This is a genomic window from Pseudomonas sp. AC463, assembly GCF_979253585.1.
In genome coordinates this window covers 56,371-109,904 of record NZ_CEEDDZ010000017.1, presented here as the reverse complement: position 1 = coordinate 109,904, position 53,534 = coordinate 56,371, and the positions used below count along the sequence as shown (strand labels likewise).

Genomic DNA, 53,534 nt, shown 5'->3' with positions numbered 1-53,534 from the left:
CTTCGGCCGCAAGCCGGTATTGATCGCCATGACGGTGCTGACCGTTCTCACGGCTTATCCAGCGCTGTCCTACGTGGTAAACGCACCGAGCTTCGCCCATATGCTGGAAACCCTGCTGTGGTTCTCCTTCCTCTATGGCATGTACAACGGCGCGATGATCCCGGCGCTGACTGAAATCATGCCGGTGGAAGTGCGCGTTGCAGGTTTCTCCCTGGCCTACAGCCTGGCGACCGCGATCTTCGGTGGTTTTACCCCGGCGATTTCCACTTGGTTCATCCACATCACCGGAGACAAGGCCTCGCCGGCCTATTGGATGATGTTTGCCGCGCTGTGCGCGCTGTGCTCCACACTGGCGCTGTATCGCCGCGCCAACAGTCGTGGGCAGGTGATGCAGGGGGCGGCGTGATGAAGCCACTGCTCAAGACCCTGACGGCGCTGGCCCTCGGCGCCCTGGCGCTGACGGCCCAGGCCGAACAGCTCAAGGTGATGACCTCCGGTGGCTTCACCGCCGCGTATAAATTGCTGGGCCCGCAGTATGCCCAGCACAGCGGCGACAGCCTCGACACCATCCTCGGCCCCTCGATGGGCAAGGCGCCGGAAGCGATTCCCAACCGTCTGGCCCGTGGCGAGCATGCCGATGTGGTGATCATGGTCGGCTACGCCCTGGATGATTTGATCAAACAGGGCAAGGTCGACCCCGCCTCCCGCGTGGAGCTGGCGGACTCACGCATCGGCATGGTGGTAAAGGCCGGCGCAGCCAAGCCGGCAATCGGTACTGATGCCGAGCTGAAGGCGGTACTGAGCAAGGCCAAGTCGGTGGCGTATTCGGACAGCGCCAGCGGCGTGTATGTCGAGAAAGAGTTGTTCAAGAAACTCGGCATGCCGGCCAAGGGCACCATGATCGAACGCCTGCCGGTGGCCGAACAGGTGGCCAAGGGTGACTACGAAGTAGGCCTGCAACAGGTGGCGGAATTGTTACCGGTGCCGGGGGTGACTTACGTAGGCAAGATCCCGGAGGACGTGCAGTCCGTTACCCGCTTTGCCGCAGGCATTCCGGTGAACGCCGAGCACCCTGCGCAGGCCAAGGCGCTATTGCAGTACCTGGCCTCGCCCGAGGCGCAACCGGTGGTGCAATCCACCGGCCTGGACTCGGTGTCACGCTGACCGGAACGGCATCTCCCGTACCAACCGTTCCAACTCCAGCGCCGCTGGCGGCAATGTCCGCCCGCGGCGTTTGATCAAGCCCACATTGCGCATCACCTGCGGCTCCACCAACGGCACACTCACCAGAATCGGGTGTTCCAGGGCCGGCATGGCAATCGACGGCACCATCGCCACACCCAGCCCCGCCTCCACCAAGCCGATCATCGTGGTCACGTGGTGCGTCTCGCAGATACTCGGCTTTTTTACCCGCACGCCACGCAAGGCCTGATCCAGCAGGAAGCGATTGCCAGAGGTCTTGTCCACGGTGATGTAGTCGTGCTCATAGGCCTCCGCCCAGGTCACGCTCTCGCGCGTGGCCAACGGGTGATCACGCCGGCACGCCAGCACGTAGCGTTCCTGCAACAGCAGTTCGAACTCCACCTCATCGGCCAGGCTGCCACTGAAGCTCACGCCGAAATCCGCCTCGCCACTTTCCACCGCGTTGCACACCTCACCGGCACTCGCATCCAGTACCCGCAGGCGAATTTTCGGATACAGCTTGTGGAATTCGGAGATCACGTGAGGCATGAAGTAGTACGCGGTGGACGGCACACAGGCGATGGTCACGTTGCCCATGCGTGTGGACGCGACGTTGCTGATGCCCATCAGGGCGACGTCGAGGTCATCGAGCATGCGCTCGACCTGCGGCAGGAACGCGCGGCCCACCATGGTCAGGCTGACGCGCCGCGTGGTGCGCTCGAACAGCTTCACGTCGAGGGCAGACTCAAGCTTTTCGATACGCCGGCTAAGGGCCGGCTGCGAGATACGAATGGCCTCGGCGGCGCCGCGAAAACTGCCCTTGTCTACCACGGCGCGGAAGGCTTGGAGGTCGTTGAGGTCGAAGTTGATGATCACGGGAAGCAGCCAGGGTGGTCGAGGTAGAGGGCATTATCGTACGCGAGAGTTTGAGGCGCCATGCGTGCTGATAGCAGTTTGGCGTAATACCCCTGCTACAAATATGAAGTCATACATATCAGTGGCTTATTTGCCGACTGGCGTCACGCACTCGCCAATTAGGGTCAATACTTCGGGCCTCACAACACCACTGGAGAGACACCCACCATGGAAACCAGCCACTTCTGGATAGACGACGAGACTCTGCAGATCAGCATCGATCAGTTGCTTCTTGCATCACGCCAATGGTCGAGTAGGATTGAATCCTACTCATCGTCGGCGGACTTCGAAATGCGCTCAACCCAGCAAATGAGCATTACCTTGCCAATCGAAATGGCTGCACTGGTCAAAGCCAAGGTCGCTGCGGGTGAATATGCCACTGAGAGCGAAGTCATACGTGACGGCCTGAGGGCCTTGCTGGCACGTGACCGGGCGATGGATGAATGGCTGCGCGACGAGGTCATTTCAACCGCAGCCGCGCTCGAGGCCGAGCCAGACCGGGCACTGTCCCCCGAGCAGGTTCGCGAGCACATGGCGGCCAAACGTCAACGAAAAGGCACTGAGCCACGGTGAGTCGCTCGGTAGCCTTTTCGCCTGAAGCATTGGTTCAACTTGACGCCCTTGAAGACTACATCAGCGATGCCGGCTCCTCACGTGCAGCAGCACGTTTTATCGACAACATCATCAGCTACTGCGAAAGTCTTGCGCTGTTTCCGTTGCGCGGCATCTGCCGTGACGACCTGCTGGCCGGCCTGCGCATCACCCACTATCGACACACCACCGTCATCGCGTTCAGGGTGGCTCCTGATAACGACACGGTGTCGATCCTGGGTGTGTTTTATGGCGGGCAGGATTACACGGCGATGGCAATCAGCCCCCGACCACAAGAGTGATCAATGAACAACACCGCTGGAAAAGTACACAGCCGTCCGCGCTATCGGGCACTGAAACCGGGGCTATGGGCAATCTCCCTGCTGTGCGTCGCCACCCTTGGCTTCTTCGCCTGGCAAAGCTATTACCCTGTCAGTGCGGCCACCGGCTGGAGCGTTCAGGTGCTGCACCGCGACGTGCCCAAAGCCGCCTCGCTGATGCCACTGGCGGACGGCTCGTTGATGGTCAGCCAGGAACTCGACAAGGCCAAGGGCAGCATCGTGCGCATCCGCCCCGATGGCACACGTGAGGTGGTGGTGGGCAACCTGTCCAAACCCGACGGTATGGTCGCCACCCGTGGCGGTTGGGTGTTCAGCCAGGAATCCACTGATTTGCCCGTCAGCTTTTTCAAGGACGGCGTCGTCACCGAACTGTTCAAAGGCGAAAGCGTGCAAGGGCTGTGGGACGACGGTGAGTACCTTTACGCCATCGAAGACCGCAAGCCGGCAGGGCGGCTGCTGCGCTATCGCTGGAGCGACCGGTCCCTGAGCGTGCTGCGCGACCAGCTCCAGGAAGGCGAGTCCATCGTGCGCTGCACGGACGGGCGCATGCTCTATACGGAGAAACAAAAAGGCGTGGTGCGTGAACTGACCGACGACGGCAGCGACCCGGTGGTGTTGAGCAAGCTCAACCAGCCGACGTTCCTGATGTGCGATGCGCGCGGGTTGTGGATCAATGAAGACGCAACCCATCGGGCGCGGCTGTTGCTCATTGACAAGCAGGGGCGCCAGCAGACGATCCTGTCATTTCTCAAGGCGCCGCAATCGATCGTGCCGACGGGCCATGGAACGTATCTGCTGGCCGAAGGCGGGAGGGATCGGGTGCTGGAATTGACGCCAGACTCGCCAATGCCCTCCCCCTGAACCGACTACAGCTGGAACCTTGCCACCGCTTCATTGAGCGCAACCGCCAGGCGTGTCAGCTCCTGGCTGGAACCGTTGATCTGCCCCGCGCCGGAAGACGACTGCGCCGACAGGTCACGGATATTGACGATGTTGCGGTCGACTTCCTTGGCCACCTGGGCCTGCTCCTCGGCGGCGCTGGCGATCACCAGGTTGCGCTGGTGGATCTGGTCGATGGACTGGGTAATCTGGCTCAGCGCGCCACCGGCGCCTTCGGCCAGGGTCAAGGTCTCGGTGGCACGCTGGGTGCTCGACTGCATCGACGTCAACGCATCGTTGGAGCCGGTACGCATGGCGGTCACCATCTGGTCGATTTCCAGGGTCGATTGCTGGGTGCGATGGGCCAGCGCGCGCACCTCGTCTGCCACCACCGCAAAGCCACGCCCCGACTCACCGGCACGCGCCGCCTCGATGGCGGCGTTGAGTGCCAGCAGGTTGGTCTGCTCGGCGATTGAGCGAATCACGTCGAGCACCTTGCCGATATCCCGCGATTGCTCGGCCAGGTTCTGCACCAGGGTCGAGGTTTCACCGATATTGCCGCTCAGGGCTTGAATCGCGCTGACCGTTTCACCGACGCGGTGCTGGCCTTCGCGGGCGGTTTCATTGGAGAGGCGCGTGGATTCGGAAGTCGAGACCGCGTTGCGTGCCACCTCTTCGGCGGCCGAGGTCATTTCGTTGACCGCTGTCGCTGCCTGCTCGATTTCAGCCGTCTGCTGTTGCAGGCTGCGGCTGCTTTGATCGGTAATGCCATTGAGATCGGTGGCGGACGCCGCCATTTGTGCCGCCGACTGGCGGATCAGCTGCAGGGTATTGCGCAGGCTGCCTTGCATGGATTGCAGCGCCACCAGCAGGCGAGTCACCTCGTCATTCCCGCTGATTTCCACGGTTTGGGTCAGGTCACCCCGGGCGACGTTTTCCGCAGCGCGCATCGCTTGCCCCAACGGGCCGGCAATACTGCGCGTGAGTAACCAGGCCAGCGCCACCGTACTCAGGCCCGCCAGAATCACAAAGCCGAACACCATGGTGCGCGACTGGCCGTACTGCGACTCGGCGGTCTGGCCCTGCTGGTTGATCTGGGTGTTGTAGTAATCGGCGAGCGCGTTGAGCTGGGCGCCGGAGCCATCGACCACGGTTTTCATGTCCACCAGCAGCAACTTGTTCAGTTCGGCGCCCTGCTGTTTGTCGGCAAGGATGAACGACTGAGCCAGCCCCTGCTGGTATTGGCGCAGCGATACCTGGAACTGGTCATAAAGCGCGCGCACCTCGGGGGTGTCGATCACCTTATCGAGGTCGGCCAAGCGTTTTGTCAGATCCTGGCTGCGCGTGTCCATCTGGCTGCGGTACTGCGGGATGCTGGCGGGGTTGGGGTCCAGCGCCATGCGCAAGGAGATTGTGCGAATGCGCAGCATGATTTCACGAATGTCGGCCACCAGCCGCATCTTGGGCACCAGCCCGCTTTCAACCTGTACCGCACTCGCACGGATGCTTGCCATGTTCGAGAGCGCAAAAAAACCCAACAGGGCCACAAGCAAAGCAATCAAGGCAAAACCCAGACCCGCACGGCGGGCGATGGACAGGCTGCGAAGGGACATTTAGGGGGGCACTCTTATTAGGGATACGACATCGTATGAGAGCATTTCGGCCGCACAGATGAGGACTTTAGGGCGCCCCGCCCTAATAGACAAAAAGCCTGCTGAACAGTGGGCTCAGCAGGCTTTTTGCGTTTCTTACAACCGTTGACGCGCGACTGCGGTGATCTTCTCGATCAATGGGTTACTGACACGTTCCACCCTTGTGATGCGAACCCGTTCCGCCAACCGGATGCGTACCTTTCGGGCAACCCATTGCAAACATCGGGCTCACGGCCAATACCACGAGCAACACCACCCCCGACAGCTTCTTCATAACATCCTCCGTGACCATCACCATGCGTGATAGCACAAAGATATCACGCATGAGATTCAATGAGGCCCAACATGCTCCGAACGCTGCTGGCCATGCTCTGCAAATCTTCGAAAGGGTTTCTACCGATCAGCATGAACGCATGGGGTGGATCGGCCCAATAAACCACGTTCATCCCTCGACGCTGCTCAGTGGCAAAGGGTTGCGCGCCCTTTCTGTCGGCCGTAATGCAGAGTGCCAAGGGGCCGTGTCGCGGGTCCAGGTAGGTCAACTGGCCGATCAATACGCCGTCATAGTCAAGGACCTGCGCACGTCGGAACTCGGCGCCAGGCAGGCTCACAGCGGCTGGGGACAACGCCAGGCTCAATTGTGCACCCACTGAACTGAGCTGGGCGGCATGCGAAGCCGGATCAGCGCTGAGGTGTTCCAGGGTCTGGGGTGTATACAAGGCCATGTATTCGGCGACGGAGGCACGCCAGCCTTGGCCGGACTCGGCGTGGGGCCAGCTCATGAACAAGCGGTCGGCGGCCACGCCAGCCACGGCAAAACCGGCCGCCATCGCGAGGAATCGACGGCGACTGAGGGGGGCGGTTTGTGCCGGCGGCAAGGCGTTGAGCATGGCATGCAGACGCTCGGCGGGAGCTTGCTCCAACAGCGAATCGAAGGCGGCCTTAAAGGGCAAGTCGGCGCACTGCAACGCCTCCAGACGCGAAGCAAGCACCGGGTCATTGGGAATCTGATCAGCGATCAGTCGACGCTGTGCGTCATCCAATTCGCCATCCAGAAACGCCACCAACAGCTCATCGGACGGTGGGTTCGTGTGAGTCATCGCCGTTCTCCGCTCGATTTATCCGGCTGGACGTTTGAGGGCCGGGGCTCGGCAAGTTTCCCGCGCGCCGCAGCCAACCGACTCATCACCGTGCCCACAGGGATATGCAATACCTCGGCAATTTCCTTGTATGAAAGCCCTTCCACATACGCCAGAAAAACCGTTTCGCGCTGCGCCTCAGGCAACCTGTTTACCCGCTTGATCACTTGCGCGGCCAATACCTGTTCCTGCGCCTGGTGTTCACCATCGAACGACAGCTCCTGCTCCGCGTCGACAAACCCCTGCCCCTGGCGCACCCGCTGCGAGCGCAGTTCGTTGAGCCAGATTGAATGCATGATCGACAACAACCAGCGATCCAGCCGCGTGCCGGCCGCAAACTGCCCGGCACGCTCCAGCGCTCGCACACAGGTGGCCTGCACGAGATCCTCGGCCAAATGCTTTTGTCGCGACAACACCAACCCGTATCGCCATAAACGTGGCAACAACAGGCCCAACTCTCGCCGAAACTCAGCCTCTGGGATGATGACTACCCCCTGCGTATTCACTCACCGACTTTACGCCTGTGGCGCAGCGGCGATGGCTTCGGCCAGGTCTTCGTACTCTTCGCAGGTTGTGCTGCACAAGGCTTTGATTTTTACCAGTTGCTCCTGCGCCAGGTCGACGCGGCCCTTGATCACGTAGGCTTCACCCAGGTACTCGCGAACCTGGGCGTAGTTGGGGTCGAGTGCGACTGACTGGAGGTAATAGCCGATGCCTTCATCGGTGCGTCCAAGCTTGCGCGTCGCGTAACCACGATAGTTGAGCGCCTTGGCGGTGTTGGGGTTTTGCAAGGTGTCGAGCAGAGCCAAGGCCTCGTCGTAGCGCCCATCCTTGGCCAGCCGATAGGCGTAATCGGTGCGATCGGCGTCGGAAGTGGCCTTGCTGGTTTGCAGTACACACTTGTCGGTCTTGGTATCCCACACCTGGCCCTTGGGGCAATTGGGTTTGGGCGGCGCCGATTCATCGCCCGAGGCGTGGGCCTGCCCAGCGAGTAAAGCGGCGGCCAGGCAGGCGCCGTACAGGAGTGCGCTGCGGTAACCAACCGCGTGTTCGTGGCGATTTTTCATGGTGGTCATGCTCCGTAACAATAGGGACGTACAACAACAAACATCACTTTTGAAACGCATTGCGCGGGCCGGGCAGCATCCGCCGCAGCGTCCCGTCGCCCATCACATAGTGGTGCCAGAGCGCGGCAGCGGCGTGCAGCCCCGCCAGCAGGATAATCGCCCACGCCACCGTGTCATGCAGGCCGCCCAACGTGCCACGCCATGCGTGATCAATCATCAGGGGCGCGGGGACAGGGAACAGTCCGAAAAAGCTGAACGGCTCGCCTTGAGCCCAGCGAAACAGAAACCCCAAGACGATCTGCGCCAGCAGCAACAGGTACAGGCAACCATGCGCCATTTTCGCCAACAGGTTAAGCGCCGCGTGATTACTGGCCTGAAGGCGATTGCCGCCGAACAGGCGCCACACAATCCTCACGGCGATCAACACCGCCATGGCAATACCAAGGGAGATATGCACCGACTGAAGGCCCTTGCGCAGCGGCGTGCCCTTCGCCAGGTTTTCCCAGATATGTGCACTGGCAAACATGAAGATCACCACGGCAGCAGTCATCCAATGGAAGAGCCGGGTCAGGCGGTCGTAACGATCGGAAGGCGTATTCATGGGTGTTCCCTGAGTGGTCTGTAGGGTGAACACCGCAGCGCAGGAAGTTATTCGGCAAGGTGCAAATAATTTATGCCGTACCGGCGCCAGACACGAAAAAAGCCCCGTAACGCATGCGTCGACGGGGCTTGTTCTAACTGGCGCTATTTAACGCTCTTTGTTGGCTTGGGAGAGCACCGAGGCAGCCAGGGATTTAGTGTCCTCACTGTATTTACCGCTCTGAAGCGCCTTCCCGGCTTTCTCTTCCATCTCTGCACTGGTCTGCTTGTCGGTACCACATTGCGCCAACGCCGAAGCAGCCAGGCTCTTGGCAATGGCAGAAGCGTTTGGGTTATTGAGCGTTTCTGCGGCCAACGTGGCCAGCTTGTCGGAGGTTTTTTTCGTATTCGTGCTCATGGTGCATTTCCTTTGCCGTTTGTGGATGACTACGCGACTGAAAGATCGTCGCCATCGAAAGATAAGACGCTGGGCAGAGGGCCGCAACGCGCTACCCGTAGGGCGCGTTGGGTAAACGTGTACGAAATGCGCATTTGTTTTGTAGTAACGGCGAGAGCAGCGCCAAGCCCTATAAACAGCAGAAACGAAAAAGCCCCGTAGCTTGTTCAGCTACGGGGCTTTTTCTGTGTAATGGCGGAGAGATAGGGATTCGAACCCTAGGTACCGGTGAAGGTACAACGGATTTCGAATCCGTCCCATTCGGCCACTCTGGCATCTCTCCAACGGCGCGCATCATAACAGTGTGTATCGCGAAAGCAAACCCAAAAGGCGATTTTTTTCCGTGCTATCAGATGCTTGCGTCGATTAAAGCGGTACGCCGAGACGATTGGCGACTTCTTCGTAGGCTTCGATGACGTCACCGAGGCCCTGGCGGAAGCGGTCTTTGTCCATCTTCTTCTTGGTGTCCTTGTCCCACAGGCGGCAGCCGTCCGGGCTGAATTCGTCACCCAGGACGATGGAGCCGTCGTGGAAAACGCCGAATTCCAGCTTGAAGTCCACCAGCAGCAGGCTGGCGTCGTCGAACAGCTTGCTCAGCACGTCGTTGACCTTGAGGGACAACTCCTTCATGCGCGCCAGTTGCTCAGCGGTGCCCCAGCCGAACGCTACCACGTGAGATTCGTTGATGAACGGGTCGCCCTTGGCGTCGTCCTTCAGGAACAGCTCGAAGGTGTACGGGTTGAGCTTGAGGCCCTCTTCCACGCCCAGGCGCTTGACCAGGCTGCCGGCAGCGTAGTTACGCACGACGCATTCAACCGGGATCATGTCGAGCTTCTTCACCAGGCACTCGTTATCGCCCAGCAGTTTGTCGAATTGAGTCGGAATGCCGGCCTCTTCGAGTTTCTGCATGATGAAGGCGTTGAACTTGTTGTTCACCATGCCTTTGCGATCAAGCTGTTCGATGCGCTTGCCGTCGAACGCCGAGGTGTCGTTGCGAAACAGCAGGATCAGGCGGTTGGCGTCGTCGGTCTTGTAAACCGACTTGGCTTTGCCGCGGTAGAGTTCTTCACGTTTTTCCATGATGGGCTCCGCTTTGAGTGAGGTGGGCTAGGCGATATGTCGCCAGTCGAGCCCTGAATCTTGATCGGCCAGTTGCAGCCAGTCCGGGTCGCACCCGAGGGTGTCGACAAAACATTGCCGGGCAAGCGTCGGCAGGTTGTTCTTGCTGCTGAGGTGGGCGAGGACCAGGTGTTGCAGGTCTTGCCAGCCCAACTCATACACCAGGTATGCCGCCTGGTGGTTGTTCAAATGTCCAAATTGCCCGCCTACCCGCTGCTTGAGAAAGTACGGGTAATGGCCGCGCGCCAACAGGTCTCGGCAGTGGTTGGACTCGATCATCAACGCATCGAGGTCCCGGTAACCATCCAACACCTTGGCGCAGTAGGAACCCAGGTCGGTGAGCACGCCGAAACGTCGCTGACCGCCACTGAAGACATACTGCGTCGGTTCCTGGGCGTCGTGCGCGACTGCGATTACATCAATGCTCAAGGCACCGATTTGCAGTTGCTCACCACCGGCCAGAAAACCTGCGGGCTCAATGGGTTTGCGCATCCCGCGCAAGGTACCGCGACTCAAGTACACCGGAAGATTGTAGCGCCGAGACAGCAAACCCACGCCATGCACGTGGTCGGCATGTTCGTGGGTCACCAGAATCGCGCTCAGCTGCGCGGGGTGAACCCCCAGGCGCAGCAGGCGCCGCTCGGTTTCCCGTAACGAAAAACCACAATCCACCAGTACGTACGTGTCGTCGTGGGCGACCAGCGTGCCGTTCCCTTGGCTACCGCTACCGAGAACAGCAAAACGCATCGGATCAGCCCAGGTTGTCCTGAATCACGCCCAGTACTTTGCGCGCTGTTTCAGCCGGCGCAACAGTATTGATGTTCTTCTCGACGGTGACTTGCACGCTTTCGCCAACCTTGCTCAAACGAACCTGATAACGCTCGGCACGGGTCTCGATTTCTTCCTTGGTCGGCGTACTGCCGAACAATTTGCCGAAGAAACCTGGCTCTTCATCTTTACGCTCGGCCTTTTCAGCCACGTTGATGTAGTAAAGGCCCAGGCTGCGGTTGATGTCTTCTACACGCCAAGGGCCTTGCTCCAACGCGCGACCGACGCTGGCCCAGGCACGGTCCAGGTCTTCACCCAGGTTCAGCACCACGTTGCCGCTACCGTCTTCGGTGAGGCTGACGCGGCTCGGGGTGTCGTAATCACGTGCGGCGAGCAGGGAAACGGAACCGCCCTTCTCGGAGATACGGCTCATGCTGGCCAGCATCTCGTCGACCAGTGCCGAGTCGACGCCGGTATTGACCGAGCGGTTGGTGAAGTCGACGTTGGCAGTGCTGCCGGCAGGACGCTCGGCGCTGACTACATAGACTTCACTGGTATTGCGCTGCACGCCTGGCTCGATGCGTACACGCACACGGGCCTCGCTGTCAGCCGCTACGCCGCCGGCCTGCAGACGCTTGGCCATGGTGGCGGACAGCTCGCTGCCCTGCTGCCATGCAGTGGTGAATTCACCGGTCTGCGGGCGCTGCTCGTCGATGCGGAAACCGTTGTCCTGGAAGAACTGCACGGCCACCGGCCAGACTTCGGCAGGTGGGCGCTGAGCCACGATCCAGCGCGAATCACCGCTCTTCTGCAGGCTGTAGTCGCTGGCATCGGCCACGGCCGCGATCGGCTGCGGACGCGGCACGACGTACTCACCCTTGGTGGTGTCGTCGGCAACGTTGCGCGGAATCGGCAGCAACGGGTCAAGGCGCTTGGCCACGTTGACGCCCGGCGGCAGTTCCATCGGTTTGGTGGGTTGGGCTTCCAGGTAATCGCTACCGCGGTCACGGAAGTAACCTTCCGGGCCCCAGATCCAACCGCAGCCACTGGTGCTGGAGATAATCAAGGCAAGTGCGGAAAGTCCGGCCAATCGCTTCATGCGTAGTGCTTCCTCAATTAAACCAGGACGCCGGACTGGCGCAGGGCCTGTCGCAGCGGTTCGTGACAGGCTTCGCTGAGACGGGTGAGCGGCAGACGGATACCGTCCGGCATCAGGCCCATCTCAAACAGCGCCCATTTCACGGGGATAGGGTTGGATTCGATAAACAGTGTCTTGTTGAGCGGCATCAGCTTCTCGTGGATCGCGCGGGCGGTCACGGCATCACCGGCGATCGCGGCGGCGCACATGTCGCTCATGGCACGCGGGGCCACGTTGGCAGTAACGGAGATGTTGCCCTTGCCACCCAGCAGGATCAGCTCGACAGCGGTGGCGTCGTCACCGGAATACAGCAGGAAATCGCTGCTCACGCCGGCCAGGATGTCCTTGGCGCGCTGCAGGTCGCCGGTGGCTTCCTTGATGCCGATGATGTTCGGCACGCTGGACAGGCGAATCACGGTCGCAGCCTGCATGTCGCACGCGGTGCGGCCAGGGACGTTGTAGAGGATCTGCGGGATGTCGACAGCTTCGGCGATGGTCTTGAAATGCTGGTACAAGCCTTCCTGGGTCGGTTTGTTGTAATACGGGGTTACCAGCAGGCAGGCGTCGGCGCCGGCCTTCTTGGCGTTTTTGGTCAACTCGATCGCTTCGCGTGTCGAGTTGGCGCCCGTACCGGCGATCACGGCGATACGGCCCGCGACGCGCTTGACCACAAACTCGATCACCTGGATGTGTTCTTCCACATCGAGGGTAGCCGATTCACCGGTGGTGCCGACCGCCACGATGGCGTTGGTGCCTTCTTGCAGGTGGAAGTCCACCAGTTTGCCCAGGCTGTCCCAGTCGAGATGACCTTGTGCATCCATGGGTGTGACCAGTGCCACCATACTGCCCGCAATCATGCAACCGCTCCTGCCGGAAAAAGAGAGCCGTAATGGTACTGGCGCCAAGATGCTTGTACAAGCGAAGTACCGCGCGAGGATGCGTTCTGGCGCAACTAAACGACGGGCAATGCCATCATTGGGCCAAAGCACCGCTTGCAACAGGGTGAAATCAAGCCGTTCACGCAATGAAAACGCCACCTCCTATCCCTTGGCGACGCTTTTCGCTACCCTTCATCCTTTGATCGATACAGCCCTCACCGTATCGACCGCTCATCGTTTTAGGAAGGCTGCATGTCCACCCCCACAGTTCGCGAACAATTCCTTGTTATCAGTGCCCTCGGCGCCAACCCCATGGAGCTGACCAACGTCCTGTGCCGCGCCAGCCATGAAAACCGCTGCGCTGTCGTGACCTCCCGGCTGACCCGGCATGGCGAGTGCAGCGCGCTGGTGCTGCAGATCTCCGGCACCTGGGACGCCCTGGCGCGCCTGGAAACCGGCCTACCGGGCCTGGCCAAGAAGCACGACTTCACCGTCAACGTGGTGCGCAGCGCCGCCCTGGAGAATCGTCCTCAAGCCCTGCCGTATGTGGCGTATGTCAGCTCGGCTTACCGCTCGGACATCGTCAACGAGCTGTGCCAGTTCTTTATCGACCACAACGTCGAGCTGGAGAACCTGACCTGCGACACCTACCAGGCCCCGCAAACCGGCGGCACCATGCTTAATGCCACGTTCACCGTGACCTTGCCGGCCGGCGTGCAGATCAGCTGGTTGCGCGACCAGTTCCTGGACTTTGCCGATGCCCTGAACCTCGACGCACTGATCGAGCCTTGGCGCCCACAGAACCCAATGTAAGGAAGTAACCATGGCGGTTGTCATCGACAAACCCGTAGCCGATTTCGAAGCCCAGGCCACCAGCGGCCAGACTTTCAGCCTCGCCGCCCTCAAGGGCAAGCAAGTGGTGATCTACTTCTACCCGAAGGACAGCACGCCGGGCTGCACCACCGAAGGCCAGGGCTTTCGTGACCAGTACGCAGCATTCAAAGCGGCCAACACCGAAGTGTTTGGCGTTTCGCGCGACAGCGTGAAGTCCCATGAGAACTTCAAGGGCAAGCAGGAATTTCCCTTCGAGCTGATCAGCGACAAGGACGAAGCGGTTTGCCAGCTGTTTGATGTGATCAAGCTGAAGAAGCTGTACGGCAAGGAATACCTGGGCGTGGATCGCAGCACTTTCCTGATTGATAAGGATGGTGTGCTACGCCAGGAATGGCGCGGCGTGAAAGTGCCGGGGCATGTGGATGCTGTTCTGGCGGCGGCTCAAGCGTTGAGCAAGGCCTGAATCCGGCCTGAAGCTAGCTTGCTGGGGCTTGATGTGAGCCAGATGCGTGCTTGTTGTGGCGAGCGAGCTTGCTCGCGCTGGGCTGCGGAGCGGCCCCAAAAAAATGCGGGAGCGCTTCGCACTCCAGCGGGAGCAAGCTCCCTCGCCACAAATATGATCGCCGCTATAACAACGGCGCCACCACCGGCTCCTGCCGCGGCCACGCATCCAACACCGCCTTGAACAGAGTCGCCAGGGGAATCGCAAAAAACACCCCCCAGAATCCCCACAACCCACCAAACAACAGCACCGCGCAGATAATCGCCACCGGGTGCAGGTTCACCGCCTCCGAGAACAGCAGCGGCACCAGCACGTTGCCATCCAGGGTCTGGATAATGCCGTACACCGCCATCAGATAGATGAACTGGTCGCTCCAGCCCCACTGGAACAGCGCGATCAACATCACCGGCACGGTCACCACCACGGCGCCGACATAGGGCACCACCACCGACACGCCTACCAACAGCGCCAGCAAGGCCGCGTAGTTCAGGTCCAGGGCGATAAAGGCGATGTAGGTTACGCCCCCGCAGATAATGATCTCGATGACCTTGCCGCGAATGTAATTGGCGATCTGCCGGTTCATTTCTTCGGCCACCCGGGTAATCAGCGCACGCTCACGTGGCAGGTAGCCGCGCACCCAGCGACCGATCATGGCGCGGTCCTTGAGGAAGAAAAACACCAGGATCGGCACCAGCACCAGGTAAATCATGATGTTGACCAACAGCGGCAAGCTGGACAGCGAAAAGGTCAGCGCCCACTGCCCGAACTTGCCGATCTCACCGCGCGCAGCTTCGATGGCCTGCAACACCTGTTCGTCCGATACCAGGTGCGGGTAGCGCTCGGGCAACAACAGCAACAGCGATTGCCATTTGGCGAGCATGCCCGGCAACTCGTTGAACAGCGTGATCAATTGGTGCCACAGCAACGGCAGCACTACCACGATAAACACCACAAGCAGGCCCATGAACAGGGCGAATACCAGCCCCACCGCCGCCGCGCCCGGCAAACGCAAACGCTCAAGCGTGGTGACCAGGCCCTGCATCAGGTACGCCAGCACCATCCCCGCCAAGACTGGTGCCAGCATGCCACCCAAGGTGAGTACGGCCGTAAAGGCCAGGAACAGCAGGACCGCCAGCACCACGGCTTCTTCATCGGAGAAGTAGCGCTGGATCCAGTCTCGTAACACTTTGAACATCAATCAACCTCGGGTGGTGGGGGCAAACGGTTCAGGCCTTGCGCAACCAGTAACGGTACACACCGGCGGCGTCTTCTTCATGCAACAAGGTATGCCCCGCCAGCTTGGCAAAGGTGCGGAAATCACGCTGGGAGCCCGCGTCGGTGGCGATGACCTTGAGCACGGCGCCACTGGCCAATTGATTGAGTTCCAGCTTGGCCTTGAGCAAGGGCAACGGGCAATTGAGGCCGCTGGCATCGAGTTCGGCATCAAAGGCTACAGCGTCGGTCATGGTTTTACTCCGGGCACGCGTTCGGGTTGCTTAGAATATCTGGTCCGAAGCTCAGTGTCCGGCTACAGTAAGCTCTTTGTCGAAAGGCTCTGTGCATGACTTTTTTGCGCCCTACCCTGCTGACGCTGGCTTGCCTGCTGGCCTCCCCGGGCTTCGCTGACGACCTGCCGTCACTTGGCGACGCCAGTTCTGCCATTGTCTCGCCACAACAGGAATACCAGTTGGGCCGCGCGTGGCTGGCCTACCTGCGCGGCCAGGTCTCGCAGCTCAACGATCCACAGCTCAAGGATTATGTCGAAACCAGCGTGTACAAGCTGGTAGAGACCAGCCAGGTGAATGACCGGCGCCTGGAGTTCATCCTGATCAACAGCCCGCAACTCAACGCCTTTGCCGCGCCCGGCGGGATTGTCGGGGTCAACGGCGGCCTGTTCCTTAACGCCCAGACCGAAGGCGAGTACGCCTCAGTGCTCGCGCATGAGCTGGCTCACTTGTCGCAGCGCCATTTCGCCCGTGGCGTTGAAGCGCAACAGCGCATGCAACTCCCGATGATGGCTGCCCTGCTGGGCGGCATCATCGCCGCTGCCGCAGGTGCGGGCGATGCCGGGATTGCCGCAATTGCCGGCACCCAGGCTGCTGCGATCCAAGAACAACGGCGCTTCTCTCGCCAGAATGAACAGGAAGCCGACCGCATCGGCATCCTCAACCTGGAAAAGGCCGGTTACGACCCGCGCTCGATGCCGACGATGTTTGAACGCCTGATGCGCCAGTACCGCTTCGACGCCAAGCCACCGGAATTTCTGCTGACGCACCCGGTTACCGAATCGCGGATCGCCGATACCCGCAACCGCGCCGAACAAGCCAAGCCCGGCGGGAAGGAAGACAGCCTGCGCTATCAGCTGATCCGCGCGCGGGTGCAACTGCAATACGAAGACACACCGGGCCTCGCCGCCAAGCGCTTCCGGGCGCAGTTGGACGAGAACCCAAAAAACGATGTGGCGCGTTATGGCTTGGCCATCGCCCAGATCAAGGGTTCCCAATTCAAGGAAGCTCGGGACAACCTCGCCCCGCTGCTGGCCAAGGCGCCCAACGATATCACCTACAACCTGGCGCTGATCCAGCTGGACATCGATAACAACAAGCTGCCGGATGCACAGCAGCGCACCGATCGGATGTTGACCCAGTATCCCGGCAACTATCCGCTGAACCAGGTGAGAGTCGATCTTCTGCTTAAGCAGAACCGTACTGCCGATGCGGAAAAAGCCTTGGATGGGTTGCTCAAGTCGCGTCCGGACGATCCGGATGTGTGGTATCAGGTCGCCGAGACGCGCGGCCTGTCGGGCAACATCATCGGTCTGCATCAGGCGCGCGCCGAATACTTTGCATTGGTGGGCGACTTCCAGCAGGCCATCCAGCAACTGGACTTCGCCAAGCGTCGCGCCGGCAGCAACTTCCCGTTGTCGTCACGCATCGACGCACGCCAGCGTGAGTTGATCGAGCAGGAACGCCTGGTAAAAGGGATGATGAGCTAAACCATCGCCCACAAAAAAGCCCCGCCCTCGTTAAACGAAGGCGGGGCTTTTTATTAGGCTGGCGGGTTACTCGGCCAACTTGAACGTTATGAAGCTTGCACGACCCTGACGCAGCACGCGCATCGACACCGAACGGTTCTTCGGCAGCGCCTTGGCGATGTCGGTGAACTGCTTGGTGTTGTCAATCGCCTGATTGTTCAGGTGTGTAATCACATCACCTGGCTGCAGGCCGATCAGGGAGGCGGGGCCGTCCTGAACTTCCTTGATCACGACACCGCTTTTGAGGTCGAAGCTCTTCTTCTGCTCATCCGTCAGCTCGGCTACAGCGATGCCCAGGCGATTGCTGCTGCGCTCAGCACCTGGTTTCGCGTTACCCAGGGCGTCCAGTGTTGCGCCTTCTTCCGGGATGGCACCGACGGTCAGCTCAACGGTCTGGCGCTTGCCTTCGCGGATCACTTCCAGCTTGGCCTTGCTGCCGGCCTTGAGTGCGCCCACCAGGTGCGGCAGGTCGGCCGACATAACGATCGGCTGGCCGTTCATGCTCAGGATCACATCACCAACTTGCAAGCCCCCCTTGGCTGCCGGGCCATCGTCCTGAATCTGCGCGACCAGCGCACCGGCCGGCTTGTCGAGGCCGAAGGATTCAGCCAGGTCCTTGTTCACTTCCTGGATCACTACGCCCAACCAGCCACGACTGACCTTGCCACCGCTTTTCAGTTGGTTGGAAACGTCCATGGCCACATCGATAGGGATCGCGAAGGACACACCCATGAAACCACCGGAGCGGGTGTATATCTGCGAGTTGATCCCCACCACTTCGCCTGCGAGGTTGAACAACGGGCCGCCGGAGTTACCCGGGTTGATCGGCACGTCGGTCTGGATGAACGGCACGTAGTTTTCGTTTGGCAGGCTGCGGCCAATGGCGCTGACGATACCTTGGGTCACGGTGTGGTCAAAACCAAACGGCGAACCAATGGCCACGACCCACTGCCCAGCCTTCAAGTCCTGGGATTTACCCAGTTTCAGCACGGGCAGGTCTTTGCCTTCGATCTTCAGCAACGCCACGTCAGAACGCGGATCAGTGCCCACCAACTTGGCTTTTAACTCACTGCGGTCGGCCAGGCGCACGAGAATCTCGTCAGCGTCGGCAATCACGTGATTGTTGGTGAGGATGTAGCCATCCGGAGAAATGATAAAGCCCGAGCCCAGGGACTGCGCTTCACGCTGACCACTACCACCCCCGCGCGGAGTACGCGGCTGCGGCATGCCGCGCTCGAAGAACTCGCGCAACATCGGCGGCAGCCCTTCGAGGTCCGGCATCTGTTGGTTGGAGACCTTGCGGTCCGGCAACTTCTGCGTGGTACTGATATTCACCACGGCAGGCGAGGCCTGCTCAACCAATTGGGTGAAGTCAGGCAACTCGGCCGCTTGCGCAGGCAGGGCCTGACCCAGCACCAACACCGTGGCGACTATGGATAGGTAAGACTTCAAACGTGGTATCGACATACAGCTCCCGTTACGACGAGCAGGGTTGAGCGACAGGGTTCAAGAAACGCCGAAAACTGCGACCGACATCTTTGTTCCGCGAACAAAACAAGGCCAGAGCCGACAAGCTCTGACCTATAAAAAACATGAGAGATTTTTGCAAGTGAAAATGCTGATCCGGACATTTCATGCTCTCGGCAGGCAACCTGGCATGGGTACACACTGGGAGGTCAGGATGAACATAGGATTAACGGCTCACGGCTTGGAAATCGGCTTTTTTTCACCACGCACCGACAGCGCGATTCGTTCAGCGGTCCCGATAGGGATCTCCCCCACCACCGTCACCATCATTTCGCCGTCGACCGTATTCAGGCGACGGGAAACCGCAACCGTCGGCCCCAGCTGGGTGCGGGTTTCGGTGACGCTCGCATCGCTGATCGGCTCAAGGAACACCGAGAAACGCGCCAGGCCGTCTTCATACATCAGGCTGTCTACCGTGGCTTTGGTCTGGGCATCTTTGCGCGCAGTGCTGTTGGTCAGCTGAAAACCTGGCGGCAGCCATTCCAAATGCCAGGTTTCGGTAGAAACCACCTCGGGGGCGCTGCTGTTGGCGACGGCTATCGGCGTGCAGTCGGTGCTGGGTTGCAGATCGCGATCATCCGGCGCGGTCGAGGTATCCAACCGCGTGAACTGGAAACGCTCCAGCAACTGCCCCTGCTCATTCAGCAAAAGGGACTTGAGTGGCAGCGCGGTTTCACGATCCAGATGCAGCTCGAAACCATAGCGGTATTGGTCACGCGGTGTGATCGAAACAATCACCGCATTACGACCGGCCACGCGAGATTTTCCGATAACGGCCAGTTCGTAGAATTGATTGAGTTTTTGCGGATCAAGCGCACGTGAAGGTGCATCGCGTGAATTACCCAGGCCTGCGACCAGCGTGCCGCTGACGCATTGGGTTCGACCATCCAGCCGCACGACTTCCTGGGCAGAGCCATCGAGCTGCAAAAGCCGCTCGCGGACCCGACCATCCTGGACGCGATGCCAGATGTCATGGGTTGAAAAACTGCCGTTACGTTCGTAGACAAACGTACCTTGAAAGCTTTGCTGTTGCTCTGCACGCCCAAGTCGAGTCAGCCAGTCTTGGGCTTCATCGGCATGGGCGGGGAGTGCAAACCAACCACTGAGCAAAAGCGTAAGGAGCGGTATGGCTCGCATAGAGCTCCTTACGGATTAGCGGTTTTCCAGGCTTGCTGCACGTGCGTATGGCAGAGCGCTTTCAGTGCCTTTCAAGGCCGATTCCTGTGCGTGTTGGCGCAGGTAGCCGGGAAGACGCTGGTCCTGCCAGCCGGATTGCCCTTGCAACACACCGTTAGCCATAGGGCCAGTGGTATCGGAGCTTTCCTTGTAGCCGGCCAGTACGGCTGGGCCTTTGACTTGCGGACCGGCCATGACCGGTTGCTGAGTCTGTTGGGCCAACTCGGCACCAGCGATCTCATCCTGGTTGTACAGGCGAACACCGGCCAGCACGGCAACAGTCACCGAGGCAGCTACTGCAAGGCGACCCAGGCTACGCCAAGGACCACGTGCAGCTTTTGCCGGAACGGCTTCATCGGCCAGCGCAGCAGAAACAGCCGCAGCAATATCCAGACGAGGGATTAGAAGATCCTTGTGCATCACCGCCCGAGCGACTTGGTAACGAGACCAGGTATCACGGGTTTCGGCATCATCAAATGCATTGAGCACTCGACGAAGTTCCAGTTCATCCGCTTCGTTATCCATCACTGCGGACAGCGATTCCTGCAGGGCATCACGACTCATGGCGGTTCCTCTCTTGGCTGTCGCCGCTGTCTTTAGTTTTCCTGCAACAACGGTTGCAAGGCTTTATCGATGGCTTCCCGGGCCCGGAAAATCCGTGACCTTACAGTCCCCACCGGACACTGCATGACGCTCGCAATGTCTTCGTAACTCAGACCATCGAATTCACGTAAAGTTAACGCCGTACGCAAATCTTCTGGTAGTTGCTGAATTGTGCGATGAACGGTTCCTTCGATCTCGTCGCGCAGCAAAGCACGCTCCGGCGACTCGAGATCTTTGAGGCCGTGATCACCATCGTAAAATTCAGCATCTTCTGAACTGACATCACTATCTGGTGGGCGGCGTCCGCGAGACACCAGATAGTTCTTCGCCGTGTTAATGGCGATGCGGTATAGCCACGTATAAAACGCACTATCACCGCGGAAGTTGCCTAGTGCACGGTAGGCCTTGATAAAAGCTTCCTGTGCAACGTCCTGCGCTTCATGGGTGTCGTGCACAAACCGCACGATCAACCCGAGAATTTTGTGCTGGTATTTCAGCACTAGCAGATCAAAAGCTCGCTTGTCGCCGCGTTGAACGCGCTCGACCAGCTGCTGATCCTCTTCCTGGGTTAGCATGAACACTCCTCGTTGTACTTGAAGGAGGCTTGCATAACTAAACGATCAGGCTTGCAAACATAGACTCGGACTTTTCGCAAAAGTTCTCCCCCTTCAAGCAAGTTTCCGGCATGCACTGATTTGGCACACACGAAAAACGCAGCACGGGCAACGCCGACTGCGCGAATAATCTTGTCGCCGGTTTTCTGACGCGTCCAATGCTCCCGACGGGCCAATAAACTCAACGTTTTCCCAGCTTTCGGGCAACCTGCTATTGAGTCGAGGCTTATGCAAAAAGTTCCCGTTTCAATAACCAGTCGATTTTACCCGAGCTGTGCACCGTAATCTCACATTGCCACGAATGCCCGGCTATTGTGCCGCTCCCCCCCTCTATATACTAGTGGCCCGTGTGACCCTTTGATTCGCCGATCCAGGCGTCCTGTTTGCGCCAGCCCTTTGGATCGCTTTTTGCGGAATCCTTCAAATGAGCCAACAGTTTCAACACGATGTCCTGGTGATCGGTAGCGGCGCGGCCGGTTTGAGCCTTGCGCTGACCCTTCCCAGCCATTTGCGCATCGCCGTACTGAGCAAGGGCGACCTGGCCAACGGCTCGACATTCTGGGCCCAGGGCGGTGTGGCCGCCGTGCTGGACGACACCGACACGGTGCAATCCCACGTCGAAGACACCCTCAACGCCGGCGGCGGCCTGTGCAATGAAGACGCGGTGCGCTTTACCGTCGAGCACAGCCGCGAGGCGATCCAATGGCTGATCGACCAAGGCGTGCCCTTCACCCGTGACGAACACGCGGGCAGTGACGACGGCGGCTTCGAATTCCACCTGACGCGCGAAGGCGGCCACAGCCACCGCCGCATCATCCACGCCGCCGACGCCACCGGTGCCGCCATCTTCAAGACCTTGCTCGACCAGGCTCGTCAACGCCCCAACATCGAATTGCTCGAGCAACGCGTCGCCGTCGACCTGATCACCGAAAAACGCCTGGGCCTGCCGGGTGAACGCTGCCTGGGCGCCTATGTGCTCAACCGGGCCAGCGGTGAAGTCGATACCTACGGCGCGCGCTTCACCATCCTCGCGTCCGGCGGCGCGGCCAAGGTCTACCTCTATACCAGCAACCCCGACGGCGCCTGTGGCGACGGCATCGCCATGGCCTGGCGTTCGGGCTGCCGGGTGGCCAACCTGGAATTCAACCAGTTCCACCCCACGTGCCTGTACCACCCCCAGGCCAAGAGCTTCCTGATCACCGAAGCCCTGCGCGGCGAAGGCGCCCACCTGAAACTGCCCAATGGCGAACGCTTCATGCAGCGCTTCGACCCGCGTGCCGAGCTGGCACCACGGGATATCGTCGCCCGCGCCATCGACCATGAAATGAAGCGCCTGGGCATCGACTGCGTCTACCTGGACATCAGCCACAAGCCAGAAGCCTTCATCAAGACCCACTTCCCCACCGTCTATGAGCGCTGCCTGGCCTTCAATATCGACATCACCAAAGGCCCGATCCCGGTGGTGCCGGCAGCGCACTACACCTGCGGCGGCGTGATGGTCGACCAGCACGGGCGCACCGATGTGCCCGGCCTGTATGCGATTGGCGAAACCAGCTTCACCGGCCTGCACGGCGCCAACCGCATGGCCAGCAATTCGCTGCTCGAATGCTTCGTCTACGCCCGCTCGGCGGCGGCGGACATTCTCGAACAACTGCCGCGCATCCCGGTGCCTGCCGCCCTGCCCCGCTGGGATGCGAGCCAGGTCACCGATTCGGACGAAGACGTGATCATCGCCCACAACTGGGACGAACTGCGGCGCTTCATGTGGGACTACGTGGGGATCGTGCGCACCAACAAGCGCCTGGCGCGGGCGCAACACCGGGTGCGGTTGCTGCTGGACGAGATCGACGAGTTCTACAGCAACTACAAGGTCAGCCGCGACCTGATCGAGTTGCGCAACCTGGCCCAGGTGGCGGAACTGATGATCCGCTCGGCCATGGAACGCAAGGAAAGCCGGGGCCTGCATTACACCCTCGACTACCCGCAGATGCTGCCCGAGGCCCGTGACACTATTCTGGTGCCAACCACCTACGGCGGCTGAACTTGAGGCGTACCCGCAGGCGCCGATGCACATCGGCCGCCTGCGAATCCCTGGGCACACAGATCGAACGCGCCATCCACTCCCCCGGCACCCGATAGCGCAGCACAACGATCAGCGGCAGCGCCAGGCTGTCGGGAAGCAGCTGCACGCTGTGCCAGCCCAGCTCATTACTGAACAACTGCCAGCCATCCTCGTCGCGGCGCAGGCCACGAATCGATGAACGGTGAGTCAGCAGGACATGGCGCGGCAACCCCCAGGCCGCGTGCCCGATGCACAGCAGCAGGCCAAGGGAAGCCAATGGCAATTCAAGCATCAACAGGGCACCCAACGCGAGCAGCTGGGCAACAAGATACGCCGCCAGCAACAGCCGTGAGGCCTGCCAGCGGCATTCGAAGCGATTACTTGGGCTGGACACGATCCAGGATCATCCGGACCATGCGCTGCAGCTCCGGGTCTTCCGACTCGGCCCGCTCCATGAACCAGCCGAACATGTCCTGGTCTTCGCACTCGAGCAGGCGCACATAGAGGTCGCGGTCCACCTGATTGAGGGTCGCATACACCTCTTTGACGAATGGCACCAGCAACACATCCAGCTCAAGCATGCCGCGGCGGCTGTGCCAGTACAGGCGATTGAGTTCTACATTTTCGACCATGGAGCGCTCCTCAAATAGCGCGCAAGTATACAGGCCCGACGACGCCGGAACAGTCGGCTTTGGTCGACCCATACTGAAACTATCCATTTACCGGGCGCCCCTCTATGATGCACCCATGACTTTTTGACCTGCGATGACCCATGGCTGACTCTGCTTTCTTCTGCCCCCTGTCCCACGAAGGCGTTCTCGCCGTCCGCGGCGCCGATGCTGCCAAGTTCCTGCAAGGGCAACTGACCTGTAACCTCAATTACCTGAGCGACGCCCAGGCCAGCCTTGGCGCGCGCTGCACGCAAAAGGGGCGCATGCAGTCGAGCTTTCGCATCCTGTTGCAAGGTGACGGTGTACTGCTGGCCATGGCCACCGAGTTGCTGGAACCGCAACTCGCCGACCTGAAGAAATACGCCGTGTTCTCCAAGTCCAAGCTCACCGACGAAAGCGCCGCCTGGGTGCGTTTCGGCGTGATCAATGGCGAGCAGGCCCTCAACAGCCTGGGCCTTGAGCTACCGGTCGACACGGACAGCGTCGCCCGCAACGAACAACTAATTGCCATTCGTGTCTCCCCTGGCCGCGCAGAACTCTGGGTGCCTGCCGAGCAAGCCGACAGCCTGCGCAACCAATTGGCTACACATTTAAAAGAAACCGATCTGAATGAATGGCTGCTGGGCCAGATTCGCGCCGGTATCGGCCAGGTAATGCCGCAAACCCGCGAGCTGTTCATCCCGCAGATGCTCAACCTGCAAGCCGTGGGTGGCGTGAGCTTCAAGAAAGGCTGCTACACCGGCCAGGAAATCGTTGCGCGCATGCAGTACCTGGGCAAACTCAAACGCCGCCTGTACCGCTTGAGCCTCGACTCGGCTGAAATGCCCGAGCCAGGCACGCCGCTGTTTTCCCCCAGCCACAACAGCTCGATCGGCGAGGTGGTGATTGCCGCAAAAGCTGGCCAGACCATTGAACTTCTAGCGGTATTGCAAGCCGAAGCAGCCGATGGTGGCGATGTGCACATCGGCACGCTGGAAGGCCCCGGTTTGCAGCTGCTTGACCTGCCCTACACCCTCGACCGCGATCGAGAAATCCAGCGTTAGTCGCCGTACCCTTTTGCAACACCCTAGAGATCATGAATGAACAAGCTGGCGGAAAAAGTCCAACAGGCTTTGATTAAGGCCATCGACAACGATGACCTGGTTCTGCCGACATTGCCGGAAGTGGCCCTGAATATTCGTCAGGCCGCCGAAAACCCGGATATCAGCATCAGCCATTTGAGCAAAGTGATCGGTCGCGATACCGCACTGTCGGCGCGCCTGATCAAAGTGGTCAACAGCCCGCTGTTGCGCGCCACCCAGGAAGTCACCGATCTGCACACCGCCATCACGCGGCTGGGCACCAACTACAGCAGCAACCTGGCCATCGGCCTGGTGATGGAGCAGATCTTCCACGCGCGCTCCGAAGCGGTCGAACAGAAAATGCGCGAGGTATGGCGCCGCAGCCTGGAAGTGGCGGGCGTCAGTTACGCCCTGTGCCGCAACCACAGCCAGCTCAAGCCCGACCAGGCGGCCCTCGGCGGCCTGGTGCATCAGATCGGCGTGCTGCCGATCCTCACCTATGCCGAAGACCATTACGAGCTGCTCTCGGACCCGGTCAGCCTTGACCACGTGATCGACAGCATCCACCCGTTGCTGGGCACCAAGTTGCTCAGCGGCTGGGACTTCCCGGAAATGCTGGCGAAACTGCCGGGGCAATACCTGGACCTGGAACGCGACTCGGCCAGACTGGACTACATTGACCTGGTGCAAGTCGCCGTGCTGTATTGCCATCGCGGCACCGACCACCCCTTGGCGAACGTGGTGGTTTGCGACCTGCCCGCGATCAAGAAACTGCGGTTCGATCCCTACAGTGAGACCTTGCGCGCCGAGCTGGATGAAGCGCGCTCGATGTTCTACTGATCAACCGGCGATAAAACTCACACGCACCTTCAGGCCTGCCTGCGCGCCATCATGCAGGCTGATCTGCGCCAGGTGCGCCCGGCAGATTTCGCCGACGATCGCCAACCCCAGGCCTGAGCCCATGCCCTGCTGGCTGCGTCGATAGAAGCGTTCGAACACCCGGTCGCGCTCATCCAGCGGGATGCCCGGGCCGTCATCTTCCACTTCCAGCACCGCCGGCGCCGTGACCCGCAGAATCACATTGCCGCCCGGCGGCGTATGCGCCAGGGCGTTGTCCACCAGGTTGCTCAACAGTTCATTCAGCAAGGTCGGCTCACCGCGCAGCCACACTGGCTCATCGGCCTCCAGCGCCAGCGCCACGCCGCGTGCGTGGGCCAGGGGCGCCATGGCCATGCCCAGCTCACGGGCCAGTTGGCTGAGGTCGAGCAATTGCGCGCCGCCTTCGGCAATCGCCCGCGCGCCGTTTTCGATCCGCGCCAGGGACAACAATTGATTGGCCAAGTGTGTCAGGCGGTCGGTACCTTGGGCGGCGGTTTCCAGGGTGCTGCGCCAGGTAGCCGGTTCCTCGGCGCGCAAGCCCAGTTCCAGGCGCGCCTTGAGTGCCGCCAGCGGCGTGCGCAACTCATGGGCGGCGTCGGCAATAAACTGCGCCTGGCGCTCGAACTGGCCGCGCAGCCGTTCGGTAAAGTGGTTGAGGGAACGCACAAGCGGGCCGAACTCATGCTGCACTTCCACCAACGGCAAGGGCCGCAGGTCGTCGGGCTGGCGCTCTTCCACCGCCGTGCGCAGGCGCTCCAGCGGGCGCAATGCCGCGCTGACAGCAAACCACACCAGCAGCAACGCGCCGATGGCGAGCATGCCCAGGCGCAGCAAGGTGTCGGCCATCAGGCTACGCGCCATGCTCACCCGCGCTTCATCGGTTTCCGCCACGCGAATTTCCGCCATGCCGTTCATGTTCGGCTCGGACACCGCCTTGAGCAGGCTCACCACCCGCACGGGCTGGCCCTGGTAAACCGCATCATAAAAACGCGCCAGTGCCGGGTAGTCATCGGTGCGCGGCGTGCCCGGCGGCGGTCCGGGAAGGTTTTCGTAACCCGAGATCAGCTTCTGATCAATGTCGTTGACCTGGTAATAAATGCGCCCGGCGCTGTCGTAAGCGAAGGTGTCCAGGGCCACGTACGGCACGTTGGCGCTCAGGGTGCCGTCCACTTGAGTCAAGCCGGCGGCGATGGTGCGCGCCGAGGCCAGCAGCGTGCGGTCGTAGGCGGTGTCAGCCGCCTCGCGACCATTCCAGTAGGCACTCATGCCGCTGGCAAGCATCAGCAATACCAGCAGCACCGCCAGGTTCCACAGCAGGCGCCAGCGCAGGCTGCTGGGCTTATGCATCGCGGGCTTCCAGCAAGTAGCCGAGGCCACGGAAGGTCACGATGGCGATGGGCTGGCCGTCGAGCTTCTTGCGCAGGCGGTGCACGTAGATTTCGATGGCATCCGGGCTGGCTTCCTCATCGAGGCCGAACACCTGGGACGCCAATTGCTCCTTGCTCATCACCCGGCCCGGGCGCGCGATCAGCGCTTCGAGCACGGCCTGCTCGCGGGAGGTCAAGGTCATCAGCTCGCCGCCCACGGTGAAACGCCGCGTGTCGAGGTCATAGACCAACACCCCGCAGGCCTGCTGGCGCTCGCCGCCCAATACGCTGCGCCGCAGCAGCGCCTTGACCCGCGCTTCCAGCTCGGTCAGTTCAAAGGGCTTGGCCAGGTAGTCGTCGGCGCCCAGGTTGAGGCCATGCACGCGGTCTTTCACATCACTACGCGCAGTGAGCATCAGCACAGGCAGATTTTTCCCACGCGCCCGCAGGCGTGCCAACACCTCGAAACCATCCATGCGCGGCAGCCCCACATCGAGGATGACGACCGCGTATTCCTCGCTGCTCAAGGCCAGGTCCGCGGCCACGCCATCGTGCAACACGTCGACGGTCAAACCCGTGCTCTTGAGCGCCTGGGCGACACTTTCGGCGAGTTGCAGATGGTCTTCAACCAAGAGGACACGCATGGATTTCTACCTCGTTCAGGGGTGGTCGACGCCACACTTTGGCGGGCAGTTTACAGGCGCCGCCTGCCCTGTGAAGCCCGAAAACATTGAAAGGCAACTGAAAGGTTAGTGAAAGCTTCGCCCTTTAGCATCCAGCGACGGTGGTTAATGCTGCCGAGCTACCTGCCCTGTAGCGACTGAAAAACGCCTCGACGCGTTTTCGCCAAAATAAGAACAATAACCGGAGTTCCAACGATGCTGCCGACACAGCCCCAGGCTTGCCCGCCTGTTCGTTTTTCTCGCCTTGCCCAGACCACCCTCGCCAGTGCCGCTGCCCTTGCCGGCTTTTCGCCGCTTAGCCAGGCTGCCTTCTTCGAAGACAGTAGCGCGACCCTGGAAACCCGCAACATGTACTTCAACCGCGACTTCCGCGACGGCACCAGCGCGCAGCAATCCAAGCGCGACGAATGGGCCCAGGGCTTCATGCTCAACCTGCAATCGGGCTACACCGATGGCACCGTCGGTTTTGGCGTGGATGCGCTGGGCATGCTCGGCGTCAAGCTCGACTCCAGCCCGGACCGCACCGGCACCGGCCTGCTGCCGACCCACGACGATGGCCGCGCCGCCGACGAGTACTCCAAGCTGGGCCTGACCGGCAAAGTGAAAATCTCCGCTACCGAGCTGAAAATCGGTTCGTTGATCCCCGAGCTGCCGATTCTCAAGCCCAACGACGGGCGCATCCTGCCGCAGACCTTCAACGGTGGCCTGCTGACCTCCAAGGAATTCAAGAACCTGGTATTCACCGGCGGCCGCCTGGACAAGGCCAAGGACCGCGACGACAGCAACTACGAAGACATCGGCCTCAACAACCGCAACAGCCGCTTCCTCAGCGGCGCCACCGGCAAGCATTTCAACTTCGGCGGCGTGGACTACAAGTTCGCTGACAAGATCACCGGCAGCTACCACTTCGCCCAACTCGACGACGTCTACCGCCAGCACTTCCTCGGCCTGGTCGCCGCCCGCCCGATGGGCCCCGGCACCTTTGGCGCCGACGTTCGGCTGGCCCTCAGCGATGACACCGGTGCAGCGCGCGGCGGCAAGATCGACAACACCTCCCTCAACGGCCTGTTCAGCTATGCCCTCAATGGCCACAAGCTCAGCGCCGGCTACCAGCACATGTCCGGCGACAGCGCCTTCCCCTACGTGGATGGCAGCGACCCGTACCTGGTCAACTTCGTGCAGATCAACGACTTTGCCGGCGCCGATGAGCGCTCCTGGCAAGCGCGTTATGACTACGACTTCACCAAGCTGGGGATTCCTGGCCTGAGTTTCATGAGCCGTTACCTTTCGGGTGACAATATCAAGCTCAGGAACGGCGAAACCGGCCGCGAGTGGGAACGCAACACCGAGATCAAGTACGTGGTGCAAAGCGGCGCCCTCAAGGACGTTGCGGTGCGCCTGCGCAATGCCACGTACCGCTCCAACTATTCGGCCCGTGATGCAGATGAAATGCGCGTGCTGGTGAGTTACAGCATTGCCCTTTGGTAACACCCAATAACAACAAATACGGAGATAACCATGACCTATTCACTGCGTAAATTGGCCCTCGCCGCCGGCTGCATGTTGTTCGCCGGCCAACTGCTGGCCGCCGACGAGCCCAAGCGCCCGGAATGCATCGCCCCGGCTTCGCCCGGCGGTGGTTTTGACCTGACCTGCAAACTGGCGCAAAGCGCGCTGGTCAACGAAAAGCTGCTGAGCAAGCCGATGCGCGTGACCTACATGCCCGGCGGCGTGGGTGCGGTGGCCTATAACGCGGTGGTCGCCCAGCGCCCGGCAGACGCCGGCACCCTGGTGGCCTGGTCCAGCGGCTCGCTGCTGAACCTGGCCCAAGGCAAGTTTGGTCGCTTCGATGAAAGCGCCGTGCGTTGGCTGGCAGCGGTCGGCACCAGCTACGGGGCCATCGCGGTGAAAGCCGATTCGCCCTACAAGACCCTCGATGATCTCGTCAAAGCCTTGAAGAAAGATCCAGGCAGCGTGGTCATCGGCTCCGGCGGCACCGTCGGCAGCCAGGACTGGATGCAAACCGCACTGATCGCCAAGGCCGCCGGGATCAACCCGCGCGAGCTGCGTTACGTCGCCCTAGAAGGCGGCGGCGAAATCGCCACGGCCCTGCTCGGCGGCCACATCCAGGTGGGCAGCACCGACATCTCCGACTCCATGCCGCACATCCTCAGCGGTGACATGCGCCTGCTGGCGGTGTTCTCCGAGCAGCGCCTGGACGAGCCGGAAATGAAGAATATTCCGACCGCCAAAGAGCAAGGCTACGACATCGTCTGGCCGGTGGTACGCGGCTTCTACCTCGGGCCGAAAGTCAGCGATGCCGACTACGCCTGGTGGAAAGACGCCTTCGACAAGCTGCTGGCGTCCGACGAGTTCGCCAAGCTGCGTGACCAGCGCGAGCTGTTCCCGTTCGCCATGACCGGCCCGGAGCTGGACACCTACGTGAAGAAACAGGTGGCTGACTACAAAGTGCTGGCCAAAGAGTTTGGCCTGATCCAGTAATCGCCCCTCTTTTGCGCGGCCGCGCCCTCCTCTACGGGCGGCGCGGCCCAGGAGTTCCACATGCTCTTACAACGCATTTTCGCTGCGGTGATGCTGCTGGTCTGTGCCGGCCTGGCGCTGATGGCCTGGCCCTATCAGGCGGCGTTTTCCTACGAGCCGGTAGGGCCGCGTGCCTACCCGCTGCTGATGCTCGGGCTGATGAGCCTGGGCCTGATCTACATGATCATCCGTCCACAACCGACCAAGCACACCGAAGAGGAACCGGCGCTGGACCGCGAAACGCTGATCAAGATCGCGATCTGCGTCGGCCTGTTGCTCGTGTTCGCCGGCACCTTCGAACCGTTGGGTTTCATCCTCAGCAGCATGCTGATCGGCATCCCCATGGCGCGCCTGTATGGCGGCCGCTGGTTGCCCAGCGTAGTGATCGTCAGCCTGATGGCCATCGGTCTTTATCTGCTGTTCGATAAAGCCATGGATGTTCCGCTGCCCCTCGGCCTGCTCGACGTTCTGGAGAACTGACATGGATACTTTCGGCTATTTGGGCCAGGGCTTCGGCGTTGCGCTGTCCCCTTACAACCTGGTGACCGCCCTGTGCGGCACCCTGATCGGCACCGTGGTCGGCCTGTTACCGGGCCTGGGCCCGATCAACGGCGTGGCGCTGCTGATCCCCATCGCCTTCGCCCTCGGCCTGCCGCCGGAGTCGGCTCTGATTCTGCTGGCAGCCGTGTACCTGGGCTGCGAATACGGCGGCCGTATCAGCTCGATCCTGCTGAACATCCCGGGCGAAGCTTCCACCGTGATGACCACCCTCGACGGCTACCCGATGGCCCGCAAAGGCCTGGCCGGCGTGGCGCTTTCCCTGTCGGCGTGGAGTTCGTTCATCGGCGCGTTTATCGCCACCTGCGGCATGGTGCTGTTTGCGCCGTTGCTGGCCAAGTGGGCGATTGCCTTCGGCCCGGCGGAATATTTCGTACTGATGGTGTTCGCGATTGTCTGCCTGGGCGGCATGGCCGGTGACAAACCGCTGAAGACCTTTGTGGCGGCGCTGATCGGCCTGTTCCTCTCGGCCGTCGGCATTGACGCCAACAGCGGCGTGTACCGGTTTACCGGCGACAACATCCACCTCACCGACGGCATCCAGTTTGTGGTGTTGGTGCTCGGCCTGTTCTCCATCAGCGAAATCCTGTTGCTGCTGGAAAAAACCCACCGTGGCCAGGAAGCGGTCAAAGCCACCGGGCGGATGATGTTCAACCTGAAGGAAGCGTCTGCGGTGTTCGTAGTGAATATCCGCTGCGGCTTGCTGGGCTTCATCATGGGTGTGTTGCCAGGTGCCGGTGCAACCTTGGCCTCGGCCGTTGCCTACATGACCGAGAAACGCCTGGCCGGTGCCAGCGGCAAATTCGGCCAGGGCGACATGCGCGGCCTCGCCGCGCCGGAAACCGCGATCGGCGCATCCGCCTGCGGCGCCCTGGTGCCGATGCTGACCCTCGGCGTTCCCGGTTCGGGCACCACGGCGGTGATGATCGGCGCGCTGTCGCTGTACAACATCACGCCCGGCCCGCTGCTGTTCCAACAGCAACCGGACATCGTCTGGGGCCTGATCGCCTCGTTGTTTATCGCCAACATCATGCTGGTGATCCTCAACATTCCGATGATCCGCATCTTCACGCGCATCCTCGCCGTGCCGAACTGGGCATTGGTGCCGGTGATCGCGATCATCACCGCGATTGGTGTGTACGCGGTTCACGCCACCACCTTCGACCTGTTCCTGATGGTCGGCATCGGCATCTTCGGCTACATCCTGCGCAAGCTGGATTTCCCGCTGTCGCCGGTGCTGCTGGGCTTTATCCTCGGTGGCCTGATGGAGCAGAACCTGCGCCGCGCACTGTCGATTTCCAACGGCGCGCTGGACATCCTCTGGTCGAGCCCGATCACCTTCGGTGTTTGGGTCCTGACCGCGCTGATGCTGATGTTCCCGCTGGTACGCATCTACCGTAAACGTGCCCTGCAGCGTCGCGCCGTGGCCGATGTCTGAGGTCACCTTTAAACATTGGTGGGGAACACCGCTGGTCGGCCTGGCCGGCGGTTACCTGGCCAGCCTCGTCGGCTGGCCATTGCCGTACATGGTCGGCTCGTTGCTGGCGATTATCCTGGTGCGTTGCCTCACGCCGTGGCAATTGGCGGAAATTCCCGGCGGGCGCAAATGCGGCCAATGGGTGGTGGGGATCGGCATCGGCCTGCACTTCACCCCGGTGGTGATCGAGCAGGTGATGAGCCATTTCGGGCTGATCTTCTTCGGCGCGCTGGTCACCAGCTTGTCGAGCATTGTCGGCGTGTGGCTGATGCGCCGCAGCGGCGAAGACCGCGCCACCGCGTTTTTCTCGAGCATGCCGGGCGGGTCGGGGGAGATGGTCAACCTCGGCGCACGCAATGGCGCGGTGCTTAGCCGTGTCGCGGCAGGCCAGAGTTTGCGGGTGCTGGTGGTGGTGCTGTGTGTGCCGGCGATCTTCAAGTATTTGCTCGAAGGCGGCGCGCCGCAGTTTCATCCGGCGCCGGTAAGTTGGGCGTGGCTGGCGTTGCTATTTCCTCTTGGCGCCCTGGTGGCCTGGGGCTGGCAACGTTTGCGTCAGCCCAACCCGTGGCTGTTCGGGCCCTTGCTGGTGAGTGCCACGGCCAGCGTGGTGTGGGACCTGCATATCGGCCTGCCCGACGGCGGCAGCCAGATTGGCCAATGGCTGATCGGCAGCGGCCTGGGTTGCCACTTCAACCGTCAGTTCTTTCGCCGCGCGCCGTCGTTCATGGGCCGCACCTTGGTTGGTACGGCGCTGACCATGGCGTTGGCGACACTGGCGGCGGTAGGGTTGAGCGCCCTGACCCACTTGGACCTGCGCTCGCTGACCCTGGGCATGATGCCCGGCGGGATCGCCGAGATGAGCCTCACCGCCGAAACCCTGCAACTGTCGGTGCCGCTGGTGACAGCGATGCAGGTGATGCGTTTGTTGTTCGTGTTGTTTCTGGCGGAGCCGCTGTTCCGGCATTGGAACCGCCGACCGGAAAAAATCTAAAGCCTCAATGCAGTTCAAATGTGGGAGGGGCGGTGCGACGATTCGACTTGCCCCCTCCCACATTTTTTAATGGTGTTGGATCTTAGATAGGCGGCAGGCGCCACTCAATCGGCGTCTCGCCGCTCTGCTCCAAGAACTTGTTGGTGCGGCTGAAATGCCCGCACCCCAGGAACCCGCGATACGCCGACAACGGCGACGGATGCACCGACGTCAGCACCAAATGCTTGGTCGCATCGATCAGCTTCTGCTTGCCCTGCGCATGGGCACCCCACAGCAAAAACACCAGGTGCGGCTGGTGCTCGCTGACGATCTCAATAATCCGATCGGTAAAGAACTGCCAGCCCTTGCCCGCATGGGCGTTGGCGTTAGCACGCTCGACGGTCATGGTGGTGTTGAGCATCAGCACGCCCTGGTCGGCCCAGCTTTGCAGGTAGCCGTGGTTGGGGATGTCGATGTTCAGGTCGCGCTTGAGTTCTTTATAGATATTGACCAGCGACGGCGGCGCCGGCACGCCCGGTTGCACCGAGAAGCACAGGCCGTGGGCCTGGCCGGGGCCGTGGTACGGGTCCTGGCCGAGGATCACCACCTTGACCTTGTCCAGCGGCGTCGAGTTGAGCGCATTGAAAATCAGCGGGCCGGGCGGGTAGATCTCTTTGCCGGCCGCGTGCTCCTGGCGCAGGAACTCGCGCAATTGGTTCATGTAGGGCTGCTCGAACTCATCCCGCAGGGCGTGTTTCCAGCTGGGTTCGAGTTTGATACGGTCGCCTTCGGTCATAAATTGAAATGTCTTGTAGAAAAGAATGAGGCGAACCCTAGGAAAGCCGACCCCGCTTGTCAATTGATCTGACACAGCATCGGCACTTTCCCACGAAGCGATCATACTGATCCTTCACTTTCTCGATTGAGGTCATGATGAACCTGCACTTCGAAGAGCTGACCGGCAGTGACGGTGCCCGCATCGGCATCGCCAGCCTGGACGCGGAAAAGTCCCTCAATGCCCTCTCCTTGCCGATGATCCTGGCCTTGGGCGACCGCCTGGATGCCTGGGCCAAAGACCCCAACATCGTCTGCGTGCTGCTGCGTGGCAACGGGCCCAAGGCCTTTTGCGCCGGTGGCGAAGTGCGCAGCCTGTCGATGGCCTGCCGTGAACAACCCGGCGAGGTGCCCGCCCTGGCTGCGCAGTTTTTTGCCGCGGAATATCGCCTCGACTACCGCCTGCATACCTATCCCAAGCCGGTGATCTGCTGGGGCCACGGTTATGTGCTCGGCGGTGGCATGGGCCTGCTGCAAAGCGCGGCGGTGCGCATCGTCACGCCGAGCAGCCGGCTGGCCATGCCCGAGATCAGCATCGGCCTGTACCCGGATGTCGGCGCCAGTTGGTTCCTGTCGCGCCTGCCGGGCAAACTCGGCTTGTTCCTCGGCCTGACCGGCGCGCACATCAACGGGCGTGACGCTCTGGACCTGGGCCTAGCCGACCGTTTCCTGCGCGACGACCAACAGGACGAACTGATCGACGGCCTGCTGCAATTGAACTGGCAGGAACAAACCCCGATACAACTTAACAGCCTGCTCAAGGCGCTGGCTCAGGAAGCTGTCGATCAGCAACCCGAAGCCCAATGGCTGCCGCGCCGTGCGCAGATCGACGCCTGGCTGGACGTGGCGGATGCACGCGGCGCCTGGCGTGCCTTGGGTGCCTTGCGCGAGCACGCCGACCCGCTGTTCAGCCGCGCCGGCAAGACTCTGAGCGAAGGCTGCCCGCTGACCGCGCACCTGGTGTGGGAGCAGATCCAGCGCGCGCGCCACCTGTCCCTGGCCCAGGTGTTCCAGATGGAATACACCTTGAGCCTCAATTGCTGCCGCCACCCGGAATTCAGCGAAGGCGTGCGTGCGCGGTTGATCGACAAGGACCAGACGCCCCACTGGCATTGGCCGGATATCAACACGATCCCGGACGCGGTGGTGCAGGCGCATTTCAACAAGGTGTGGGAAGGCCGGCACCCGCTGGCGGATTTGTCCGATTACTGAAAAGTATCGCCCACAAAAAACGGCGCTTCCTGCGCCGTTTGCATTCAAGACCGACTAGCGGTGACCGCCGCGGCCACCTCCATGGTCGCCACCGCGACCGTGTCCACGCCCACCATTGCCGCCATGATCGCCCCAACCCTGGTTCGGGTAAGGCCGGTAACCGGCCCGTGGCCCCGAGGGGTAGTAGCGCGGGGCCGGTTGGTAGTAACGCGGCGCCGAGTAGTAACGCGGTGCGGGAGCGTAGTAGCGCGGCGCCGGTGCGTAATAACGCGGCGCCGAGTAGTAGGTGCCACCGCCGTAGTAATACGCCGGCGCGGGCGTGGTGTAGACCTCGGATCGATAGTAGCTCTGGCCTCCATCGTAGTAGGGCACACAGGCAGAAAGGGTAAGACCGAGTAAAGCGCTGAGCAGCAGTCGTCGATACATGGCGGCCTCCTGGACCGCGGAAGAGCACCTCCAGCGACGCGGGAGGGCGGCACCCGGCTTTTGCCGAATGACAATGTATCGGACATCAAAAACCGAATCTGGTGCGTTTTGGCAACAGCTTGATACATCTCCACACACCGGCCCTTATCGGCGGATCAAGCACGTCCGTTTGTCGATTTGTGCTGAGTGTGTGGAACATTTTTGGGTCAAGTGAAACTTTAAATAATACGATAGTGTCACTATGATATCGCACCATTGCATGGAGGCTCTAGCGCGAGCACTTCACCCTTAATACCTCGGATTTCCGTCATGAAAATTTCAACCAAGCTCCTGCTTTCATTTCTCTTGTGCGCGCTCGTCACCCTCGGGGTGGGCCTGCTGGGTATCAAAAGCGTCGTGCGCCTCTCCAGCGCCTTGGAATTGACGTTTTCCAACAACCTGGTGTCGGTCAGCAACACGGCGGCCACCCTCAATGGCCTGGTCGCCCACAACCGTGGCCTGTACCGCTTGCTGGACGCCAGCAAGGGCGACGTCTCCGCCCAGGACCGCGACCGCGTAAGCCAGGATATCGCCAACGAACTCCAGCGCAGCCAGACCGCCTACGCCACCTACCGCGCCACGCCGCTGGAAGACGACGAACGGGCAGCCGGCGACAAGCTCGACCAGATCTGGCCTACCTACATCAGCAACTCCGAACGCGTCATCGCGATGATGAACGGCGGCCAGGTCGACCAGGCACGCGCCCAGCTCAACAGCAGCAACAATGAGCTGTTCCGCCAGTCGCGCGAGTTGATCCGCGTGATGATCGACTCCAATAACCGCCAGATCAAAGAAGGCGCCGCCGCCGCCGATGACCTGCGCAGCAGCGCGTTGACCTGGATGATCAGCGGCATCGTGCTGGCCTTCATCATCGCCCTCATCATTGGCGTGCTGATCACCCGCCTGATTACCCGCCCTATCGCCCAGGCCGTCGGCAGCGCCCAACGCATTGCCAAGGGTGACCTGACCCAAGCCATCATCACCGACCGCACCGACGAAGCCGGGCAGTTGCTGATGGCTTTGGCCGATATGCAGGGCGGCCTGAAAAGCACCCTGGTGGAAATCGCCAACGCCTCCGACCAGCTCGCCTCGGCGGCCGAAGAACTCAGCGCGGTCACCGACGAAAGCAGCCGTGGCCTGACCCGCCAGAACGACGAAATCCAGCAAGCCGCCACGGCCGTCAACCAGATGACCGCGGCGGTGGATGAGGTGGCCAGCAACGCCGTGTCCACCTCCGAAGCCTCGCGCCAAGCCACCACTGAAGCCGAGGAAGGCCGTGAGCAGGTGGCACAGGCCGTGTCCGGCATGAGTTCGATGGTGGTCGAGATCAACGATTCGACGCAATCGGTCGCCGACCTGGCCGGCCAGGTCCGCGAGATCGGCAAGGTGATCGACGTGATCCGCGGCATTGCTGACCAGACCAACCTGCTGGCGCTCAACGCTGCCATCGAAGCCGCCCGTGCGGGTGAGCAAGGCCGTGGTTTTGCCGTGGTCGCCGACGAGGTCCGCGCGCTGGCCCATCGCACCCAGACTTCCACGGTCGACATCGAAAAAATGATCGGCGAAGTGCAGGTCGGCGCCGATGACGCCGTGGCCGCCATGAACAAAAGCCTGACTTGGGCCAACAACACCCAGACCCTGGCGCAGAACGCCGGTGAAGCCCTGGAACGCATCACCGCCAGCGTGTCGAAGATCAACGAGCGCAACCTGGTGATCGCTTCGGCGTCCGAAGAGCAGGCCCAAGTGGCTCGCGAAGTCGACCGCAACCTGCTCAATATCCAGGACCTGTCCACCCAGACCGCCGCCGGCGCGCACCAGACCAACGCCTCCAGCCAGGACCTGTCGCGCCTGGCCACCTCGTTCAACGTGCTGGTCAGCAAGTTCCAGCTGTAACCGCCTCATTGCAGTGCGCCGACGCACCCGCGTGGCGCACGTCTACTGCCCTTCCCCGCCACGCCCGGCCGTAAACCGGGCCTCTGGCCCAGTTGGCACGACTCTCGCTTTGCCTCTCTCGTGCAGGATTCATCACAGGTTCGCGGCACCACAATTTGCAATGGCCGACTAGGGTTCCGGCTCGCTTGATAAGCGAGTGGCTGGTCCGAGAGTCGGCGACCTCCAGTTGAGGTTACACGGCGGGATAAAAGCCCGGGAGACAGCCACCGTTCACGGTGCCGCGTTGCTCCTGCTCGCCCACGATCAACTGGAGAAGCCCTATGCCTTCCATCCGTTTACCCGCCCTGCTCGCCGCTGCCTTCGCCGCAGTACTGAGCTTTCAAACCCAGGCCGCGCCCAAAGAGCACTTCAGTGTGTGCTGGACTATCTACGCCGGCTGGATGCCGTGGGAGTACGCCGGCAGCCAAGGCATCCTCGACAAGTGGGCCAAGAAATACGGCATCACCATCGACATGGTGCAGCTCAATGACTACGTCGAATCCATCAACCAATACACCGCCGGCCAGTTCGACGGCTGCACCATGACCAACATGGACGCCCTGACCATCCCCGCCGCCGGTGGCGTGGACAGCACCGCGCTGGTGGTCAGCGACTTCTCCAACGGCAACGATGGCGTGGTCATCAAGGGCACCGGCAAGACCGTGGCCGACCTCAAGGGCATGAACGTCAATCTGGTGGAACTCTCGGTGTCCCACTACCTGCTGGCCCGCGCGCTGGAGTCGGCCGATCTCAGCGAAAAAGACCTCAAGGTGGTCAACACCTCCGACGCCGACATCGCCGCCGCCTTCAACACCGACCAGGTGCAAGCCGTGACGACCTGGAACCCGATGCTCTCGGAGATCAAGGCCAAGCCCGGCGTCACCGAAGTGTTCGATTCCAGCAAAGTGCCCGGCGAAATCATGGACATGATGGTGGTCAACACCCAGACCCTCAAAGACAACCCCAAGCTGGGCAAAGCCCTGACCGGCGCCTGGTTCGAAGTGGTCGCACTGATGAACGCCAAGGGCGCCGCCAGCACCGAGGCCCTGGAGCATATGGCCAAGGCCTCCGGCACCGACCTCAAGGGTTTCCAGTCGCAACTGGACACCACCAAGCTGTTCGCCACGCCGCAGGAAGCCCTGGCATTTGCTACCAGCGCGCAGTTGCCGGCCACCATGCGCAAGGTCGCCGAGTTCTCGTTTGAGCACGGCCTGCTCGGTGAAGGCGCCAAGGACACCAGCGCCGTGGGCATGAGCTTTGCCAATGGCGTGACCAGCGGCGACACCGCCAACCTCAAGCTGCACTTCGACCCCAGCTACGTGCAGATGGCCGCCGACGGCAAGCTGTAAGAGGACCTGGCCATGCGCCTGATCAACCGTCACCCGCAACGCGCCAGCCGCCTGCTGTTGGTGTTGCTGCCGTTCGCGTTGCTGCTGTTCGCCTACTTTGTGGGCTCGGCTGAACGCCTGGCAGACAACCCCAACGACAAGCTGCTGCCCAGCGCCGCACAAATGGGCGACGCTATAAAGCGCTTGGCGTTCAGCGCCGACAGCCGCACCGGTGAATACGTGCTGTGGCAAGACAGCGCATCGAGCCTGCGCCGCCTGGCGATTGGCTTGGGCATCAGCGCCCTCGCCGGCCTGTGCCTGGGCATCGCCGCCGGCACGCTGCCGCTGTTTGGCGCGCCGCTGTCGCCCCTGCTGACGGTGCTGTCGATGGTGCCGCCGCTGGCGATCCTGCCGATTCTGTTCATCGTGTTTGGGCTGGGGGAATTGTCCAAGGTGATGCTGATCGTCATTGGCATCACCCCGTGCCTGGCCCGTGACCTGGAGCAGCGCGCGCGGGAAATCCCGGTCGAGCTGCTGGTGAAGGCACAGACCCTCGGCGCCTCGACCTGGACCCTGATGCTACGTGTGGTGCTCCCGCAATTGCTGCCGCGCCTGCTGATCTCACTGCGGCTGATGCTCGGCTCGGCGTGGTTGTTTTTGATCGCCGCCGAAGCCATCGCTTCCACCGACGGTTTGGGCTACCGGATTTTCCTGGTACGCCGCTACCTGGCGATGGACGTGATTGTGCCTTACGTGGTGTGGATCACCCTGCTTGCCTGGCTGATGGACTGGGGCCTCAAGGCCCTGACCCGGCGCGCGTTCCCCTGGTACGAAGGAGCGCGGGCATGAGTTTTATCAGCGTCAACAATGTGTGGCAGCGCTACGGCGACCAAGTGGTGCTGGAGCGCCTCAACCTGCAGGTGGCCGAAGGCGAATTCTGCACGCTGGTGGGCACCTCAGGCTGCGGCAAGTCGACCTTCCTGCGCCTGTTGCTGGGCCAGGAAACCGCGAGCAAGGGCCAGATACTGCTCGACGGCCAACCGCTGGCCGGCGAGCCGGATGCCAGCCGTGGCGTGGTGTTCCAGCGCTATTCGGTGTTCCCGCATTTGAGCGTGCTGGACAACGTCGCCCTCGGCCTTGAGTTGCCCCGCTCGCCGTTGCTGGGCCGGCTGTTTGGCCAGGCCAAAAAGAACGCCCGCGAGCAGGCCGCCGCGCTGCTGCACAAGGTCGGCCTCGGCCACGCCCTGGACAAGTACCCCGCGCAGCTCTCCGGCGGCATGCAACAACGCCTGGCCATCGCCCAGGCCTTGATCATGCAACCGCGCGTGTTGCTGCTGGACGAACCCTTCGGCGCCCTCGACCCGGGCATTCGCAAAGACATGCACCAGCTGTTGCTGGAGCTGTGGCGCGAAACCCGGCTGACGGTGTTCATGGTCACCCACGACCTCAGCGAAGGTTTCAGCCTCGGCACGCGCCTGCTGGTGTTCGACAAAGTCCGCGTCGACCCCCACGCCCCCGGCGCCTATGGCGCCCGCATCACCTACGACATCCCTTTGAACAGCGAGCGCCGCAAAGCGCTCGCCGCCGAACTTGGAGCCACGTCCAAATGACCGACTCAACCCAATTGTTCCCACCCTTCGCCGAGGAAATGCTCCCCGGCGGCGGCCACCGTTCCTTCGTGCTCAAGCGCGGCCAATTGCTGCGCCTCACCGACCTGCGTGGCGGCGCGAATGTCAGCCTCACCTTGCTTAATGCCAACGAAAAAACCGAGCGCCTGAACCTGCCCGACAGCCTCAAATGCCAACACACCGCCAAGCTCACCAGCGGCCATTGCCTGTACTCGGACATGGGCCGCGTGCTGGCCGCCATCACCACCGACACCTGCGGCTGGAGTGACAGCCTCGGCGGCGTGCTGTGCGCCGCCGAGGCCGCCGAAAAATACGGCCAGGGTCGCTATCAGGAACTGCGCAATGGCTTCTACCGCAACGGCACCGACAACCTGCTGGTGGAGTTGGGCAAGTGGGGCCTGGGCCTGTCCGACCTGCTGATGACCCTCAATCTGTTCAGCCGCGTCAACGTCGTTAACGACGGCGGTTTGCACTTTGTGCCCGGCAATTCCAAGGCGGGCGACTACATCGAACTCTACGCGCCGATGGACACCCTGGTGGTGCTCACCGCCCTGCAACACCCGATGGACCCCAACCCCGAGTACGCGCCGCAACCGCTGAAACTCAGCTGGATGAACGCCGACAAAAGCGTCGCCGAACACTGCCGCACGTCGCGCCCGGAAAACGAGCGCGGCTTTATCAACACCGACCGTCTGTTCGCCTGAGGAGCTGCCATGTCTATCGCAACCCAACAACCGGACGCGGCCGTGTACCGCGCCACCATTCCCGCCGGGGAGCCGTGGCTGATGGAGGTCAAGGCCGGCCAGACCCTGCGCATCCTCGACCTTGAGGGCAACCAGGCGGTCGACACGCTGTTCTACAGCGCTCAGAACCCCAAGGAACGCTACGACGTGCAGCGCACCCTGCGTCGGCAAAACCGCGTGTACCTGGGCACCGGCAGCGTGCTGTATTCCAACCTCGGCCGGCCGCTGCTGACTATCGTCGCCGACACCTGCGGCAACCACGACACACTCGGCGGCGCCTGCGCCCAAGAGAGCAACACCGTGCGCTACGCCCTGGAAAAACGCTACATGCACAGCTGCCGCGACAACTACCTGCGCGCCTGCGCCCATGACGGCCGACTGGGTAAAAGCGACATCGGGCCGAACATCAATTTTTTCATGAATGTGCCGGTCACGGCTGACGGTGGGCTGACGTTTGAAGACGGGATCAGCGCGCCTGGCAAGTATGTCGAGTTGCGCGCGGAAATGGACGTGATCGTGCTGATTTCCAACTGCCCGCAGTTGAACAACCCGTGCAACGGCTATAACCCGACCCCTGCGGAGGTGCTGGTATGGAACTGAACATGAAGCGGTTGCGCCGTTGGCTTTTTGCTCTATGCCAATCCCGATCCGGCCAGTGCCTTAAAAAACACTAGAGAAGAAATGTGGGAGGGGCGGTGCGACGATTCGACTTGCCCCCGATGGGGGAGTGTCAGCCACTCATCTGTTACTGACACACCCTCATCGGGGGCAAGCCCCCTCCCACACTGACTGCAAGCACTCCGGACGACCGCAGTGTTAATCCATATCCGGGACGACCCGCAGGGTTTTGCCATGTTCGAAAAACTGCTCATCGCCAACCGTGGCGCCATCGCCTGCCGCATCCTGCGCAGCTTGCGCGAACTGCAGGTCAAGGGCATCGCCGTGTACGCCGAAGCCGACGCAGCCAGCCTGCATATCCAGCAAGCCGACGAGGCCTACAGCCTCGGTGAAGGCGCCGCAGCCGGGACTTACCTGGCGGTGGAAAAAATCCTCGCCACCGCCAAGGCCTGCGGCGCCAAGGCGATTCACCCCGGCTACGGTTTCCTCTCGGAAAACGCCGCGTTTGCCCAAGCCTGTGAAAACGCCGGCATTGCCTTCGTCGGTCCCACGCCGGAGCAACTGCGCGTCTTCGGCCTCAAGCACACCGCCCGCGCATTGGCCAGGCAGCATCAAATACCCTTGCTGGAAGGCACCGAGCTGCTCGACAGCCTTGATGCAGCCCTACTCGCCGCCGAAAGCGTGGGCTACCCGGTGATGCTCAAAAGCACCGCCGGCGGTGGCGGCATCGGCATGCGTGTGTGCCGCAGCGCCGATGAGTTGAGCGAGAGTTTCGAGGCGGTCAAGCGCCTGGGCCAGAACAACTTCAGCGACGCCGGCGTGTTTATCGAGAAGTACATCGAGCACGCGCGTCACCTCGAAGTGCAGGTGTTCGGCGATGGCGCGGGCGAGGTGATCGCCCTCGGCGTGCGCGACTGCTCGGTACAGCGGCGCAACCAGAAAGTCCTCGAAGAAACCCCCGCGCCAAACCTCCCCGACGGCATGGCCGAGGCCCTGTGCACGGCCGCCATCACCCTGGCCAAGGCAGTCAATTACCGCAGCGCCGGCACCGTGGAATTTATCTTCGACAGTGCCGACGGCCGCTTTTATTTCCTCGAAGTGAACACGCGCCTGCAAGTCGAACACGGCGTCACCGAACAAGTGTGGGGCGTGGACCTGGTGCGCTGGATGGTGCAGCTGGCGGCGGGTGAAATGCCGCCGTTGCACAGCCTGGAATTGAAACCCCGGGGCCATGCGATTCAGGCACGCTTGTACGCGGAAGACCCGGGCCGCGACTTCCACCCAAGCCCCGGGCTGCTGACCCGCGTGGATTTCCCGTGCGCCGATGGCCTACGTATCGACACCTGGGTGGAGGCCGGTTGCGAGATCCCGCCGTACTTCGACCCGATGATCGCCAAGCTCATCACCTGGGCGCCCACCCGCGAACAGGCGCGCCGGGATCTGCATCACGCCTTGAGCGCAAGCCAACTCTACGGCGTGGAAACCAACCGCGATTACCTGCGCCAGATTCTGCTCGCCGCGCCCTTCGCCAGCGGTCGGCCGTGGACCCGTTGCCTGGAAGACCTGGTCTACGTCGCCGACACGTTCGAGGTGCTTAGCGCCGGCACCCAAACCAGCGTGCAGGACTACCCCGGCCGCCTCGGTTACTGGGCCGTGGGTGTGCCGCCGTCGGGGCCGATGGATAGCCGCGCGCTGCGATTGGGCAATCGTCTGCTGGGCAATGACGAGGGTGCTGCCGCGCTGGAAATCACCATGAGCGGGCCGTTGCTGCGCTTCAATTGCGCGGCGGTGGTCGCGGTGACTGGTGCCGAGATCCCAGTACTTTTGAATGACCAAGTGGTGCCGATGAACACGGCACTGCTGATCCCGGCTGGCGCCACATTGAGCCTGGGCACCATCGCCGGTGCCGGGGCACGCAGCTACCTGTGCCTGCGTGGCGGGCTGCAGGTGCCGGACTACCTGGGCAGCAAAAGTACCTTCACCCTCGGCCAGTTTGGCGGGCATGGCGGTCGGGCTTTGCGCGCCGGTGATGTGTTGCATCTACTGCCCCTGGAGGATGCGAGCGCAGGGCAAGCTTTGGTCGCCGAACCACTGGCGCAGACCCGCACACTGCGTGTGATCTACGGCCCCCACGGCGCGCCGGAATACTTCAAGCCCGAGTACATCCTGACCTTCTTCGCCACCCAGTGGGAAGTGCACTTCAACTCGAGCCGCACCGGCGTGCGCCTGATCGGGCCCAAACCGGTTTGGGCGCGCACCGATGGCGGTGAAGCCGGGCTGCACCCGTCGAATATCCACGACAACCCCTATGCCATCGGCGCGGTGGATTTTACCGGCGACATGCCGGTGATCCTCGGGCCGGACGGCCCAAGCCTGGGCGGGTTCGTATGCCCGGTCACTGTGATCGAGGCGGACCTGTGGCAGCTCGGGCAATTGAAGGCGGGGGACAAACTCCAGTTCACTCCCGTCGACCTCAAGACCGCCCGCGACCTCGCCTTGAAATGGGATCAAGTGTGGGAGCCGGGCTTGCCCGCGATGCAGGCAGCGCGGTCTTGCAGTCAGACCGAGGTGATGCCATCGGGGGCAAGCCCCCTCCCACAGTTGTTCGCGTCGCCTGTGGTGTTGGAGATCGGCGAGGACGACACCCGGCTGGTCGCGCGCCTCGCCGGCGACACCCATTTGCTGCTGGAAATCGGCGCGCCGGAGCTGGACCTAGTGCTGCGTTTTCGCGGCCACGCCCTGATGCAAGCCCTGGAAACCCGTGCGCTGCATGGCGTGATCGACCTGACCCCGGGCATTCGCTCGCTGCAGGTCCATTACCAACCCGAGCAACTGCCGCTGGCCGACCTGCTGGCGCTGATCACCCGTGACTGGGCCGCCGTGTGCGCCACGCAAAACCTGCAAGTACCGTCGCGCATCGTGCACTTGCCGCTGTCCTGGGATGACCCGGCGTGCCAGCTGGCCATCGACAAATACATGACCACCGTGCGCAGGGACGCGCCCTGGTGCCCGAGCAACCTGGAGTTCATCCGCCGCATCAACGACCTGGCCAACCTCGACGAAGTGCGCCACACCGTGTTCGATGCGAGCTACCTGGTGATGGGCCTGGGTGACGTCTACCTCGGCGCCCCGGTGGCCACGCCACTGGACCCGCGCCATCGCCTGGTGACCACCAAATACAACCCGGCCCGCACCTGGACCGCCGAGAACTCGGTGGGCATCGGCGGCGCCTACCTGTGCGTGTACGGCATGGAAGGCCCCGGCGGTTATCAGTTTGTGGGGCGCACCTTGCAGATGTGGAACCGCTACCGCGACGTCGCCGCGTTTGAGGGCAAGCCGTGGCTGCTGCGGTTCTTCGACCAGATCCGCTTCTACCCGGTGAGCAGCGACGAGCTGCTGCAGATTCGCCGGGATTTCCCCCTCGGACGCTTCGAGCTGAGCATCGAGGAGAGTGTGCTCAACCTGGCGGACTACCAGGCCTTTCTGGCGCGGGAAGCCACCGGCATCGACGCTTTCCGCGAGCACCAGCAGCACGCCTTCAACGCCGAGCGCGAACGCTGGATTGCCAGCGGCCAGGCGCATTTTGACAGCGAAGAACCGGCGGCGCCGCTGGGTGCAGACACGCCGTTGCAGGCCAACGAATACAGCATCGACAGCCATATCGCCGGCAACCTCTGGCAGGTCCAGGTGGCCGCCGGTGAGCGCGTGGCGGCCGGTGATGTACTGGTGATTCTGGAGTCGATGAAAATGGAAATCCCGGTGCTGGCGCCCTTCGCCGGCGTGGTGCGCGAGGTGCCCGTGCAGCCGGGCAGCGGCATCGGCGCCGGGCAGCGGGTCGTGGTGCTGGAACGCGACTGACCGGCGCTGTATCGTGCAGGGACTTCCACGGCCCTGCACGACCCATGACCACACCCACGCTTTGCCCCGCCTGCGGCGCCCGCAACGACTGCACCCTGGCCGACCCACGCACCGCCGACCAGGCCTGCTGGTGCTACAGCGTCACCATCGACCCGGCGGTGCTCGAAGCGCTGCCGGATGCGCTGCGCAACAAGGCCTGCCTGTGCCCGCGTTGCGCCCAGGTCGACGAACAACTGCGCAGCCGCGATGCGCGTTGACCGTTTCCTCAGCAACCTGCCGCGTTTCAACCGTCAGCAAGTTCGTGTGTTGTTGGTTGAGCGCAGGGTGACGGTGGATGGCGTGGCGGTCAGCGACCCGCACCATGAAGTGCGCGAATTCAGCCGTGTATGTGTGGACGGTGATGTGCTGCAGGCCGGCAAACCGGCGCGGTATTTCATGCTGCACAAACCCCAGGGGTGCGTGAGCGCTACGTCAGACCCGCAGCACCCTACCGTGCTGGACTTGCTCGATGAGCCGGACAAAGGCGAGCTGCATATCGCCGGCCGCCTGGATTTCAACACCACCGGGCTGATGCTCATCACCAACGATGGCCAGTGGTCGCGGCGCCTGACCCAACCGACCACCAAGCTGCCCAAGGTCTATCGCGTGACCACCGAAGATGACATCGGCCCCGAGTACGCGGCGACCTTTGCTGCAGGCCTGTACTTTGCGTTTGAAGACCTGACCACCCAGCCAGCCGAACTGGAACTGCTAGGCCCGCGCCTGGCGCGCTTGAGCATCATCGAAGGCCGCTACCACCAAGTGAAGCGCATGTTCGGGCACTTCAACAACAAGGTGATCGGCTTGCACCGCGAGCGCATGGGGCCGCTTGCGTTGGATGTGGCGCTGGCGCCGGGCGGGTACCGGGCGTTGACCCTGGATGAAATCCGACAGGTCTGACGACCGTTCGGCCGGTGATGGCAAAAACCCATTTCCGCGCCTTGCGCCATCCCGAGTCTGTGCTTGAATCAAGTTCACCAGTTTAAATATGACTGGCGAGTCGCCTATAACCTCCAAGAAACACTTTGCCCCGCCCGCGCCGTATCCACGGGCCCTCCCGGCAAATTGCCCGCCATAACAACACCCGTCGGCCAGCCGTCATCGGACCGACATGGGCCTTCATCTTTCAGGCGTATGCCTACCTGTCACAAAGCTCGTGCAGAGTGATCTGCGCGCCCTACCCGCTTGCCAGGAGTCTTACGACATGAGGCCAGAAATCGCTGTGTTGGATATACAGGGTCAGTATCGGGTTTACACGGAGTTCTATCGCGCGGATGCTGCGGCAAAGACCATCATCCTGGTCAATGGCTCCATGGCCACCACGGCCTCTTTCGCCCAGACCGTGAAAAGCCTGTACCCGCAATTCAACGTGGTTTTGTACGACCAGCCCTACGCCGGTCGCTCCAAAATCCATAACCGCCATGAGCAAATGCTGACGAAGGAAGTCGAAGGCCAGATCCTGCTGGAACTGATCGACCACTTCGCCGCCGAACACATTCTGTCGTTCTCCTGGGGCGGTGCGGCAACCCTCGTCGCCCTGGCCCAGCGCCCGCGTCGCGTGGAAAAGGCCGTGATCAGCTCGTTCTCGCCGGTGATCAACGCGCCCATGCGCGACTATCTGGAACGCGGCGTCGACTACCTCGGCAACCTCGACCGCGACCGCGTCGGCCACTTGGTCAACAGCACCATCGGCAAACACCTGCCGTCGCTGTTCAAGCGCTTCAACTACAAACACGTGAGCAGCCTGGCCGAGCACGAATACGGGCAGATGCACTTTCACATCAGCCAAGTGCTCAACAGCGACCGACTCTGCTACCTCAAGGCCGCGCGCCAGATCGACGTACCGGTGCTGTTCCTCAACGGCGAATGGGACGAATACACCAGCGCCCAGGATGCACGGCAGTTCGGCCAATACGTGCCCAACAGCAGCTTCAGCACCATTCAGGCGACCGGGCATTTTCTGGATATGGAGCACAAGGCGGCGTGCCGGGACAGCAAAGAGGCAGTGGTGGGGTTTCTGAAACCCGAGCGGCAGGTCAGCCGATTGCGTTATCACCAGGGCCAGACACAGCATGCGTTTGCGATTTGAAAGGCAGGGTTACTGTGGCGAGCAAGCTTGCTTGCGCTGGGGTGCGAAGCAGCCCCACTGATTTGGGAGCGCTTCGCACTCCAGCGGCAGCAAGCTGCCTCGCCACACCTGCATATTTTTAGAAGAAAAACTTCAAATCCAAGCGAACATCTGGTACAAAGTCAGCCGCTCTGAGCGGGTATAGTTTAATGGTAGAACAGTAGCTTCCCAAGCTTCCGACGAGGGTTCGATTCCCTCTACCCGCTCCACTCAAATTTTGCTCCTGCGTCAGGTTGGTTTTGGCGGGGGATGCGTAAAAAAACCGGCCCCAGGTGGCCGGTTTTTTTATGGGCGGGATTTGGGATTTGCCTGCCAAACCGCTTCATTTTATAAAATGAAGCGACCACAAACCTGTACAAACTCATTTTTCTGTACAAGTATCAAGCTTCGAGCGCAGGCGCGTCGCCTCGCCCAATCGAAGAGCCAGGCCATGACCCGTCTACTGGTTTCAATGTTGCTGGCACTGAGCTTGGCCAGTTGCAGCAATGTCGAAGTCGGCCACTACGCCGACCAGCAACCGCAGCTGGACCTCAAGCGCTTTTTCAGCAAACCCGTGAAGGCCTGGGGCATTTTCCAGAAACGCTCGGGGGAAGTGGCCAAGCGCTTTGAGGTGACGATTGCCAGCCGGCAAGAGGGCGACGCGTTGATCCTCGACGAGCGCTTCCTGTACAGCGATGGCACGCGCCAGCAACGCGTGTGGACGCTGACGCCGGACGGCCCGGGACGCTGGTGCGGGCGGGCCGGGGATGTGGTGGGCGAGGCAATCGGCGAGGTGGCGGGTAACGCGCTGCGCTGGCGCTACAGGCTCAATTTGCCGGTGGACGGTTCGGTGTACGAAGTCAGCTTTGACGACTGGATGTACCTGATGGATGAGGACACGATGATCAACCGTTCGAGCATGTCCAAGTTCGGCGTGGAGTGGGGCCAGGTCACGTTGTTTTTTCGCCGCCAATGAGGGTGAGTCATGAATTTGCAAACGCTGACTGAGCTGGCCGTGAAAGGCGAGGTACGTGAACTGGAGTTGCTGTCGCTGGAGGGCGGGTTCTACCTGGCGCGCATCAGCCTGGGTCACGAACAGAAGACGCTGATGAATGATGATGGAAAGCCATTGCGCATCGGCTCCACTACCCACTTGCGTGATCTGTTGCAGCGGGTCCCGCCGTTTCCCTGCGTGCTGGTGCAGCACTGCGTCCACGATGAAATGTGCGGTGTGCGGGAAGGGCCTATTGGTGCGTTACGCATTCCGTTTTCGCTGACGTCGAATCTTTAAGAGGCTGTAGATTTTTGGCTCCCCTCCCCCTTGGTATGGGCGGCCTGGGAAGGCAAGCCTGGTGCAGTGCGCGAAAGATCTTACGCGGCTCGGTCCACGCGGTCCTGCGCCGCTTCGACCAGCATTAGCCCCAACTCAATCATCTGCTGAATGGCCAGGGCCAGATAGCGCTGTTGGGAAGGCAGGCTTTCGGCGAACTCGTTGGTCATCGCGCCGGCGCCGGCGATGGTCTCGTAGGCGTTGGCGAGCAACGATTCAGTGTTGACCTCCGGGCGGACGCTGAACAGTTTTACGGTTGGATTACATGCGTCATTACACATCTGTTGATCCTCGGTAAGGACTACCACCCAAGGGGTAAGGGTGGCAGCTGTACGCAGGTTAGTAGACCGGGAAAATTAATCCGAAAACCGGCGCGCCCGAAGACGCCCTACGTACAGCCACCAATAAGCACAGGCATGAAAGTGCCTGACTGTAAGGACAGTCGTACGCCGGAAAAATTTTCAACAGGCTACTAAACCCGACCGCTGATGGGCAGCGGCAAACGAACCTTAAAGAGCTCGCCCAAGGCGCACAACTCGGACGATTCTGATAGTTGCGTAGGCAATACCGCAAGGTTCAAAAGCCACTCAAAGGCTTCGTAGCGACCCGCAAGATTTGGCAATAGGAAAACCCTTAAAAGCGTTTGAAACCGAGGCGCGCTCGCAGCATTCTCCCCCACCTTTGCTGTCAGTCATCCCTATTGCCAAGCCGTATCCAAATGGATACATTAAGCCCGTGTGAGGTCCTGTGAGCTACTCGATTCGGCAAACCCATACCTTCACTCACTGGCATTCAGCCATACGCGATTTGCGAGCCAAGATCGCAATTGGTCGACGTATCGAAAGAGCCACTATGGGCAACCTGGGTGATTTCAAAACGCTTGGCGAAGGCATTTCAGAAATGCGGATAGATGTCGGCTTGGGTTATCGGGTTTATTTCACTCTACGCGGTAGAAAGATCGTCATATTGCTGGCCGGCGGCGACAAATCTTCGCAAGACGCCGATATCCGACGAGCAAGAAAACTAGCAAAGGAGATTTGATCATGACTCAAACATTAACGACATTTGACATGGCCGAGTTGCTCGACAGTGACGAGGCCATCAGCGAATACCTCTCTCAGGTTTTGGCCGACGGCGACAATGAGGAATTTCTCCGGGCGCTCGGCTATGTGGCCAAAGCCCGCGGGATGACGAAGCTCGCCACCGATACGGGCATGGGGCGTGAAAGTCTTTACAAGGCATTTTCTCCGGGTGCGAAGCCTCGTTTTGAAACAGTGCTCAAGGTACTTCGCTCCCTCGGCATTGATCTATTTGCCCGGGCAGGTCATGTCGCGAACCAGTCAATTATTTAAGCGTGCAACTGCGCTCCACCACCCACGCCAACGGCAACGTCACCAACAACACCCCCGCCAACACCATCACCGCCACCGGCACGCCCAGCGCATCCCCCACCCCGCCAAACACCACCGGCGCCAGCGCCCCGCCGCCAATCGTGCCGGTGTAGAACAGCGCAAACGCCTGCTCCCGCTTGCCCGCGCCGGCCAGCTCCGGCACGGCGCCGTACAGCACGGATGAGGTGCCATTGAGCGCCAAACCCAACAGCGGCAGCATCACCATCAACCCGCTGAGCGGCAGGTAAACCGCCGCGACGATCAGCAGGGCGGTGCTGGTTTCGGTGATCCATACCGTTTTCATCATGCCGATGCGTGCACCCAGGTAGCCGCAGAGCAATTTGCCGAATGCTCCGCCGATAAACAGCAGGGTCAGGGCCAGGCCGATACCGGCGGTGCCCGCGCCTTTGGCTTGCAGCAGAAAGGGCAGAAAGGTGAGGAAGCCCATGCGCACGGCACTGTCGAGGGTGCCGGTGAGAATCAGCGCGCGCAGGCCGGTGGCGGAGCCGCTTCCACCGAGGGGCTTGGCCTTTTTTGTTAAAGCGGATTCGGATGATTGCGTAGGAATTAACCACCACAACAGCCCCGCCGCCGCCAGGCCGAGCAGCCCCAGCAGCGTGGCACTGGCCCGCCAACTGATCACGGTGAGCAGCAACCCGACCAGGCCGGGGATCAGGGTTTTGCCGATATCACCGGAGAAGTTGTACTGGGACAACGCCTGTTTGACCCGACCACCTTCCTCGTAAGCGTCGGTGATCATCGAGGACGCCAGCGGGTGCTGGGTGCTGGCACCCAAACCGCCGAGCAGCAGCGCCACCAGCAACAGGGTCAGCCCGGTCGCCTGGCCCACTAACAGGTAGGCAACACCGGCCAGCGCAGTACCGCCGACCAACAGGGGTGTACGCCCCCAACGCCGAGCAGCGCGGCTGGCCAGCAGTTGGAACACAGCCATCATCCCGGAATAGGCACCGCGTAAAAGGCCAATCTGGGCGTAGGACAAACCGAACTGAGCCTGCCAGATAGGCAGCAACACATAGATCACATCGGTGAGGCCATCGTGCACCGCATGGGCGCTGCAACCGGCGAACAAGGCGCGCCGGCGGGTGGGGGTTTCGGACGCGGGCACAGCGACAGTGTCGTTCATGGCGTAGGAACCAACTCAGGCTTGGGGGATTTCCAGCCGGTCAAGGCGATCAGCAGGGTCAGCAGTTGGAAACCGATAATCAGCGTCACGCACCCGGCCCAGCCCCAGCGCTCCCAGATCAGCGCCGGAGCGATGGCCCCGCAACTGCCGCCCAGGTAGTAGCAGGTGAGATACACCCCCACCGCACCGGTCTTGTTGTCGCCAGCGTTCAGCGTAGTGAAGGCATTGGCGGCCGCCTGAGCCAGGAACACGCCGGTAGAACTCAGCGCCAGACCGGCGACGATGCACCACAGGGACGGCAGCAGGGTCAGGGCCGAGCCGCTCACGCCGAGTACGGCGGCGATGGTCAGCAGCTCGGCATGGGGTCGGGCTTTGCTGAGTCGGCCGGCGATGGGAATCACGATCAAGGCCAGCAGGAACACCATGTAAAGCGTGCCCAAGGCTGCAGGCCCGAGGCTGAACGGCGGTAGGCCGAGGTACAAACCTGCGTAGGTAAACGCCGCAACCTGGGAAAACAGCACGCAAAAACCTACGGCGTACGCAGCCAACAGCGGTTTGCGGAAAATGCCCGAGGAAGGCGCTTTGATCTGCACCGCACGGGGTCGATTGGCCGGCAACAGAAACTGGATAAACCCGCCGACCATCAGGCTCAAGACCGCCAGCAGCTCAAAAGCTTCACGCCAGCCGACATACTCGGTCATCACCCCGGTGACGAAACGCCCGGCAAAACCGCCCAGCACGGTGCCCGCGACATACAGGCTGGTCACCTCGGTGACCGTGCCACCCTGCCAGCGATCGCCGATATAGGCCACGCTGGTGGCAAACACCACCGGTATCAACATGCCTTCAACGAACCGCCACACCAGCACTTCGGCAAAGCTTGCGGCATAGGCAGTCATCAGCGCCGGTACCGCCAGCAGCAACGCCGCCACGCAAATCACCCTCCGCTGCTCGAAACGCCCGGTAACGCGGCTGACAAAAGGCGCAGTGATCGCCACCGCCAGGGTGGTGACGGTGATGCTCCAGCCTGCGTCCTTGGCGCTGATCTGAAACTGCGCCGCAAACGTCTGCAGGATGCTCTGGGTGGCATAGAGGTTAAGAAACGCCGCGCAGCCACACAGGAACAGGGCAAGGCGGGCACAATGCAGGCGCAGTTTCATGAAACCTCTCGTCTTATTTTGAGAGGTCTTTATAGAATGGCCGGCGGGTCGCAAACCAATACCGATTTGCGACCGATCAATACCCAGGGACCAGGATGCTCGACCTACGCAAGCTGCGTTACTTTCTGACGGTCGCCGAAGAACTCCACTTTGGCCGCGCCGCCCTGCGCCTGCATCTGGCCCAGCCCCCCTTGACCCGGCAAATTTCCGCGCTGGAGGCGGAGTTGGGTTTCAAGCTGTTCGATCGCACCAGCCGCACCGTGACTCTCACCACCCAGGGCCGCGCGTTTTTGCCCTACGCCCGTGGGGTGCTGGAGCAGGTGGAACTGGCGCAAGTGATCGCCGGTAAACTGGCCGCCGGAACCGCTGGGCAACTGGCATTGGGGTACGTCAGCTCGATCGCCCTGTCGGACCTGTTCAGCCAGGCGATCCAGGCCTTCTCCCAGCGTTTTCCCGATGTGCAATTGACCCTGGTGGAATG

At 61.5% G+C, this 53,534-nt stretch carries 58 protein-coding genes, 2 tRNA genes, 1 pseudogene and 1 riboswitch (2 of these 62 only partly in view); of the genes and pseudogenes, 33 read left to right on the top strand and 28 right to left on the bottom strand.

The window, feature by feature from the left end; genetic code table 11:
- Together tcuC and AC0IYH_RS21440 are read left to right on the top strand one after the other, a co-directional pair.
- On the top strand, positions 1-406 hold the final stretch of the coding sequence (gene tcuC / locus AC0IYH_RS21445; RefSeq protein WP_122772917.1) for an MFS transporter. It extends 899 nt beyond the left edge of the window; the window shows 406 of its 1,305 coding nt (coding positions 900-1,305); the start codon falls outside the window, past its left edge; the stop codon is at positions 404-406.
- Positions 406-1,164, top strand: coding sequence for a substrate-binding domain-containing protein (locus AC0IYH_RS21440; RefSeq protein WP_471836072.1), 759 nt, complete (start codon positions 406-408; stop codon positions 1,162-1,164). The genes tcuC and AC0IYH_RS21440 overlap by 1 nt, the downstream gene beginning before the upstream one ends.
- Here the strand turns inward: AC0IYH_RS21440 and AC0IYH_RS21435 are convergent.
- A complete protein-coding gene (locus AC0IYH_RS21435) occupies positions 1,156-2,058 on the bottom strand; it encodes a LysR family transcriptional regulator (RefSeq protein ID WP_116628213.1) in 903 nt (300 codons plus the stop codon). The two genes, AC0IYH_RS21440 and AC0IYH_RS21435, sit on opposite strands and share 9 nt — an antisense overlap.
- A gap of 207 nt (positions 2,059-2,265) precedes the next feature.
- Between AC0IYH_RS21435 and AC0IYH_RS21430 the strand changes: the two genes are divergently transcribed.
- From AC0IYH_RS21430 to AC0IYH_RS21420, 3 genes are read left to right on the top strand one after another with little or no spacing between them, the layout of a single operon-like run.
- Positions 2,266-2,670, top strand: a complete 405-nt coding sequence (locus AC0IYH_RS21430; RefSeq protein ID WP_122772915.1) for a type II toxin-antitoxin system ParD family antitoxin — start codon at positions 2,266-2,268, stop codon at positions 2,668-2,670.
- Positions 2,667-2,990 carry a type II toxin-antitoxin system RelE/ParE family toxin gene (locus AC0IYH_RS21425; RefSeq protein WP_116628215.1) on the top strand — a complete coding sequence of 108 codons (324 nt, stop codon included), beginning with the start codon at positions 2,667-2,669 and terminating at the stop codon, positions 2,988-2,990. Before AC0IYH_RS21430 ends, AC0IYH_RS21425 begins: the two co-directional genes overlap by 4 nt.
- 3 nt (positions 2,991-2,993) lie before the next feature.
- Positions 2,994-3,890 carry an SMP-30/gluconolactonase/LRE family protein gene (locus tag AC0IYH_RS21420; protein WP_471836069.1) on the top strand — a complete coding sequence of 299 codons (897 nt, stop codon included), beginning with the start codon at positions 2,994-2,996 and terminating at the stop codon, positions 3,888-3,890.
- Positions 3,891-3,895: 5 nt separating this feature from the next.
- Here AC0IYH_RS21420 and AC0IYH_RS21415 read toward each other — a convergent pair whose 3' ends face one another.
- The 12 genes and pseudogenes from AC0IYH_RS21415 to dapA form a co-directional block, all read right to left on the bottom strand.
- The gene (locus AC0IYH_RS21415; protein ID WP_471836105.1) at positions 3,896-4,705 is read right to left on the bottom strand and encodes a methyl-accepting chemotaxis protein; all 810 of its coding nucleotides are present in this window, start codon (positions 4,703-4,705) and stop codon (positions 3,896-3,898) included.
- 48 nt (positions 4,706-4,753) lie between these two features.
- Positions 4,754-5,521 (bottom strand): annotated as a pseudogene (locus AC0IYH_RS21410) (MCP four helix bundle domain-containing protein); the annotation flags it as partial.
- 356 nt (positions 5,522-5,877) lie between these two features.
- A complete protein-coding gene (locus AC0IYH_RS21405; RefSeq protein WP_471836067.1) occupies positions 5,878-6,660 on the bottom strand; it encodes an anti-sigma factor family protein in 783 nt (260 codons plus the stop codon).
- Positions 6,657-7,154: an RNA polymerase sigma factor gene (locus tag AC0IYH_RS21400; protein WP_116628536.1), complete on the bottom strand. Its 498-nt coding sequence runs from the start codon at positions 7,152-7,154 to the stop codon at positions 6,657-6,659. Before AC0IYH_RS21400 ends, AC0IYH_RS21405 begins: the two co-directional genes overlap by 4 nt.
- A 60-nt stretch (positions 7,155-7,214) precedes the next feature.
- A complete protein-coding gene (locus AC0IYH_RS21395) occupies positions 7,215-7,766 on the bottom strand; it encodes a tetratricopeptide repeat protein (protein WP_206222700.1) in 552 nt (183 codons plus the stop codon).
- Between the two features lie 43 nt (positions 7,767-7,809).
- On the bottom strand, positions 7,810-8,367 hold the full coding sequence (locus tag AC0IYH_RS21390) for a cytochrome b (protein WP_116628219.1): 558 nt from the start codon (positions 8,365-8,367) through the stop codon (positions 7,810-7,812).
- A gap of 147 nt (positions 8,368-8,514) precedes the next feature.
- Entirely contained in the window at positions 8,515-8,763 is a 249-nt protein-coding gene (locus tag AC0IYH_RS21385; protein ID WP_122772911.1) for a hypothetical protein, read from the bottom strand.
- 232 nt (positions 8,764-8,995) lie between these two features.
- Positions 8,996-9,085, bottom strand: a tRNA-Ser gene (locus tag AC0IYH_RS21380).
- An 83-nt stretch (positions 9,086-9,168) separates the two neighbouring features.
- Positions 9,169-9,882: a phosphoribosylaminoimidazolesuccinocarboxamide synthase gene (gene purC / locus AC0IYH_RS21375; protein ID WP_471836064.1), complete on the bottom strand. Its 714-nt coding sequence runs from the start codon at positions 9,880-9,882 to the stop codon at positions 9,169-9,171.
- A gap of 27 nt (positions 9,883-9,909) precedes the next feature.
- A complete protein-coding gene (locus tag AC0IYH_RS21370; protein ID WP_122772910.1) occupies positions 9,910-10,668 on the bottom strand; it encodes an MBL fold metallo-hydrolase in 759 nt (252 codons plus the stop codon).
- A gap of 4 nt (positions 10,669-10,672) precedes the next feature.
- Positions 10,673-11,788, bottom strand: a complete 1,116-nt coding sequence (gene bamC, locus AC0IYH_RS21365; protein ID WP_116628222.1) for an outer membrane protein assembly factor BamC — start codon at positions 11,786-11,788, stop codon at positions 10,673-10,675.
- A gap of 17 nt (positions 11,789-11,805) precedes the next feature.
- Positions 11,806-12,684 carry a 4-hydroxy-tetrahydrodipicolinate synthase gene (dapA, locus tag AC0IYH_RS21360; protein WP_116628223.1) on the bottom strand — a complete coding sequence of 293 codons (879 nt, stop codon included), beginning with the start codon at positions 12,682-12,684 and terminating at the stop codon, positions 11,806-11,808.
- Between the two features lie 273 nt (positions 12,685-12,957).
- Here dapA and AC0IYH_RS21355 point away from each other — a divergent pair, with 273 nt between their 5' ends.
- Together AC0IYH_RS21355 and AC0IYH_RS21350 are read left to right on the top strand one after the other, a co-directional pair.
- On the top strand, positions 12,958-13,518 hold the full coding sequence (locus AC0IYH_RS21355) for a glycine cleavage system transcriptional repressor (protein WP_003172487.1): 561 nt from the start codon (positions 12,958-12,960) through the stop codon (positions 13,516-13,518).
- 10 nt (positions 13,519-13,528) lie between these two features.
- Entirely contained in the window at positions 13,529-14,002 is a 474-nt protein-coding gene (locus AC0IYH_RS21350; RefSeq protein WP_116628224.1) for a peroxiredoxin, read from the top strand.
- Positions 14,003-14,165: 163 nt separating this feature from the next.
- Here the strand turns inward: AC0IYH_RS21350 and AC0IYH_RS21345 are convergent, their stop codons facing one another.
- Both AC0IYH_RS21345 and AC0IYH_RS21340 read right to left on the bottom strand, forming a co-directional pair.
- A complete protein-coding gene (locus AC0IYH_RS21345; RefSeq protein WP_116628225.1) occupies positions 14,166-15,236 on the bottom strand; it encodes an AI-2E family transporter in 1,071 nt (356 codons plus the stop codon).
- Positions 15,237-15,267: 31 nt separating this feature from the next.
- Entirely contained in the window at positions 15,268-15,507 is a 240-nt protein-coding gene (locus AC0IYH_RS21340; protein WP_101267579.1) for a sulfurtransferase TusA family protein, read from the bottom strand.
- Positions 15,508-15,602: 95 nt separating this feature from the next.
- Between AC0IYH_RS21340 and AC0IYH_RS21335 the strand changes: the two genes are divergently transcribed.
- On the top strand, positions 15,603-17,036 hold the full coding sequence (locus AC0IYH_RS21335) for a M48 family metalloprotease (RefSeq protein WP_116628226.1): 1,434 nt from the start codon (positions 15,603-15,605) through the stop codon (positions 17,034-17,036).
- Between the two features lie 66 nt (positions 17,037-17,102).
- Here the strand turns inward: AC0IYH_RS21335 and AC0IYH_RS21330 are convergent, their stop codons facing one another.
- The 4 genes from AC0IYH_RS21330 to rpoE form a co-directional block, all read right to left on the bottom strand.
- Positions 17,103-18,542: a DegQ family serine endoprotease gene (locus AC0IYH_RS21330; RefSeq protein WP_122772909.1), complete on the bottom strand. Its 1,440-nt coding sequence runs from the start codon at positions 18,540-18,542 to the stop codon at positions 17,103-17,105.
- A gap of 234 nt (positions 18,543-18,776) precedes the next feature.
- On the bottom strand, positions 18,777-19,739 hold the full coding sequence (locus tag AC0IYH_RS21325) for a MucB/RseB C-terminal domain-containing protein (protein ID WP_471836060.1): 963 nt from the start codon (positions 19,737-19,739) through the stop codon (positions 18,777-18,779).
- Between the two features lie 15 nt (positions 19,740-19,754).
- Positions 19,755-20,342, bottom strand: coding sequence for a sigma-E factor negative regulatory protein (locus AC0IYH_RS21320; protein WP_003172479.1), 588 nt, complete (start codon positions 20,340-20,342; stop codon positions 19,755-19,757).
- A 32-nt stretch (positions 20,343-20,374) separates the two neighbouring features.
- The gene (gene rpoE / locus AC0IYH_RS21315; protein ID WP_003172477.1) at positions 20,375-20,956 is read right to left on the bottom strand and encodes an RNA polymerase sigma factor RpoE/AlgU; all 582 of its coding nucleotides are present in this window, start codon (positions 20,954-20,956) and stop codon (positions 20,375-20,377) included.
- Positions 20,957-21,419: 463 nt separating this feature from the next.
- Between rpoE and nadB the strand changes: the two genes are divergently transcribed.
- Positions 21,420-23,036 (top strand): L-aspartate oxidase, encoded by a 1,617-nt coding sequence (gene nadB, locus AC0IYH_RS21310; RefSeq protein ID WP_116628229.1) that lies wholly within the window; start codon positions 21,420-21,422, stop codon positions 23,034-23,036.
- On the opposite strand, the gene AC0IYH_RS21305 is transcribed toward nadB, so the two are convergent.
- Both AC0IYH_RS21305 and AC0IYH_RS21300 read right to left on the bottom strand, forming a co-directional pair.
- The gene (locus AC0IYH_RS21305) at positions 23,005-23,451 is read right to left on the bottom strand and encodes a protein YgfX (RefSeq protein WP_471836058.1); all 447 of its coding nucleotides are present in this window, start codon (positions 23,449-23,451) and stop codon (positions 23,005-23,007) included. The two genes, nadB and AC0IYH_RS21305, sit on opposite strands and share 32 nt — an antisense overlap.
- On the bottom strand, positions 23,435-23,689 hold the full coding sequence (locus tag AC0IYH_RS21300) for an FAD assembly factor SdhE (RefSeq protein ID WP_101267568.1): 255 nt from the start codon (positions 23,687-23,689) through the stop codon (positions 23,435-23,437). Before AC0IYH_RS21300 ends, AC0IYH_RS21305 begins: the two co-directional genes overlap by 17 nt.
- A gap of 140 nt (positions 23,690-23,829) precedes the next feature.
- On the opposite strand from AC0IYH_RS21300, the gene ygfZ reads away from it, so the two are divergent.
- Entirely contained in the window at positions 23,830-24,771 is a 942-nt protein-coding gene (gene ygfZ, locus AC0IYH_RS21295; protein WP_471836056.1) for a CAF17-like 4Fe-4S cluster assembly/insertion protein YgfZ, read from the top strand.
- 36 nt (positions 24,772-24,807) lie between these two features.
- Entirely contained in the window at positions 24,808-25,629 is an 822-nt protein-coding gene (locus AC0IYH_RS21290; protein ID WP_116628232.1) for an HDOD domain-containing protein, read from the top strand.
- Here the strand turns inward: AC0IYH_RS21290 and AC0IYH_RS21285 are convergent, their stop codons facing one another.
- Both AC0IYH_RS21285 and AC0IYH_RS21280 read right to left on the bottom strand, forming a co-directional pair.
- Positions 25,630-27,015: a sensor histidine kinase gene (locus AC0IYH_RS21285; RefSeq protein ID WP_116628233.1), complete on the bottom strand. Its 1,386-nt coding sequence runs from the start codon at positions 27,013-27,015 to the stop codon at positions 25,630-25,632. It abuts the gene before it with no gap.
- Complete coding sequence (locus AC0IYH_RS21280; protein WP_017137322.1) at positions 27,008-27,679, bottom strand: response regulator; 672 nt, start codon at positions 27,677-27,679, stop codon at positions 27,008-27,010. Before AC0IYH_RS21280 ends, AC0IYH_RS21285 begins: the two co-directional genes overlap by 8 nt.
- 234 nt (positions 27,680-27,913) lie before the next feature.
- Between AC0IYH_RS21280 and AC0IYH_RS21275 the strand changes: the two genes are divergently transcribed.
- The 5 genes from AC0IYH_RS21275 to AC0IYH_RS21255 are packed head-to-tail and all read left to right on the top strand — an operon-like array spanning position 27,914 to position 33,285.
- Positions 27,914-29,206: an OprD family porin gene (locus AC0IYH_RS21275; RefSeq protein ID WP_122772906.1), complete on the top strand. Its 1,293-nt coding sequence runs from the start codon at positions 27,914-27,916 to the stop codon at positions 29,204-29,206.
- 30 nt (positions 29,207-29,236) lie between these two features.
- Positions 29,237-30,220 carry a Bug family tripartite tricarboxylate transporter substrate binding protein gene (locus tag AC0IYH_RS21270; RefSeq protein ID WP_116628235.1) on the top strand — a complete coding sequence of 328 codons (984 nt, stop codon included), beginning with the start codon at positions 29,237-29,239 and terminating at the stop codon, positions 30,218-30,220.
- Positions 30,221-30,280: 60 nt separating this feature from the next.
- The gene (locus AC0IYH_RS21265; RefSeq protein WP_116628236.1) at positions 30,281-30,739 is read left to right on the top strand and encodes a tripartite tricarboxylate transporter TctB family protein; all 459 of its coding nucleotides are present in this window, start codon (positions 30,281-30,283) and stop codon (positions 30,737-30,739) included.
- A gap of 1 nt (position 30,740) precedes the next feature.
- Positions 30,741-32,255 (top strand): tripartite tricarboxylate transporter permease, encoded by a 1,515-nt coding sequence (locus AC0IYH_RS21260; RefSeq protein ID WP_101267556.1) that lies wholly within the window; start codon positions 30,741-30,743, stop codon positions 32,253-32,255.
- On the top strand, positions 32,248-33,285 hold the full coding sequence (locus AC0IYH_RS21255) for an AbrB family transcriptional regulator (RefSeq protein ID WP_116628538.1): 1,038 nt from the start codon (positions 32,248-32,250) through the stop codon (positions 33,283-33,285). Before AC0IYH_RS21260 ends, AC0IYH_RS21255 begins: the two co-directional genes overlap by 8 nt.
- 82 nt (positions 33,286-33,367) lie before the next feature.
- Here the strand turns inward: AC0IYH_RS21255 and ung are convergent, their stop codons facing one another.
- Entirely contained in the window at positions 33,368-34,060 is a 693-nt protein-coding gene (ung, locus tag AC0IYH_RS21250) for a uracil-DNA glycosylase (protein WP_122772904.1), read from the bottom strand.
- A 137-nt stretch (positions 34,061-34,197) separates the two neighbouring features.
- On the opposite strand from ung, the gene AC0IYH_RS21245 reads away from it, so the two are divergent.
- A complete protein-coding gene (locus tag AC0IYH_RS21245) occupies positions 34,198-35,310 on the top strand; it encodes an enoyl-CoA hydratase/isomerase family protein (RefSeq protein WP_471836055.1) in 1,113 nt (370 codons plus the stop codon).
- Positions 35,311-35,364: 54 nt separating this feature from the next.
- Here AC0IYH_RS21245 and AC0IYH_RS21240 read toward each other — a convergent pair whose 3' ends face one another.
- Positions 35,365-35,736 carry a hypothetical protein gene (locus AC0IYH_RS21240; protein ID WP_116628239.1) on the bottom strand — a complete coding sequence of 124 codons (372 nt, stop codon included), beginning with the start codon at positions 35,734-35,736 and terminating at the stop codon, positions 35,365-35,367.
- Positions 35,737-36,045: 309 nt separating this feature from the next.
- Between AC0IYH_RS21240 and AC0IYH_RS21235 the strand changes: the two genes are divergently transcribed.
- From AC0IYH_RS21235 to AC0IYH_RS21175, 13 genes are all read left to right on the top strand, one after another.
- On the top strand, positions 36,046-37,668 hold the full coding sequence (locus AC0IYH_RS21235; RefSeq protein ID WP_116628240.1) for a HAMP domain-containing methyl-accepting chemotaxis protein: 1,623 nt from the start codon (positions 36,046-36,048) through the stop codon (positions 37,666-37,668).
- Positions 37,669-37,825: 157 nt separating this feature from the next.
- Positions 37,826-37,929, top strand: a riboswitch (guanidine-I (ykkC/yxkD leader).
- Positions 37,930-37,988: 59 nt separating this feature from the next.
- Positions 37,989-39,056 carry a putative urea ABC transporter substrate-binding protein gene (locus AC0IYH_RS21230; RefSeq protein WP_101267539.1) on the top strand — a complete coding sequence of 356 codons (1,068 nt, stop codon included), beginning with the start codon at positions 37,989-37,991 and terminating at the stop codon, positions 39,054-39,056.
- 12 nt (positions 39,057-39,068) lie between these two features.
- Positions 39,069-39,884, top strand: coding sequence for an ABC transporter permease (locus AC0IYH_RS21225; protein WP_471836053.1), 816 nt, complete (start codon positions 39,069-39,071; stop codon positions 39,882-39,884).
- Positions 39,881-40,645: an ABC transporter ATP-binding protein gene (locus tag AC0IYH_RS21220; protein WP_116628243.1), complete on the top strand. Its 765-nt coding sequence runs from the start codon at positions 39,881-39,883 to the stop codon at positions 40,643-40,645. The genes AC0IYH_RS21225 and AC0IYH_RS21220 overlap by 4 nt, the downstream gene beginning before the upstream one ends.
- Positions 40,642-41,367, top strand: coding sequence for an urea amidolyase associated protein UAAP1 (locus AC0IYH_RS21215; protein ID WP_471836051.1), 726 nt, complete (start codon positions 40,642-40,644; stop codon positions 41,365-41,367). Before AC0IYH_RS21220 ends, AC0IYH_RS21215 begins: the two co-directional genes overlap by 4 nt.
- 9 nt (positions 41,368-41,376) lie before the next feature.
- Complete coding sequence (locus tag AC0IYH_RS21210; protein ID WP_471836049.1) at positions 41,377-42,006, top strand: urea amidolyase associated protein UAAP2; 630 nt, start codon at positions 41,377-41,379, stop codon at positions 42,004-42,006.
- 252 nt (positions 42,007-42,258) lie between these two features.
- Positions 42,259-45,882 carry an urea carboxylase gene (gene uca / locus AC0IYH_RS21205; protein ID WP_471836104.1) on the top strand — a complete coding sequence of 1,208 codons (3,624 nt, stop codon included), beginning with the start codon at positions 42,259-42,261 and terminating at the stop codon, positions 45,880-45,882.
- A gap of 44 nt (positions 45,883-45,926) precedes the next feature.
- The gene (locus tag AC0IYH_RS21200) at positions 45,927-46,139 is read left to right on the top strand and encodes a cysteine-rich CWC family protein (RefSeq protein ID WP_122772895.1); all 213 of its coding nucleotides are present in this window, start codon (positions 45,927-45,929) and stop codon (positions 46,137-46,139) included.
- A complete protein-coding gene (locus AC0IYH_RS21195) occupies positions 46,129-46,821 on the top strand; it encodes a pseudouridine synthase (RefSeq protein WP_471836047.1) in 693 nt (230 codons plus the stop codon). The genes AC0IYH_RS21200 and AC0IYH_RS21195 overlap by 11 nt, the downstream gene beginning before the upstream one ends.
- Positions 46,822-47,125: 304 nt before the next feature.
- A complete protein-coding gene (locus AC0IYH_RS21190; RefSeq protein ID WP_116628248.1) occupies positions 47,126-48,010 on the top strand; it encodes an alpha/beta fold hydrolase in 885 nt (294 codons plus the stop codon).
- Positions 48,011-48,184: 174 nt separating this feature from the next.
- Positions 48,185-48,258: transfer RNA gene (locus AC0IYH_RS21185), tRNA-Gly, on the top strand.
- Between the two features lie 221 nt (positions 48,259-48,479).
- Entirely contained in the window at positions 48,480-49,004 is a 525-nt protein-coding gene (locus tag AC0IYH_RS21180) for a DUF3833 domain-containing protein (protein ID WP_471836046.1), read from the top strand.
- A gap of 9 nt (positions 49,005-49,013) precedes the next feature.
- Positions 49,014-49,319: a DUF6482 family protein gene (locus AC0IYH_RS21175; protein WP_122772892.1), complete on the top strand. Its 306-nt coding sequence runs from the start codon at positions 49,014-49,016 to the stop codon at positions 49,317-49,319.
- A gap of 80 nt (positions 49,320-49,399) precedes the next feature.
- Here AC0IYH_RS21175 and AC0IYH_RS21170 read toward each other — a convergent pair whose 3' ends face one another.
- Entirely contained in the window at positions 49,400-49,639 is a 240-nt protein-coding gene (locus tag AC0IYH_RS21170) for a DUF6124 family protein (RefSeq protein WP_122772891.1), read from the bottom strand.
- Between the two features lie 466 nt (positions 49,640-50,105).
- Here AC0IYH_RS21170 and AC0IYH_RS21165 point away from each other — a divergent pair, with 466 nt between their 5' ends.
- A complete protein-coding gene (locus tag AC0IYH_RS21165) occupies positions 50,106-50,399 on the top strand; it encodes a type II toxin-antitoxin system RelE/ParE family toxin (RefSeq protein WP_471836045.1) in 294 nt (97 codons plus the stop codon).
- A gap of 2 nt (positions 50,400-50,401) precedes the next feature.
- Entirely contained in the window at positions 50,402-50,710 is a 309-nt protein-coding gene (locus AC0IYH_RS21160; protein WP_471836043.1) for an addiction module antidote protein, read from the top strand.
- On the opposite strand, the gene AC0IYH_RS21155 is transcribed toward AC0IYH_RS21160, so the two are convergent.
- Complete coding sequence (locus AC0IYH_RS21155) at positions 50,703-51,893, bottom strand: MFS transporter (RefSeq protein WP_471836041.1); 1,191 nt, start codon at positions 51,891-51,893, stop codon at positions 50,703-50,705. The genes AC0IYH_RS21160 and AC0IYH_RS21155 overlap by 8 nt on opposite strands.
- On the bottom strand, positions 51,890-53,053 hold the full coding sequence (locus tag AC0IYH_RS21150; protein WP_471836040.1) for an MFS transporter: 1,164 nt from the start codon (positions 53,051-53,053) through the stop codon (positions 51,890-51,892). Before AC0IYH_RS21150 ends, AC0IYH_RS21155 begins: the two co-directional genes overlap by 4 nt.
- A gap of 95 nt (positions 53,054-53,148) precedes the next feature.
- Here AC0IYH_RS21150 and AC0IYH_RS21145 point away from each other — a divergent pair, with 95 nt between their 5' ends.
- Positions 53,149-53,534, top strand: the start of a protein-coding gene (locus tag AC0IYH_RS21145; RefSeq protein ID WP_122772889.1) for a LysR family transcriptional regulator. 508 nt of this gene lie beyond the right edge of the window; only the first 386 of its 894 coding nucleotides appear in the window; the start codon lies at positions 53,149-53,151; the stop codon falls past the right edge of the window.

What these genes read in the sequence shown, in the direction of transcription:
- AC0IYH_RS21440 (WP_471836072.1), top strand. Translation starts at nt 406, where the DNA reads ATGAAGCCACTGCTCAAGACCCTGACGGCGCTGGCCCTCGGCGCCCTG.
- AC0IYH_RS21430 (WP_122772915.1), top strand. Translation starts at nt 2,266, where the DNA reads ATGGAAACCAGCCACTTCTGGATAGACGACGAGACTCTGCAGATCAGC.
- AC0IYH_RS21420 (WP_471836069.1), top strand. Translation starts at nt 2,994, where the DNA reads ATGAACAACACCGCTGGAAAAGTACACAGCCGTCCGCGCTATCGGGCA.
- AC0IYH_RS21415 (WP_471836105.1), bottom strand. Translation starts at nt 4,705, where the DNA reads ATGGCGGCGTCCGCCACCGATCTCAATGGCATTACCGATCAAAGCAGC.
- AC0IYH_RS21405 (WP_471836067.1), bottom strand. Translation starts at nt 6,660, where the DNA reads ATGACTCACACGAACCCACCGTCCGATGAGCTGTTGGTGGCGTTTCTG.
- AC0IYH_RS21395 (WP_206222700.1), bottom strand. Translation starts at nt 7,766, where the DNA reads ATGAAAAATCGCCACGAACACGCGGTTGGTTACCGCAGCGCACTCCTG.
- AC0IYH_RS21390 (WP_116628219.1), bottom strand. Translation starts at nt 8,367, where the DNA reads ATGAATACGCCTTCCGATCGTTACGACCGCCTGACCCGGCTCTTCCAT.
- AC0IYH_RS21385 (WP_122772911.1), bottom strand. Translation starts at nt 8,763, where the DNA reads ATGAGCACGAATACGAAAAAAACCTCCGACAAGCTGGCCACGTTGGCC.
- purC (WP_471836064.1), bottom strand. Translation starts at nt 9,882, where the DNA reads ATGGAAAAACGTGAAGAACTCTACCGCGGCAAAGCCAAGTCGGTTTAC.
- AC0IYH_RS21370 (WP_122772910.1), bottom strand. Translation starts at nt 10,668, where the DNA reads ATGCGTTTTGCTGTTCTCGGTAGCGGTAGCCAAGGGAACGGCACGCTG.
- bamC (WP_116628222.1), bottom strand. Translation starts at nt 11,788, where the DNA reads ATGAAGCGATTGGCCGGACTTTCCGCACTTGCCTTGATTATCTCCAGC.
- dapA (WP_116628223.1), bottom strand. Translation starts at nt 12,684, where the DNA reads ATGATTGCGGGCAGTATGGTGGCACTGGTCACACCCATGGATGCACAA.
- AC0IYH_RS21355 (WP_003172487.1), top strand. Translation starts at nt 12,958, where the DNA reads ATGTCCACCCCCACAGTTCGCGAACAATTCCTTGTTATCAGTGCCCTC.
- AC0IYH_RS21350 (WP_116628224.1), top strand. Translation starts at nt 13,529, where the DNA reads ATGGCGGTTGTCATCGACAAACCCGTAGCCGATTTCGAAGCCCAGGCC.
- AC0IYH_RS21345 (WP_116628225.1), bottom strand. Translation starts at nt 15,236, where the DNA reads ATGTTCAAAGTGTTACGAGACTGGATCCAGCGCTACTTCTCCGATGAA.
- AC0IYH_RS21340 (WP_101267579.1), bottom strand. Translation starts at nt 15,507, where the DNA reads ATGACCGACGCTGTAGCCTTTGATGCCGAACTCGATGCCAGCGGCCTC.
- AC0IYH_RS21335 (WP_116628226.1), top strand. Translation starts at nt 15,603, where the DNA reads ATGACTTTTTTGCGCCCTACCCTGCTGACGCTGGCTTGCCTGCTGGCC.
- AC0IYH_RS21330 (WP_122772909.1), bottom strand. Translation starts at nt 18,542, where the DNA reads ATGTCGATACCACGTTTGAAGTCTTACCTATCCATAGTCGCCACGGTG.
- AC0IYH_RS21325 (WP_471836060.1), bottom strand. Translation starts at nt 19,739, where the DNA reads ATGCGAGCCATACCGCTCCTTACGCTTTTGCTCAGTGGTTGGTTTGCA.
- AC0IYH_RS21320 (WP_003172479.1), bottom strand. Translation starts at nt 20,342, where the DNA reads ATGAGTCGTGATGCCCTGCAGGAATCGCTGTCCGCAGTGATGGATAAC.
- rpoE (WP_003172477.1), bottom strand. Translation starts at nt 20,956, where the DNA reads ATGCTAACCCAGGAAGAGGATCAGCAGCTGGTCGAGCGCGTTCAACGC.
- nadB (WP_116628229.1), top strand. Translation starts at nt 21,420, where the DNA reads ATGAGCCAACAGTTTCAACACGATGTCCTGGTGATCGGTAGCGGCGCG.
- AC0IYH_RS21300 (WP_101267568.1), bottom strand. Translation starts at nt 23,689, where the DNA reads ATGGTCGAAAATGTAGAACTCAATCGCCTGTACTGGCACAGCCGCCGC.
- ygfZ (WP_471836056.1), top strand. Translation starts at nt 23,830, where the DNA reads ATGGCTGACTCTGCTTTCTTCTGCCCCCTGTCCCACGAAGGCGTTCTC.
- AC0IYH_RS21290 (WP_116628232.1), top strand. Translation starts at nt 24,808, where the DNA reads ATGAACAAGCTGGCGGAAAAAGTCCAACAGGCTTTGATTAAGGCCATC.
- AC0IYH_RS21285 (WP_116628233.1), bottom strand. Translation starts at nt 27,015, where the DNA reads ATGCATAAGCCCAGCAGCCTGCGCTGGCGCCTGCTGTGGAACCTGGCG.
- AC0IYH_RS21280 (WP_017137322.1), bottom strand. Translation starts at nt 27,679, where the DNA reads ATGCGTGTCCTCTTGGTTGAAGACCATCTGCAACTCGCCGAAAGTGTC.
- AC0IYH_RS21275 (WP_122772906.1), top strand. Translation starts at nt 27,914, where the DNA reads ATGCTGCCGACACAGCCCCAGGCTTGCCCGCCTGTTCGTTTTTCTCGC.
- AC0IYH_RS21270 (WP_116628235.1), top strand. Translation starts at nt 29,237, where the DNA reads ATGACCTATTCACTGCGTAAATTGGCCCTCGCCGCCGGCTGCATGTTG.
- AC0IYH_RS21265 (WP_116628236.1), top strand. Translation starts at nt 30,281, where the DNA reads ATGCTCTTACAACGCATTTTCGCTGCGGTGATGCTGCTGGTCTGTGCC.
- AC0IYH_RS21260 (WP_101267556.1), top strand. Translation starts at nt 30,741, where the DNA reads ATGGATACTTTCGGCTATTTGGGCCAGGGCTTCGGCGTTGCGCTGTCC.
- AC0IYH_RS21255 (WP_116628538.1), top strand. Translation starts at nt 32,248, where the DNA reads ATGTCTGAGGTCACCTTTAAACATTGGTGGGGAACACCGCTGGTCGGC.
- ung (WP_122772904.1), bottom strand. Translation starts at nt 34,060, where the DNA reads ATGACCGAAGGCGACCGTATCAAACTCGAACCCAGCTGGAAACACGCC.
- AC0IYH_RS21245 (WP_471836055.1), top strand. Translation starts at nt 34,198, where the DNA reads ATGAACCTGCACTTCGAAGAGCTGACCGGCAGTGACGGTGCCCGCATC.
- AC0IYH_RS21240 (WP_116628239.1), bottom strand. Translation starts at nt 35,736, where the DNA reads ATGTATCGACGACTGCTGCTCAGCGCTTTACTCGGTCTTACCCTTTCT.
- AC0IYH_RS21235 (WP_116628240.1), top strand. Translation starts at nt 36,046, where the DNA reads ATGAAAATTTCAACCAAGCTCCTGCTTTCATTTCTCTTGTGCGCGCTC.
- AC0IYH_RS21230 (WP_101267539.1), top strand. Translation starts at nt 37,989, where the DNA reads ATGCCTTCCATCCGTTTACCCGCCCTGCTCGCCGCTGCCTTCGCCGCA.
- AC0IYH_RS21225 (WP_471836053.1), top strand. Translation starts at nt 39,069, where the DNA reads ATGCGCCTGATCAACCGTCACCCGCAACGCGCCAGCCGCCTGCTGTTG.
- AC0IYH_RS21220 (WP_116628243.1), top strand. Translation starts at nt 39,881, where the DNA reads ATGAGTTTTATCAGCGTCAACAATGTGTGGCAGCGCTACGGCGACCAA.
- AC0IYH_RS21215 (WP_471836051.1), top strand. Translation starts at nt 40,642, where the DNA reads ATGACCGACTCAACCCAATTGTTCCCACCCTTCGCCGAGGAAATGCTC.
- AC0IYH_RS21210 (WP_471836049.1), top strand. Translation starts at nt 41,377, where the DNA reads ATGTCTATCGCAACCCAACAACCGGACGCGGCCGTGTACCGCGCCACC.
- uca (WP_471836104.1), top strand. Translation starts at nt 42,259, where the DNA reads ATGTTCGAAAAACTGCTCATCGCCAACCGTGGCGCCATCGCCTGCCGC.
- AC0IYH_RS21200 (WP_122772895.1), top strand. Translation starts at nt 45,927, where the DNA reads ATGACCACACCCACGCTTTGCCCCGCCTGCGGCGCCCGCAACGACTGC.
- AC0IYH_RS21195 (WP_471836047.1), top strand. Translation starts at nt 46,129, where the DNA reads ATGCGCGTTGACCGTTTCCTCAGCAACCTGCCGCGTTTCAACCGTCAG.
- AC0IYH_RS21190 (WP_116628248.1), top strand. Translation starts at nt 47,126, where the DNA reads ATGAGGCCAGAAATCGCTGTGTTGGATATACAGGGTCAGTATCGGGTT.
- AC0IYH_RS21180 (WP_471836046.1), top strand. Translation starts at nt 48,480, where the DNA reads ATGACCCGTCTACTGGTTTCAATGTTGCTGGCACTGAGCTTGGCCAGT.
- AC0IYH_RS21175 (WP_122772892.1), top strand. Translation starts at nt 49,014, where the DNA reads ATGAATTTGCAAACGCTGACTGAGCTGGCCGTGAAAGGCGAGGTACGT.
- AC0IYH_RS21170 (WP_122772891.1), bottom strand. Translation starts at nt 49,639, where the DNA reads ATGTGTAATGACGCATGTAATCCAACCGTAAAACTGTTCAGCGTCCGC.
- AC0IYH_RS21160 (WP_471836043.1), top strand. Translation starts at nt 50,402, where the DNA reads ATGACTCAAACATTAACGACATTTGACATGGCCGAGTTGCTCGACAGT.
- AC0IYH_RS21155 (WP_471836041.1), bottom strand. Translation starts at nt 51,893, where the DNA reads ATGAACGACACTGTCGCTGTGCCCGCGTCCGAAACCCCCACCCGCCGG.
- AC0IYH_RS21150 (WP_471836040.1), bottom strand. Translation starts at nt 53,053, where the DNA reads ATGAAACTGCGCCTGCATTGTGCCCGCCTTGCCCTGTTCCTGTGTGGC.